39 protein-coding genes and 1 pseudogene (2 of these 40 cut by a window edge) are annotated in these 57,671 nt (G+C 51.2%); 30 read left to right on the plus strand and 10 right to left on the minus strand.

Annotated elements, in window-relative coordinates:
* The 3 genes and pseudogenes from JHU38_RS00380 to JHU38_RS00390 form a co-directional block, all read right to left on the minus strand.
* A protein-coding gene (locus tag JHU38_RS00380) for a DUF3408 domain-containing protein (protein ID WP_004354666.1) crosses the window boundary here: on the minus strand, positions 1 to 319 show its 5' portion. 143 nt of this gene lie to the left of the window's left edge; only the first 319 of its 462 coding nucleotides appear in the window; it begins with the start codon at positions 317 to 319; the stop codon falls past the left edge of the window.
* Positions 320 to 323: 4 nt separating this feature from the next.
* A complete protein-coding gene (locus JHU38_RS00385) occupies positions 324 to 1,292 on the minus strand; it encodes a toprim domain-containing protein (protein WP_023925800.1) in 969 nt (322 codons plus the stop codon).
* Between the two features lie 183 nt (positions 1,293 to 1,475).
* A pseudogene (locus JHU38_RS00390) lies at positions 1,476 to 2,781 on the minus strand (VapE domain-containing protein).
* A 613-nt stretch (positions 2,782 to 3,394) separates the two neighbouring features.
* Between JHU38_RS00390 and JHU38_RS00395 the strand changes: the two are divergent.
* The 8 genes from JHU38_RS00395 (at position 3,395) to JHU38_RS00430 (ending at position 13,325) form a co-directional block, all read left to right on the plus strand.
* The gene (locus JHU38_RS00395; protein ID WP_004354617.1) at positions 3,395 to 3,685 is read left to right on the plus strand and encodes a helix-turn-helix domain-containing protein; all 291 of its coding nucleotides are present in this window, start codon (positions 3,395 to 3,397) and stop codon (positions 3,683 to 3,685) included.
* Positions 3,682 to 3,972 carry a helix-turn-helix domain-containing protein gene (locus tag JHU38_RS00400; RefSeq protein ID WP_004342104.1) on the plus strand — a complete coding sequence of 97 codons (291 nt, stop codon included), beginning with the start codon at positions 3,682 to 3,684 and terminating at the stop codon, positions 3,970 to 3,972. Before JHU38_RS00395 ends, JHU38_RS00400 begins: the two co-directional genes overlap by 4 nt.
* 311 nt (positions 3,973 to 4,283) lie before the next feature.
* Positions 4,284 to 4,898 carry a TetR/AcrR family transcriptional regulator gene (locus tag JHU38_RS00405; RefSeq protein WP_207859250.1) on the plus strand — a complete coding sequence of 205 codons (615 nt, stop codon included), beginning with the start codon at positions 4,284 to 4,286 and terminating at the stop codon, positions 4,896 to 4,898.
* A 99-nt stretch (positions 4,899 to 4,997) separates the two neighbouring features.
* Entirely contained in the window at positions 4,998 to 6,752 is a 1,755-nt protein-coding gene (locus JHU38_RS00410) for an ABC transporter ATP-binding protein (protein WP_207859251.1), read from the plus strand.
* Between the two features lie 25 nt (positions 6,753 to 6,777).
* A complete protein-coding gene (locus JHU38_RS00415) occupies positions 6,778 to 8,505 on the plus strand; it encodes an ABC transporter ATP-binding protein (protein WP_207859253.1) in 1,728 nt (575 codons plus the stop codon).
* Positions 8,506 to 8,807: 302 nt separating this feature from the next.
* Entirely contained in the window at positions 8,808 to 11,225 is a 2,418-nt protein-coding gene (locus JHU38_RS00420; protein WP_207859255.1) for an efflux RND transporter permease subunit, read from the plus strand.
* A gap of 11 nt (positions 11,226 to 11,236) precedes the next feature.
* On the plus strand, positions 11,237 to 12,016 hold the full coding sequence (locus JHU38_RS00425) for an outer membrane lipoprotein-sorting protein (protein ID WP_207859257.1): 780 nt from the start codon (positions 11,237 to 11,239) through the stop codon (positions 12,014 to 12,016).
* Between the two features lies 1 nt (position 12,017).
* Complete coding sequence (locus tag JHU38_RS00430; protein WP_207859259.1) at positions 12,018 to 13,325, plus strand: DUF1302 family protein; 1,308 nt, start codon at positions 12,018 to 12,020, stop codon at positions 13,323 to 13,325.
* 196 nt (positions 13,326 to 13,521) lie between these two features.
* Here JHU38_RS00430 and JHU38_RS00435 read toward each other — a convergent pair whose 3' ends face one another.
* From JHU38_RS00435 to JHU38_RS00445, 3 genes are read right to left on the minus strand one after another with little or no spacing between them, the layout of a single operon-like run.
* Positions 13,522 to 13,926 carry a hypothetical protein gene (locus tag JHU38_RS00435; RefSeq protein WP_207859261.1) on the minus strand — a complete coding sequence of 135 codons (405 nt, stop codon included), beginning with the start codon at positions 13,924 to 13,926 and terminating at the stop codon, positions 13,522 to 13,524.
* The gene (locus JHU38_RS00440; RefSeq protein WP_207859263.1) at positions 13,923 to 15,167 is read right to left on the minus strand and encodes a site-specific integrase; all 1,245 of its coding nucleotides are present in this window, start codon (positions 15,165 to 15,167) and stop codon (positions 13,923 to 13,925) included. The genes JHU38_RS00435 and JHU38_RS00440 overlap by 4 nt, the downstream gene beginning before the upstream one ends.
* A gap of 56 nt (positions 15,168 to 15,223) precedes the next feature.
* The gene (locus tag JHU38_RS00445; protein ID WP_207859265.1) at positions 15,224 to 16,453 is read right to left on the minus strand and encodes a site-specific integrase; all 1,230 of its coding nucleotides are present in this window, start codon (positions 16,451 to 16,453) and stop codon (positions 15,224 to 15,226) included.
* A 482-nt stretch (positions 16,454 to 16,935) separates the two neighbouring features.
* On the opposite strand from JHU38_RS00445, the gene JHU38_RS00450 reads away from it, so the two are divergent.
* From JHU38_RS00450 to JHU38_RS00510, 13 genes are all read left to right on the plus strand, one after another.
* Positions 16,936 to 18,105, plus strand: coding sequence for a FecR family protein (locus JHU38_RS00450; protein WP_107581556.1), 1,170 nt, complete (start codon positions 16,936 to 16,938; stop codon positions 18,103 to 18,105).
* Positions 18,106 to 18,220: 115 nt separating this feature from the next.
* The gene (locus tag JHU38_RS00455) at positions 18,221 to 21,796 is read left to right on the plus strand and encodes a TonB-dependent receptor (protein WP_199222647.1); all 3,576 of its coding nucleotides are present in this window, start codon (positions 18,221 to 18,223) and stop codon (positions 21,794 to 21,796) included.
* A gap of 15 nt (positions 21,797 to 21,811) precedes the next feature.
* The gene (locus tag JHU38_RS00460; RefSeq protein WP_107581555.1) at positions 21,812 to 23,593 is read left to right on the plus strand and encodes a RagB/SusD family nutrient uptake outer membrane protein; all 1,782 of its coding nucleotides are present in this window, start codon (positions 21,812 to 21,814) and stop codon (positions 23,591 to 23,593) included.
* Positions 23,594 to 23,667: 74 nt separating this feature from the next.
* Entirely contained in the window at positions 23,668 to 24,570 is a 903-nt protein-coding gene (locus JHU38_RS00465) for an endonuclease/exonuclease/phosphatase family protein (RefSeq protein ID WP_107581554.1), read from the plus strand.
* A gap of 8 nt (positions 24,571 to 24,578) precedes the next feature.
* Positions 24,579 to 26,741 (plus strand): alpha-N-acetylglucosaminidase, encoded by a 2,163-nt coding sequence (locus tag JHU38_RS00470; RefSeq protein ID WP_199222646.1) that lies wholly within the window; start codon positions 24,579 to 24,581, stop codon positions 26,739 to 26,741.
* Between the two features lie 74 nt (positions 26,742 to 26,815).
* On the plus strand, positions 26,816 to 29,371 hold the full coding sequence (locus JHU38_RS00475) for a glycoside hydrolase family 3 C-terminal domain-containing protein (protein ID WP_107581552.1): 2,556 nt from the start codon (positions 26,816 to 26,818) through the stop codon (positions 29,369 to 29,371).
* A 516-nt stretch (positions 29,372 to 29,887) separates the two neighbouring features.
* The gene (gene rimP / locus JHU38_RS00480) at positions 29,888 to 30,355 is read left to right on the plus strand and encodes a ribosome assembly cofactor RimP (protein ID WP_107581551.1); all 468 of its coding nucleotides are present in this window, start codon (positions 29,888 to 29,890) and stop codon (positions 30,353 to 30,355) included.
* Between the two features lie 3 nt (positions 30,356 to 30,358).
* Positions 30,359 to 31,624, plus strand: coding sequence for a transcription termination factor NusA (gene nusA / locus JHU38_RS00485; RefSeq protein ID WP_107581550.1), 1,266 nt, complete (start codon positions 30,359 to 30,361; stop codon positions 31,622 to 31,624).
* Between the two features lie 35 nt (positions 31,625 to 31,659).
* Entirely contained in the window at positions 31,660 to 34,521 is a 2,862-nt protein-coding gene (gene infB, locus JHU38_RS00490; RefSeq protein ID WP_107581549.1) for a translation initiation factor IF-2, read from the plus strand.
* Positions 34,522 to 34,746: 225 nt separating this feature from the next.
* Entirely contained in the window at positions 34,747 to 36,195 is a 1,449-nt protein-coding gene (gene sufB / locus JHU38_RS00495; RefSeq protein WP_107581548.1) for a Fe-S cluster assembly protein SufB, read from the plus strand.
* A 15-nt stretch (positions 36,196 to 36,210) separates the two neighbouring features.
* Positions 36,211 to 36,975, plus strand: coding sequence for a Fe-S cluster assembly ATPase SufC (sufC, locus tag JHU38_RS00500; RefSeq protein WP_107581547.1), 765 nt, complete (start codon positions 36,211 to 36,213; stop codon positions 36,973 to 36,975).
* A 12-nt stretch (positions 36,976 to 36,987) separates the two neighbouring features.
* Entirely contained in the window at positions 36,988 to 38,331 is a 1,344-nt protein-coding gene (sufD, locus tag JHU38_RS00505; RefSeq protein ID WP_107581546.1) for a Fe-S cluster assembly protein SufD, read from the plus strand.
* Positions 38,332 to 38,336: 5 nt separating this feature from the next.
* Positions 38,337 to 39,569, plus strand: a complete 1,233-nt coding sequence (locus JHU38_RS00510) for an aminotransferase class V-fold PLP-dependent enzyme (protein ID WP_107581545.1) — start codon at positions 38,337 to 38,339, stop codon at positions 39,567 to 39,569.
* On the opposite strand, the gene JHU38_RS00515 is transcribed toward JHU38_RS00510, so the two are convergent.
* Positions 39,566 to 39,856: a hypothetical protein gene (locus JHU38_RS00515; protein WP_232369782.1), complete on the minus strand. Its 291-nt coding sequence runs from the start codon at positions 39,854 to 39,856 to the stop codon at positions 39,566 to 39,568. The genes JHU38_RS00510 and JHU38_RS00515 overlap by 4 nt on opposite strands.
* Positions 39,857 to 39,992: 136 nt before the next feature.
* On the opposite strand from JHU38_RS00515, the gene JHU38_RS00520 reads away from it, so the two are divergent.
* From JHU38_RS00520 to JHU38_RS00530, 3 genes are read left to right on the plus strand one after another with little or no spacing between them, the layout of a single operon-like run.
* The gene (locus JHU38_RS00520) at positions 39,993 to 40,631 is read left to right on the plus strand and encodes a ribonuclease HII (protein WP_107581544.1); all 639 of its coding nucleotides are present in this window, start codon (positions 39,993 to 39,995) and stop codon (positions 40,629 to 40,631) included.
* An 8-nt stretch (positions 40,632 to 40,639) separates the two neighbouring features.
* Positions 40,640 to 41,527 carry a helix-turn-helix transcriptional regulator gene (locus tag JHU38_RS00525; protein WP_107581543.1) on the plus strand — a complete coding sequence of 296 codons (888 nt, stop codon included), beginning with the start codon at positions 40,640 to 40,642 and terminating at the stop codon, positions 41,525 to 41,527.
* Positions 41,528 to 41,533: 6 nt separating this feature from the next.
* Positions 41,534 to 44,800 carry a S41 family peptidase gene (locus JHU38_RS00530; protein WP_107581542.1) on the plus strand — a complete coding sequence of 1,089 codons (3,267 nt, stop codon included), beginning with the start codon at positions 41,534 to 41,536 and terminating at the stop codon, positions 44,798 to 44,800.
* Between the two features lie 7 nt (positions 44,801 to 44,807).
* On the opposite strand, the gene JHU38_RS00535 is transcribed toward JHU38_RS00530, so the two are convergent.
* Together JHU38_RS00535 and JHU38_RS00540 are read right to left on the minus strand one after the other, a co-directional pair.
* Entirely contained in the window at positions 44,808 to 45,431 is a 624-nt protein-coding gene (locus tag JHU38_RS00535) for an RNA polymerase sigma factor (protein ID WP_107581541.1), read from the minus strand.
* A 51-nt stretch (positions 45,432 to 45,482) separates the two neighbouring features.
* Positions 45,483 to 46,304, minus strand: a complete 822-nt coding sequence (locus JHU38_RS00540; RefSeq protein ID WP_107581540.1) for an alpha/beta hydrolase — start codon at positions 46,302 to 46,304, stop codon at positions 45,483 to 45,485.
* A 141-nt stretch (positions 46,305 to 46,445) separates the two neighbouring features.
* Between JHU38_RS00540 and JHU38_RS00545 the strand changes: the two genes are divergently transcribed.
* Positions 46,446 to 47,858: a sialate O-acetylesterase gene (locus JHU38_RS00545; protein ID WP_232369783.1), complete on the plus strand. Its 1,413-nt coding sequence runs from the start codon at positions 46,446 to 46,448 to the stop codon at positions 47,856 to 47,858.
* Positions 47,859 to 48,400: 542 nt separating this feature from the next.
* On the opposite strand, the gene JHU38_RS00550 is transcribed toward JHU38_RS00545, so the two are convergent.
* Complete coding sequence (locus tag JHU38_RS00550) at positions 48,401 to 50,035, minus strand: DUF6377 domain-containing protein (protein ID WP_107581538.1); 1,635 nt, start codon at positions 50,033 to 50,035, stop codon at positions 48,401 to 48,403.
* Positions 50,036 to 50,327: 292 nt separating this feature from the next.
* Here JHU38_RS00550 and JHU38_RS00555 point away from each other — a divergent pair, with 292 nt between their 5' ends.
* The 5 genes in view from JHU38_RS00555 to JHU38_RS00575 are tightly spaced (at most 22 nt apart) and all read left to right on the plus strand, a layout consistent with a single transcriptional unit that may run on beyond the window.
* Positions 50,328 to 51,299: a BACON domain-containing protein gene (locus JHU38_RS00555; protein WP_232369784.1), complete on the plus strand. Its 972-nt coding sequence runs from the start codon at positions 50,328 to 50,330 to the stop codon at positions 51,297 to 51,299.
* Between the two features lie 13 nt (positions 51,300 to 51,312).
* A complete protein-coding gene (locus JHU38_RS00560) occupies positions 51,313 to 52,872 on the plus strand; it encodes a BACON domain-containing protein (protein ID WP_232369785.1) in 1,560 nt (519 codons plus the stop codon).
* A gap of 5 nt (positions 52,873 to 52,877) precedes the next feature.
* On the plus strand, positions 52,878 to 55,847 hold the full coding sequence (locus tag JHU38_RS00565) for a SusC/RagA family TonB-linked outer membrane protein (protein ID WP_107581537.1): 2,970 nt from the start codon (positions 52,878 to 52,880) through the stop codon (positions 55,845 to 55,847).
* Between the two features lie 11 nt (positions 55,848 to 55,858).
* A complete protein-coding gene (locus tag JHU38_RS00570) occupies positions 55,859 to 57,508 on the plus strand; it encodes a RagB/SusD family nutrient uptake outer membrane protein (RefSeq protein ID WP_107581536.1) in 1,650 nt (549 codons plus the stop codon).
* A gap of 22 nt (positions 57,509 to 57,530) precedes the next feature.
* A protein-coding gene (locus tag JHU38_RS00575; RefSeq protein ID WP_107581535.1) for a calcineurin-like phosphoesterase C-terminal domain-containing protein crosses the window boundary here: on the plus strand, positions 57,531 to 57,671 show its beginning. It continues 1,419 nt past the right edge of the window; the window shows 141 of its 1,560 coding nt (coding positions 1-141); it begins with the start codon at positions 57,531 to 57,533; its stop codon lies off the right edge, out of view.

Genomic DNA, 57,671 nt, shown 5'->3' on the forward strand with positions numbered 1-57,671 from the left:
TCAGATAGACCGCCTTTCTCTCGCTTAGCTTTGTTGGAACAAGGAACGCCTGCTTGTATGCTTCGAGTGTCTCTTTTCTCATCTTAGCACTGATGCGTCTTTGAACGGTTGCGTTCTCTGTATGCTGTGCAGACTCGGCTGGCGTGGCATGCTCTATGGCATGCTCTGTTTCTTGTTGTTTTTGCTCTTGAATATTTTTCATTCCCCTTGCCCGAAATTCAGCGGCGGTTTGTTCATTTGAACTTTTAGCCGGGCTTACGCCAAAAGTTTCTCCTATGAAACGATCTATTTCTTCTATGTTTCTTCTTTCCTTTTTCATCACTCTATCTTATTTTAAGTTTGACTTGTTTTATTTTGTTACTTGTATTTGGAGTTTTCTCCAACTTTTTCTGTGGCTCACGGACACGGCTGACGTGATAATCGTTAAGGTCTTTGAAGACCCTATAATACACAGCCATATCTTCGACCTTAAAACCTGCGTTTACAAATTCCTGTACTGCTCTCTGCCCTGCATAGTCATTATCAAGAAAAGCACGAACAGAGGTTATATTCCTCTCGTTCAGGTAGTGAATACTTCTGGCCACATTGCTCACGGAGTTCATCACGAGGCATTGGTTGGAGATCTCCCCTTTCATTGAAAGAAAAGAGAGAAAGTCCATAAAGCCCTCGAACAAACAGACAGGTTGTGCCTTGTCCTCAAATATCGGAGTGATGTCTTTCGGGGCAATCGTTCCTTTGAATATTTTGTTGTCCCGAAGTTCATAGCCTCCCGAAGAATTGGCAAAGCCGATGGCTTCATATCTTCTTCCCCTTACCTCGTAACTGATACATTTAAGAAAGGGTGTTGCCTTTTCCAAATCAATGCAGCGTTCCTTTTTGAGGTACTCCTGCAAATGCGGTGGCAAGGTGTCTGATATGCTTGTCAGTCTCCTTGCTCCGCTTGCTGTTACATCCTTTCTTTGATTTGGACTGATAGATATTTCTCTCTTTGAAGAACTGTAGCTGTGCGCTGTATGCTCTAAAGCGTTCTGTCCCAAACGGCAGATGGCTTCCGAGAGCGTGCAGCCTTCCAAACACATATAAAGGTCGATGATGCTTCCACCCCTACCTTCGGCATAGTCTATCCAAAGGTTCTTTTCCCTGTCCACCTTGAAACTCGGATGAGTTTCCTCCCTGAACGGTGAGCGGTACATGGCATAGGCTGGTGTCCTGAGGACAGGCCTGATACCCTTCCTTTCGAGATAGTCCACGATGGAATATCGCTTGATAGCTGATAAATCTTCTTCTTTCATTGTGATATGTTTTAATTGAATTGATTGAATCTTTTTTATTTGAATGGTATTTGAAAGAATTGTCCTTTTCCAAAGTTTTTCCTTTCTAAACTTTTTCATCTTTCTTCTTACTACATACTATTTTGTGATAAGTGATTGATTATCAGTAATGCTTGATAGTGTAGGACGATACTACACATTCTACTACATTTGGCTACTACAACTATTGAGCAAAGGACATGGGAGTATTTTCCTTACCTTATACACATAGATAGGGCTGCCGCCCTCCCGTCGCTTACTTATTTTTTCAAAGCCTGCCTTTCTTAGAGCCTCACCCATGTGCTTCAAGGATAAGGGATAGTGCGTATAAAGTCCCAAGTAGGTGATTATCTCGGTAGTGGTCATATAAGAGCTACGAGGATTATCCTCCGTTGGTTTCTCAAAGCAACGCAACAAAAGCTCCATTTCTGCAATCTGTACTTGAAAGTCTTCACTCTCCCTATATAGCTCGGCTATCTCATCATCGTCAAACCAATAACGAAAACCTGACTTTAACAGGGCTTTGGCTTCAACATAGACATTATCCATTGAAATACGCTTGGCTTTCTCTGTGTCTATGGAAAGTACTTCAAAAGGGCAGGAACCTTCTGCTGCCTGTCGGGTCTGTAAGAAAGTCATTGCCGTTCACTGATGCCACGAAGCTTGCCAAGTGGGGATGCTCCTCCACGTACTTGTCATACGGCATACGGTACTTGACCATCGGACAGGTGATGAGGTTTTTCAGCTCATTCTCATCTCGCTTATTGAGGGCTTTGAGCTGGTCATCTATATTTACGATAAGGTTCTGACCGATATAAGTGAGTGTGTCTTTCTCCTGCGGATATATCTTGCCCGTGTAGCTGTAACCATGCAGTGCTGGCGGACAGAGCAGGTCAAGGAACGTGGTCTTGAACTTTCCCTGCTCGCCTGTCAACACGAGGCAGGTATGGTTGCGACACTCGCGGTCGTCCATCGTATTAGCGACCACCGCCACAAGCCATTTGGTAAGATACGGCAACCATTTGTTAGAATTACGGACAACCACGCAGCTGGCCAAATCGGAAATTGCTTTCAGTGAAAAAGAAGATACATTACTATTCCTGCAACCAGCATCATCACAGCTACTGCTATCACCTATATCTATCAATGGCAATGCCTTGAAATACTCCTGCACAGGATTGATACGGGGAGAAAAGCTGCTTTCAATGATGGAATAAAGGTTCTCGGAAGAAGTTGCTATGTTTTTATCGCAATCAAGTTCCCTGCGAAGTGTGTTGATTTCATAACGACCAACCTTTACAAAACGATTATTACCCTTACTGCAATATTCGGTTCTGCCCAGTACAGTATTGTATCTGAACTCGTAATGTGTGGAGAGGTAGGTTTCTATCTCTGCGTTCTTGGAGGAACTCCTCATTCGATGAGGATTTCTCCTGCTGCCTGTATTGCCTGCATCTGCGTTCTTTTTCATTATTCCCTTGAATTAGTTTCCAAGAGTGAAGTTAGGGTGAGAATGCGTAACTTCCAAGCATTCAGAGCCCTCTTGCATAATGTTGCGCTCATCCGCTTTAAAATTCTTAGGAGAACAGGCTGTCAAGAAGGGCATTTATAGCCTCATTAAGCAAAAAACGGATGACAGGAATGAAAGGTTAACAGAAATACGGATTGTCGTTGTTTGCTTTCAGATGCGGTCTTTTGCTTTGATTACCTTATTAACCTCATTTGTGCAGTGGCAAGAACATCAATCTGTCTCTTTTGTCCCCATCATAGCGCCACAAGCTGCCACTTGAATGAAAAGTGATGGAATAAGAAATGCCCGATATTAATTTTGCATAAGACAAGCTGCGCTCGGCAAAGGATAAGTGAACTTTCCTCTGCACTCGCTTGCATTGTCTTTGCAATGAAAGAAAAAAGACGGGGCAGGAAAACGCAAATGCGAACCGATGATGCGGATTGCCCTTTTCCTTATTCTTCCCGGCATTTCCCTGCTGTTCACCACGGCTTTGAGAGGTGTACGCACGCCATTATCTTTGCCGATGGAAACTGGAAAGACCTGAAACAACAAACAATAACAATATAAAATTATGAACTATTACATCATTACAGAAACTAATTGGGCAAAGCTTCGAGATGAAATCTTGAGCCTTGCAGAATGTTGTCACAAAGCATTCGGAGAGAAAAGCAAGCATACGGACTGGCTGCACAATGGTGATGTGTGCCGGCTGCTGAACATCAGCAAGCGCACCCTGCAGCATTATCGTGATACGGGCGTGCTGCCGTTTACGCAAATCGGACACAAGTGCTATTACAAGCGTGAGGATGTGGAAACACTGCTTCTTACGAAGTCGAACAAACCTAAAAACAGACAGATATGATGGAAACAGCAAGAGACTTGAACATGGAGACGGACGAGATGCAGTTGGTCGTCTCGGCATTGAGAGGTGTGGGGAAACGGATTGTGGAAGTGGCGGATACACACAAGCCACTCTTTGCAGGAGAACTTTTCCTCACGGGTAAGGAAGTGTGCGAGCGGCTGTATATCAGTCCCCGTACCTTGCAGGACTATCGCGATAGGAAGATTATACCCTACACGCAGTTTGCAGGCAAGATACTCTACAAGGCTTCTGACTTGGAGAGAATGTTGGAGGAGAATTACAAGTGAGGGGATTGATTTTGTATAACTGAAACTCTTCATATTCTATTCCACAATATGTTGTTTGACTTATAAAATAAATTTAGATATTCACACACATAAGTATTTATTGCAAAATACTTATTTTTGGGTATTGCGGTGTTTTTATATCTTTGCTACTTTTGCAAAATAAACATTGCAACTATGCGAATACACAATATTTATATAGTAAGAGCGCAAATGGGCTCGTTCAATCTATCGCACCGTTCGATTACGAAACGGTGCGATTTTTTTATGAACAAAACAGAACTTAGTTCATTATTTAAAGTTTTCATGGGCGTATGCAGAAACTGAAAGACGACATTCGGCAGCGTATCGTTGCCGTGGCGCGCGAGGAATTCATCGCTCACGGCGCACGCAGCACGTCTATCCGCACGGTGGCGCGGCGTGCAGGCATTGCTGCTGGCAACGTGTACAACTACTTCCGCAGCAAGGACGAGCTGTTCTGTGAGGTGTTGCGGCCGCTGCTCAACGAGCTGAACTGCTACATTCTGTCGCACAACGAGGAGCGGCACCTCTGCATCGAGGTGTTCGACGCACTCGATTTTCAGAACGAATACATCGGCACAATGAAGAAAATGGTGAAGCTTTACCGCCCCGAACTGCGCCTGCTGTTGTTCAATGCCGAAGGCACATCGCTTGCTGGGTACAAGGAAAGGATAGTTAAGCACCAAATGAAAGTTGGTTCGGAATACCTGCGACTGATGAAAGCGCGCTATCCGCACATCAACATTGACATCTCGCCCTTCTTCCTGCACATTGCGAGTTCTATGTGGGTGAACATCTTCTGCGAGATCGTGGAGCATGAGGACTACGACGAAAGCGAGGTGAACCGTGCGCTTCGGCAGTATACTGCCTACAGCATGGCAGGGTGGAAGGAACTAATGAAACCCTAAGAACCGCTACTATCGTTGCCCCTCTGCTGCTGTTTTCGACCGCTACAGGGCACACCGAAAACCGTAAGAACAATAACTTTTCAATACATATAAATAGCTATGATAAAAATACTGAAACGCTTAGGACGTTACATGGGAGGGCGCAAGCCGTTGCTGCCCTGCTCGGTTGTGCTGTCGGCAGTGAACGGACTGCTGTCGCTCGTACCCTTTATTTTCCTGTGGTTGGTGGTGCGCACGCTGCTCACTGCCGACGGAAACCTTGCCGATACGCCCGTATGGGACTATGCCATTGCGGCTTTCGTGGTGTCGGTGGCGAATGTTCTGCTCTATTTTGCCGCCCTCATGCTCTCGCATCTTTCCGCTTTCCGCATCGAAACCAATATGCGGCGCACTGCCATGGAACGGCTGATGCGTGTTCCATTGGGCTTTTTCGACACGCAGAACACGGGACGCATGCGCAAGATAATAGACGAGGATTCGAGTCAGACCCACACTTTCGTGGCACACATACTGCCCGATGTGGCAGGCAGCGTGGTGGCTCCGATAGGCATCATAGTACTTCTGCTTGCCGTAGATTGGCAGTTGGGCATTGCCGCAATGGTACCGATAGTGTGCGCCTTCGGTATCATGGGCTACATGATGAACCCTAAGAACAACGATTTTCAGCGTATGTACCTCGACGCACAGGAGAAAATGAGTGCCGAAGCCGTGGAATACGTACGCGGAATACCCGTCGTGAAGGTCTTCCAACAGACGGTATTCTCGTTCAAACGCTTTCACGACAGCATCATCAACTACCGCGACCTCGTCATCAGGTACACCCTTCTGTGGCGCACGCCCATGTCTGCCTACACCATAGCCATCAATGCTTTCGCCTTTCTGCTTGTACCTACGGGCATCATACTGATAGGGCACGGCGGCGAGACTGCCATCATCGTTTCCGATATGGTGCTGTATGTGCTCATCGCCCCCATCATTGCAGCCAACGTAATGAAAGCCATGCACCTCAGTCAGAACCTCTTTCTGGCAAACGAAGCGGTAGACCGATTGGAGAAACTCACCGCCACGCCGCCGCTTCCAGAGAGTTCCGAGCCCGAGAAAGCGGCAGCCTTCGACGTCAGCCTGCGCAATGTGTCGTTCCGATACGAAGCGGCGGAGCACGATGCCGTAAGCCACATCGACCTCGACATACCGCAAGGCAAGACCGTTGCGCTGGTGGGAGCGTCCGGAAGCGGCAAGACAACCATCGCAAGGCTCATTCCACGCTTCTGGGACGTGCGCGAAGGCAGTTTGAAAATAGGTGGTGTGGACGTTCGGCACATGGATAAGGCAACGCTGATGCGCAACGTGTCGTTCGTGTTTCAGAACACCCGACTGTTCAAGACCTCCATTTTGGAGAACATTCGCTACGGCAATCCCGATGCGACCATCGAGCAGGTGAACCGTGCCGTAGACCTCTCGCAGAGTCGGGAAATCATCGAGCGGCTGCCACAGGGGCTGAACACCGTGATAGGAGCGGAGGGAACATACCTCTCCGGCGGCGAACAGCAGCGCATAGTGCTTGCCCGTGCCATTCTGAAAGATGCGCCCATCGTGGTGCTCGACGAAGCTACTGCCTTTGCCGACCCTGAAAACGAGCACCTTATCAGACAGGCCTTTGCCCACCTGACTCGCGGAAAAACCGTGCTTATGATAGCCCACCGACTGACCACCGTGCAAGATGCCGACAACATTGTCGTGGTGGACGACGGCAGAATAGCCGAACAGGGCACCCACCAACAACTCATGGAGCAAGGCGCATTATATTATAAGATGTGGAACGAATACCAGAAGTCGGTGGAATGGAAACTATAAACCTAAACAGAAAGGATTCAAGACTATGATAAAATATCTTCAACAACGGTTCGCCCTCACCGAAAAAGGAGCGAAAGACTTGCGGAAAGGCATCACCTTCTCTACATTGATGAACCTCGCATTGATGCTGCCGCCCACCTATTTGTTCTTCTTCCTCATGGAGTACATCGACTCCGAGACTCCCTCCGAGCCGCACACGCTGTGGTTCTATGTGCTTGTGGCTTTGCTCTTGGCAGTGCTTATGTTCTTCATAGCCCTCCGACAGTACGACAGCACCTACACCACCGTCTACAACGAGAGTGCGCAACGCCGCATCGGAGTGGCAGAAAAACTGCGCCGACTGCCCCTCGCTTTCTTCGGCGAACGCAACCTTTCCGACCTCACCTCTACCGTGATGGAAGACTGCACGATGCTCGAGCAAACCTTCTCGCACGCTGTTCCCCAACTGTTTGCGTCGGCTCTGAGCGTCGTCATCATCGCCATTGGCATGTTCTCCTACAATTGGCAATTGGCTTTAGCCCTCTTTTGGGTCGTTCCGCTCGCCGTAACCACCCTGCTGCTGTCGCGCCGTCAGTTCCACAAAGCCTTCGTTCAGCACTATAAAGTGAAGCGCGGCGTAACCGAACAGATACAGGAAGGTCTGGAATGTATGCAGGAAATAAGGTCGTACAGTGGCGAACAGGCATACTGCCGCAGCTTCGACAAGCGGCTGAAGGGCTACGAGCGCGCACTTGTGCGCAACGAACTCATGGCAGGAGTATTACTCAACATCGCCGGAATGCTGCTCAAACTCGGCATGCCCACCGTTATATTGGTGGGTGCATGGATGTTGCAGAAGGGCGAAGTGTCGGTATTCACCTACTTGGCTTACCTCTTGGCATCGGCAATGGTCTATAATCCCATTATCGAAGTGTGCAACTACCTTGCCCTGCTCTCCTTCCTCGACGTGCGCATCAACCGTATGAAGGAAATAGAAAGCATGCCCACGCAGGAGGGAAGTGCAGCCGTACAACTCGAAAACTACGACATCGAGTTCCGCAACGTAAGTTTTGCCTACGAAACCGAGAAGCAAGTGCTGCACAATGTCTCGTTCACGGCACGCCAAGGCACCGTTACCGCCCTCGTAGGGCCGTCGGGTGGAGGCAAAAGCACTACTGCCAAACTTGCCGCACGCTTTTGGGACATCGATGACGGACAAATTCTTGTGGGTGGAAACGACATCTCGAAGATTGACCCTGAAACGCTACTGAAACACTATTCCATCGTCTTTCAGGACGTATTGCTGTTCAATGCCTCTATTGCCGACAATATCCGCATCGGCAAGCGCGACGCTACCGACGAGGAAGTGCGCCACGTTGCCCGACTGGCGCAGTGCGACGACTTCATCAGCCGAATGCCGCAAGGTTACGATACCGTTATCGGCGAAAACGGCGAAACCCTTTCGGGTGGCGAGCGACAGCGCATTTCCATTGCCCGTGCCCTGCTGAAGAATGCCCCAATCATACTTCTCGACGAAGCCACCGCAAGCCTTGATGCCGAGAACGAGACGAAAATACAAGCGGGTATTTCAGAACTGGTGCGCAACAAGACCGTTATCATCATCGCACACCGTATGCGCACCGTCCGCAATGCCGACCACATCGTGGTGCTTAGTGGTGGTACGGTGAGCGAACAGGGAACGCCCGACGAACTGCTGACCCGCAACGGCGAGTTCGCCCGAATGGTTCGTCTGCAACAGGAAAAACGGCAATAATACCTCTACACCAATCGCTCGCAAAGGATTATGGAAAACAGCAACAGTATATGGCTTACGGAGTGCATGGTGACCGTACGGTCTGGACACGTTTGTCCAATAAGTTGGACAGACGAGTCCAATGAGCTGGACAAATTAGTCTAATTAGTTGGACAAATTGGTTCAATTACATAAGTATTAAAGGTTTTTGGCGATCGTTCAGAGATAGTAATAATGATCGTTCTGAGGTAGTAATAACGACCGATCAGAGATAATACAGACAACCGTCCAGAGATAGTAATAACAACAAAGATAAAACAACAATGAAAATCGTAAAAATCAACAGTAAGTTCAAGCAGTTGGCAGACTGGATACTCTGCCACCGTCTTGTGGTCGGTGCGTTGTTCGCAGTCATCGTCGCCTTCTCGTTTGTGGGAGCGAAGCGCATCGTGATGAAAACTTCGTTCGACGACTATTTCGTGAGCGACGACCCGATGCTGCTCAAGACCAATGAATTCAAGTCTATCTTCGGCAACGACTACTATGTGGCGGTGCTGGTGAAAAACAAGGACATCTTCTCCCAACGCAGCCTGACGCTCATTCGCGAACTGAGCAACGAACTGAAAGACAGCCTGTCGTATGCCGACAAGGTAACGTCGCTTACCGATATTGAGTTTGCCGTAGGTACGGAGGAGGGTATGACCATCGAGCAGATTGTCCCCGACGAAATACCGTCTGATGCCGCTTCACTGAATGCAATCCGGCAGAAAGCATACAGCAAACCGTATTTGGCAAAGAAGATGGTGTCAAACGACGGTACGATGACGTGGATTATGGTGAAACTGCGTCCGTTCCCCGAAGACAGCGTGTGGAAAAAGACGAGCGACATTGCGCCCGATATGATTACGGGCAAAGAAGCGGGACACATCATCGGCAAGGCGAAATACGCCGAACTGTCGCCCAACGCCGCGGGAATGCCCTATCTGGGCTACGAGAAATTCGTTTATCTCAAAAGCGAACTGGGGCGGCTGTTCCTCTTTGCCTTCATCATCTCCATCGTTGTGATGCTCATCGTAACCCGTTCGCTGCGCGGCGTTGTTGCACCACTGCTCACGTCCGTGTTCGGACTGCTCATCAGTTTCGGCATCATCGGCTGGACGGGCATCTACATCGACATGACCACGACAATGATTGCCGTGATACTGACTTTTGCCTGCTCCATCGCCTACAACATTCACCTGTACAATTTCTTCAAAACGCAGTTCGTAGAAACAGGCAAGCGCAGGGAATCAATCAAGGAAGCCGTAGGCGAAACCGGTTGGGGTGTGTTGCTGTCGGGGCTTACCACCGTGGCTGCCATGATGACGTTCCTGTCAATGAAGATAGTACCGATGCGAGCCATCGGCATCAACACCTCGCTCTGTCTGCTTACCGTGCTGCTCACCTGCCTGCTGCTCACCCCCATTCTGTTGTCGTTCGGCAAGGACCGCAAGCCTGCCGCCGATATGTCGAAGAGTTTTGAAGGATATATCGGCAAACGATTCGAACTGTTCGGCAGTTTCGTGATGCGCAACCATCGTTCTATTGTCGTTTCGTCGGTTGTGCTGACCATCTTCTGCGGTATCGGACTCTTCTTCATCGAGCCTGCGTTCGACATCGAAAAGACGATGGGGCGGAAGATTCCCTACGTAAAGAAATTCCTCGACCTCTGCGAAACCGATCTCGGTTCGATTTATTCCTACGATCTTATGATTACCTTGCCGCACGACAACGACGCCAAGAAGCCGGAGAATTTGCAGAAACTAGACCGATTGGCGGAGATTGCGGGTGGCTACAAGCTGACGAAACGCCACAATTCCATCACCGACATCGTGAAGGATATGAACTGTACGCTCAACGGCAACAAGCAGCAGTTCTATCGTATTCCCGATAATGCCGATATGGTGGCGCAGTTGCTGTTGCTCTATGAGAATGCGGGCGGTACGGAGTCGGAATACTGGATGGATTACGACTACAAGCGGCTGCGGTTGCAATTGGAGATGAAAGACTACAACTCCAATGAGGCGGAAAAGGAAATGAACGACTTGCAGGCGGAGGCGCGCAAGCTCTTTCCCGGCGCACACGTCTCGGTGGTAGGTAGTATACCGCAATTCACCGTGATGCAGCAGTATGTGGAGCGTGGGCAGATGTGGTCGATGCTGTTGTCGGTCTTGGTCATAGGCGTTATCCTCGTGCTTGTCTTCGGCAACTGGAAAGTGGGGCTTGTAGGGATGATTCCGAATATTGCCCCTGCCATCATCGTGGGCGGTATGATGGGGTGGTTGGGCTATCCGCTCGATATGATGACAGCCTCGCTCATTCCGATGGTCTTGGGTATTGCCGTCGATGACACCATCCACTTCATCAACCACAGCCATGTGGCATACGACAGGTGTGGCAATTATGCAGAAGCCATCAACCAAACCTTCCGCACCGAAGGACTCGCTATCGTCATGTCCACAGTCGTCATCTCGGCTACGTTTACAGGCTTCGTCTTCTCCGACGGCACACAGATGCGCAATTGGGGCATTCTGGCTGTGGCCGGTATGATGTCGGCGCTGCTGGCAGACCTCTTCCTCACGCCCATTCTTTTCAAGTATCTCCGTGTGTTCGGGAATGATAAGCGGACTTCCTCGGAAGCGGTAAATGAACTTCCCAAGGAACGACAAACGAACTTCCTTAGTAACAACAAAACACCATAAAATATAACGATATGAAAACAAAACATTTCACATTGCTGCTCATCTCCATACTGGCGGTGTGCGGCGCGCAGGCAGCAGGGCTGTCGGGCAGAGACATCATGCAGAAAGTAAGAAACCGCGCAGACGGCGACACACGTTATGCTACCATCGAAATGACGCTCATCCAGAAGAGCGGCCATAAGCGTGTGAGGAAACTCGAATCGTGGGCAATGGACATAGGCAATGATACGAAGAAAATCATGTTCTTCACCTATCCCGGCGACGTGAAGGGTACGGGATTCCTCACTTGGGACTACGACAATACCGCCAAGGTGGACGACAAGTGGCTCTACCTTCCGGCAATGAAAAAGACGAGGCGCATCAGCGGGAAGTCGTCGAAAACCGATTATTTCATGGGCAGCGACTTTACCTACAACGATATGAGCGCCCGCAGCGTGGACGAAGAGAAGCATACGCTTCTGCGCGAAGAAATGTTGGGCGGTCAAAAATGTTGGGTGGTAGAGTCGGTACCCAACGACAAGGATGAGATTTACACACGCCGCGTCACCTGGGTTCGGCAGGACTGCCTGATGGCGGTAAAGGCGGAATACTACGATAAGCTGAACAAGCTGCACCGTAGGCTCACGATTTCCAACATAAATAAAGTGCAGGGCTTCTGGACGATGCACCTTATGCAGATGGAGAATGTACAGACGGGACACAAAACCATTATCCGTATGGACAATCAGAAGTTCGACATAAAGCTATCGCCTAATCTTTTCACTGTTTCCCAACTGGAGAAAGGACTCTGATATGAAACTATTTATGCTCTTGCTTGTGCCGATACTCTCGGTGCAGGCAGCGGCCCAAATCGATAATACATTGCCGGCCGATAGCGACACCATCGGTTCGGAATGCACTCCACAGGAAACGGTCGAAGCATCGGACGATAATGCCTTGCAGGTGCAGGTGAAAGGTTTTCTTGACACCTATCATGCCGTCAGAACGGAGGGACGTGCCGACTGGATGGCTTCGCGGACTCGGGCGCGGGGAGAACTCAAACTCGAGAAAGGGGCGGCTTCGCTCTTCCTATCTCTGAACGCCACCTACAACGGAATATTGAAAGAACGCACAGGACTGGAATTGCGCGAGGCTTATCTCTCTTATGCAAAGGGCAACTTCGACCTGCGCGTGGGGCGGCAGATTGTCGTATGGGGCGTGGCGGATGCACTGCGCGTTACCGATTGCGTGTCGCCGTTTGACTATACAGAGTTTCTCGCACAAGACTACGACGACATTCGCATGCCCGTCAACGGGCTGCGTGCAAAATACACAAGAGGTTCGGTCACCCTTGAAGCCGTGTGCAATCCTGTGGCAGACTTCTTCGTGTTGCCGACAGACGAGCACAATCCGTGGGCGATACGCCTGCCGTCTGCACCACAGCCTTACACCACCGACTTGGAAAGCGGCAAGCCGGAGAAGAAAATCAAGAATATGGAGTTTGGCGGACGGGCAAGCGTCAATCTCAGCGGAATAGACTTCTCCGTGAGTGCCTTGCGGACGTGGAACAAGCAACCCGCCCTTTGCCCTGCCCTGTCGGGCGATGGAAGGACGCTCCACATCAACGGACAGTACCGCCGTATGACGATGTTGGGTGCCGACTGCTCATTGCCCGTCGGTCAGTTTGTCCTCCGCGCCGAAGTCGCTGAGTACATAGGCGAGGCACAAGGAAGTGGCTTGGGGCAGAATGCCGTGCGGCGCAACACCCTCAACGCCCTTGCAGGGGTAGACTGGTATCCGGGTAACGACTGGAACATCAGCGTGCAGTATTATCATAAATACACATCGGGCAATCTCGCAGCGCTCTCCGTCTATCGCAATGCTGGGCTTGCCACAGCAAGACTCTCAAAGGAACTGCTGCACAACACGCTGAAACTCTCCACCTTTGCCTACATCGACGTGGCAAGCGGCGGCATCTTCAACCGCCTTTCCGCCTCCTATTCTCTCAACGACGATATAGAACTCACCGCCGGCTACGACTATTTCCATGCCAACAAAGGCAAGTTTGCCATGTATGGTAAGAACTCCGAAGCGTGGGTGAAGATGAAGTATAGTTTCTGATTCCATTTTAATACATGAAATGATTATACTCAAAATAATAATAACTTGTGAAAGTGAGTAAAGAAGAAAAATAGAATGTAGTCATAGGGTAGTAATGCTTGTCTTTCTCTAACTACATTCTAATTTTCTTTCTATCACAATTTTATATCTTTTGTAGTTATGTCGTAGATTGATATCGATGAAAAAGAAAAGTGTATCAATTGATACTGCCATTGCAGTTTAGGTATATCTGCTCCCTCACAGGTACAGGGCGTTGCAGTTCTCGACAGATGTATTTCCTGAACAAGTGTACTTCCGTGCTGTCCAATTGATAAGATAAAGCGATGATGATTGAAAGCGGATAAAGTGGGGCATAACCTTTTAACAGCCCATTTACGAATACTTCCAACTCCCCTGTATCCCTTTCATCGGGACGTAGGGAAGATACTTTTAGTAGTTGCTGCAGACGATAGTTGAGTTTCTTCCATGTTACACCGAAGAAGTCAACGAGCTCACTCTCGGTCATGGCTATATCACCTTTGCCTTTGCGAATGATTTGCATCTTGTCGCCCCACTCGAAATAGCTGCGCTCTCTTTTTGTTTGATGGTGATTGACATTCATACGGCTTCCTCCCTTATTTCTTCTTTTTGATGTTTCCTTATCAATTTGTCCATATCCTCCGAAATCTTATTGTCTGTCACCTGTGCGTAGATTTGAGTACCGGATATAGAGGCATGCCCCATCATTTTGGCAATACTCTCGATGGGTATTCCTGCACTTAAACTCATCGTGCCGAACGTGTGCCTTGCCATATGATAGGACAACCGTTCTCTGATGCCACACGCCTTGCCCACGATGCTCAGTTTTGCATTCATCACGCTACGGCTACAGGCACAGTGAAAGATAAAGTCGTCACCTTTTTCTTTCACCGTCTGCATTTCTTTCATGCTCGGTTGTTCTTTCTTGTATTGATTGATGATGGTCTCCGCTATCGGGTGCAGGGGCACAATAAACTCCACCTTTGTCTTCTGCCTTTCTTTACGGATATATTTTTGTCCGTCGGCTGCCGTTTGAATGTGTCCAAATTGCAAATGTTCCATATCAGCAATAGCCAAGCCCGTGAAGCATGAGAAGATAAACATCCGTCTTGCTTGTTCTGCTTCCTTATCAATTACTCTCAATGCCATGAGTTTGGCAACATCGCTCTTTTGCAGAAAGCGTATCTTCTGTTCCGCTTTCTCATATTTGGCATTCTCAAAAGGATTACAGCGAATGAGCCTTTGACTGACCGCACGATACATCAATCGACTTAGCCAGCAAAGATAGCGGTTGATGGTTGCAGCTGCCAGTCTCTGCTTTTTAAGATAAAAGCGGTATTCTTCAAACAAATCTTCCGTAATGACAGTAATGGGTATATCCTCGTTTCCTCTGTCCTTGACAAACTCCGTGAGCATCTTGTCAGAGTAATACAGGTTCTGATAAGTTCCCTCCGTCTTTGACTTCCCCACGCACTCTTTGACGGATTGCAGTTCTGCCTTGCTCATGGCAAGAAGTGTTGTCGGCATGGTGGCTATCCCCTGCAAACGGTTCTTGAGCAGTTCCACGCTTACCACTCCGTCCTTTATCAATATCTCCTGATAGGTCTTTTCTACAAGTTCTTTGAACTCGTCGATTCTTTGATTGGTTTTCTTGTCGGTTGTCAGTCCTTTCCTGCTGTTCCACTCGGAGGATTTGCATTCCTCGCCTGTGGTAATGGCGGTACTCTTTCCGTCTATGGTGATACGGCAGAGAATGGTGGTCTTGCCGTCTGCCTTTGTTTTCTGTCTGTTGATATAGAATAGTGTCTTGAATGTACTTCTCATTGTCTTGTTGTTTTAATGTTTGGAATGAATGCATAAGAATATACAAAGTATAAAGATTAGATAGCCAACTGCATATCTTCGGTGAAAGAGAGGAAACGGTTAAACTCTTCAAAGAGTTTCTGTGGTGTTACCTTTGCATAACGTTCGGTCATACTTACGTTCGTATGTCCGAGCATCTTGCTCACCGTTTCAATAGGAACGCCCTGCTCCAATGTGATAAGCGTGGCAAAGGTATGCCTTGCAGTGTGCGAGGTAAAGGGAAAAGAAATACCTGCCCGTAGTCGTAAGGCTTTAAGACAGGACTGATAAGTGGGATATTTGATGAAAGGCAGCAGTGCTTCCCTTTCATCGCTGTGCATTTTCTCTATTAACCGAACAGCTTCCGGCAATAACTTGATACGACAAAGCACGCCCGTCTTCTGTCGGTTGAACTTTAACCAAAGGCTACCATTATCATCACGAACAAGATGCTTCTTGCTTAGCTCCATCAAATCACAATAGGCTGCACCGGTATAACAGGCGAAGAGAAACACATCACGAGCGGTTTCCATTTCTTTTTCCAATTCATCAAAGCGGAGTGCTTTGAGTTTGTCCAATGCTTCCTTGTCGAGTGCCTTGGGTACTTTCTTGTCTCCCCGTTCTATATGTACTTTATCAAACAGAAGCGTATCAGCCAACCCCTCACGATAAGCCAACCTGCAGACGGTCTTCAAATCTGCTGCAACTCTGAAAAATGTGCTTTGCTGATGACCGAGTTCGCCAAGACAAAATGCTTGTAATTCGTAGATAAAGTTTTCTGTCAACAGTGAGAAAGCCAAGTCCGAAACATGGTATTTCTTCTGAATAAACTCCTGCAACCGTTTCCGAGTGGAATGATAGGCGGACATAGACTCTTCCTTGATGTCTACACCGATATGGCTTTCTTTTTCCTTGATGAGCATATCCAATCTCTCGATGAGCATACATCGTGCCTGCACACAGCCTTGAAACTGTTCCTTTACATCAGTTGCATCAAATGGCTGTCCTTTGGCAATTAGCGACTGATAGGTAGATTGAATGGAAAGCAACAAGTTCTCCAACCTTCCGTTAATCTCCACCGCCTCACGGCTCTTGCCGTCCATCCTGCTCTCACGTGAATTCCACAAGTCGGGGTTGCAGGAAAGTTTACAACTGAACTGTGCAATACTCCTTCCAAGTGTTATCCGTCCCATAATCGGGGCTTTCCCCAACTTGTCCAAACCGCTCTTTTTAAGGTAGAGCAACACCTTCATTTTCTCTGTTTTCATATGCTTTAATATTTGTGGGCAAAATTACCCGAATTAAAGCGTTCCTCACATACGCAGAAAACTGCCGACCAAAGCAACAGCCACACGAGCGAAAATAATTCAGTTACCGAATACTGCACCATCGTTACCTACATCAAAACAAGGTAACACTCTGGTAACTGAACTTCTGCCTAAATCTGCATGTTTCTGCCCTTTACAAATAGAGCAGTATTATGCCAATTCGTGTATTTCCTCCTCATTATCAGTTAGTTTACATCAACTTCGATATTTCTTCATTTTCATTGATTAGTTACGTCGTGAAAGCTATGCTTTTACACGCTCAAAGCAGTCCTTTTACACGATAAAAGGGCTGCTTTTGTTTTTCGAGCGATGAAGCGACATATTTTATCTCCGATTTAATAAAAGTTAAAAGAGAACATTTCTTTCCATGATGTGTCTACAAACGGGCAGTTGCGTTGTCCTTTGACAAACGACAGCCCACAATGGAAACGACGCATCATCCACCTATCAAAACCTATCTGGACTTTCTCCGGCTCGAGGACGGCCGGTTCGTAATGTGGCGACTGACCCACGACAAGGAACTGGACGAGTATTGGCGGCAATTCATCGCCACGCGTCCGGAACTGAAAAATGAGTTTGAGAAAGCCATTCGCGTATGCGACAGCGTGCGCCTCAATGACTGCCGCTATGCAGACCGGCAGTCCTTACTCAACAGAATCAAAGACAGCGCGACCCGACGGAAACACCGTCGCCTGCTCCTGCGGCGCGTGGTGGCCGCGGCGGCCATTCTGCTGTTGCTGATCAGTCCGTCGGCCTATCTCGGCATGCGCCAATGGTTCGGACACGGAGAGGCAAGCAAGGAACTGACAGGCGAGATTCTCCATTCAAAAGATATCGTGCTGACGGTCGGCGACCGAAGTGTGACGCTGCCGCAGCCTGTCAACATGCGAATCGAGGACGGTCGCGTATATTACGGAAACGAGAGAGCGGCCGCGCTGAAAGGCAAGGAATGCCGCGTAACGGTGCCGCACGGCAAGCGCGCTTCGCTGACGCTGGCCGACTGTTCGCGGCTCTGGATCAATGCCGGAACGACGGTGTACGTGCCCACTACCTTTAATAAAGGTACGCGCGATATATATGTAGATGGTGAAATTTTCATAGATGCGGCCCATCGTCCTTCGCAACCTTTCATCGTACATACCGATCGAATAAACGTGACGGTACATGGTACGAGCTTTGATGTTTTGGCCTATCGGAACGAGGTTGCGCCGGCTGTAGTGCTCGTCAGGGGCAAAGTTATGGTGACGACACCCCGCAATGGCAGCATGATGATGCAGCCCGACGAGCGCGTGGCCTTGACTAATGGTAAGCTGGAGAAGCAAACGGTGGACGTGGCCGACTACGTAAGTTGGAAAGACAACTACCTTTCTTTCAGCAATACACCGATAGAAAAGGTGCTCAAACAGGTGGGGAAATATTATAATATTCGCTTCACGACAGCCGACACGATACTCACCGGCAAGCGGATATCGGGCAAACTCTATCTCTCGAATCAGATAGACGACGTGCTCAATTCTATCTCTCTCATGACGGCAACCACTTATAAACGAGATAAAAACATTGTAAAATTTATAGAAAAAGAAAGGAGATAACGCTTATGAATCAAACAGATTGACCCTACATTACAGCCGAAGGGTGTTCTGATACAGCCCGGAGACTGTTGAATTTATAAAAAATCATCTTTTCCTACTACTAAACAGAACACAAATGTATCCATTTAAATCTAAATTTCATGAGCATCCACTGCACAGCCGCACAGGAATAGTCAAGGCTACGGCCCTATCTGTGTTGCTCTCGCTGGCAGGAGTACTGTGCGTTTCGGCCGGTACGATGCGTGCACAAAACCTGAAAGTAACCCTGAACGTTACCAATACGACAGTGAAGGAAGCCATCAGTAGGATTGAAAAGGCCGAGGGCTACGTCTTCATCTACAATGATAACCTCCGGCCGGAACTCGATGTGCCGGTTTCATTGCAGGCCTCCAATCGCAACATTGACGAGGTTCTCAAGCAGCTGTTTGCCAAAACGAACATAGCCTATAAGCGTTCAGGTAAACAAATCACTTTATTCAAGAAAACAAACAAAGCCGGACATGACAGCCGAAGCCCCGAACCCGCGCCCACAAAAACGCAGCAAACGGGCAAGCGTATCGTCAAAGGAAAGGTCGTAGACAGCCGTGGCGAACCCATTATCGGTGCCACCATACGTGTGAACGGCAAGGCCGTGGCCGCTGTGACCGATATGGAGGGTAACTTCTTGATAGACATGGAAGACGGCAAAGATCTGGAAATATCTTACATTGGCTATCAATCACAGGTCATCAAGTCGCCCGGCAGACAGGTCGTCGTCAACCTGCGCGAAGACAGCGAAGCACTTGAAGAAGTCGTTGTCGTAGGTTATGGTACCAAGAAAAAGGCCAACCTAATTGGTGCTGTGAGCACAGTGACGGCAGCAGAACTGAAAGATCGCCCTGTCAGCAGTGTGGGGCAAATGTTGCAAGGACAGGTTCCGAACCTTAATATTACCTTTTCGTCGGGCACACCGGGCGAAAGAACCCGAATGAACATTCGTGGCGCAACATCTATTGTGAACTCCGGTGCACCGCTGGTATTGATCGATGGTGTCGAAGGCGACTTGGATCGAATCAATCCGAACGACATAGAATCCATTTCGGTACTGAAAGACGCGGCATCGGCAGCTATCTACGGAGCACGTGCGGGCTTCGGCGTGATTCTCATTACAACAAAGTCCAATAACGACGGACTGGTGCATATCACCTACAATGGACGATATAGCTTCTCGGCTCCGACCCGTAAGACCGACTTCATGACCAATGGTTACGATGTAGCCAAGCTGGTAGATGAGTTCAATATAGCTACCCACAACAGCAGTTATACCAACTTTACGCAGACCGACTACGACGAGTTGAAAGCTCGCCGCAATGACACGACTGAGAATCCGGCCCGTCCGTGGGTCGTAACAGGCGCGGATGGCAGGTATCATTATTATGGTAACTTCAACTGGTACAACTACTTATTTGACTATAGTCAGCCTACTTGGAATAACAATTTGAACATCACCGGTGGTAATAAAAAGTTCAACTACGTGATTAGTGGCAGTGCTAACGACCACAATGGCATATATGCTATCAGCACCGATAAGTATCACACCCGCACGTTGATGGCCAAATTCAACGCGGAAGCAACTCCATGGCTGGATATTTCGGCTAGTGCGTCGCTTTTCAAATCGAAATACAAACAACCGGGATATGATTATGAAGACGGAGGTAATATAGGTAACCTTACCTTTCATGCCATGCCGTGGATCAGTCCGATCAATCCCGATGGCAGCAATGTTTACACTTTGCCCAATTCGGGCAACCGGCCGGCCGACGGTTTTGCGGCTATGCTCCGCACGGGTAATGGTTTTACAGGCGTGAACAAGACACAGCATACTTACGCTTTGGGCGCTACCATCCATATTTTACCGGGCTTAGACCTCGTCGGAAAGTACACGTATCGCACCTTTATCAAAGACAAGCAATTCAGATCGGCCAGTTTTGACTACTCAGAGCGCCCTGGAAAGATTCTAACCGCTAACTCTGGATTCTTTGCTAATCGCCTAAAAGACATCCGGACGACCGACGATGTTTCTGACTATGATTTGTTCGCAACCTATACCAAGACTTTCAACAACGCTCACAACCTGAACGTTGTTGTGGGAACAAACTACGAAACGGAACATTATAAGAATGTAGAAGCCTCGTCCTACAACATCCAATCAGAGGTGTTGAACGATCTGGCGCTGGGTACCGGTAACAAAGGCGTGAAGGGAGGACAGCACGAATACGCGTTGTTGGGCTACTTCGGTCGCGTTAGCTATGACTACTTTGGTAAGTATTTGGCAGAGGTGAACATGCGTTATGATGGTTCTTCACGCTTTCGCGAGGGCGACCGCTGGGGCTTCTTTCCCTCTGTCTCTCTTGGCTGGCGCATGAGTGATGAAAAATTCTTCGAGCCGTTGAAGGCTGTTGTCAGCAATTTCAAGGTCAGAGGCTCTCTCGGTTCGCTGGGAAATCAGGTGACAGACGGCTATGCCAATGCCTATTATCCTTACATTCGTCGAGCTTCCATCGCCAATACTACGACCATCGGTTACATCTTTGACAACGCACAGTCATCTTATATCAAGCTCGATGCCCCTGTTTCGGGCAGTCTTACTTGGGAAACCATCGTCACCAAGAACCTCGGCGTCGATCTTGGCTTCTTCAATAACCGCCTTTCTGCCACCATCGATATCTACCGTCGCGACACGAAGGACATGCTGGCGGCCTCGCTTACCTTACCTAATGTGTATGGCTACAATGCTCCGTTGGAGAATAACGGCCAGTTGCGTACCAATGGTTATGAAATCGTATTGAGTTGGAACGACCGCTTTAATTTGGCAGGACACCCCTTTGCATACGGTATTTCCGCATCGTTGGCCGACAGTAAGTCTAAATTAGTGAAGTTTGCTGGCAATGAGACCAAGACTTTGGGTAGCAACTACGAAGGCATGGAATGGGGAGAAATCTGGGGTTACCATATCGAAGGAATCTATAAGACCGACGAAGAGGCCGCAAACCGTCACATTGACCAAACATTCTTGGGCGGTAACCGCTTCACTTCCAATGCGGGCGACTTGATATTTGCCGATCTCGACAATTCAAAGAAAATTGACAACGGCAAGGGAACTCTGGAAGATCATGGCGATTTAAAGAAAATCGGCAATAGTCAGCCACGTTATCACTATAGCTTCTCTGCCAACCTTTCGTGGAACGGCTTTGACCTCGCGATGTTCTGGCAAGGTATCGGTAAGCAGAATCTGTACCCCGGCGATAACAACATGTTGTTCTGGGGACCTTATTCCCGTTCTTACAGCTCATTCATCCCGTCAGATTTCGTGGATAAAGTGTGGACACCGACCAAGACAGATTCCTATTTCCCAAGAGCAGGAGCCGATCAAGCCCGCTTCTTTGCCATGAAACGACCGAACGATCGCTACCTTCAAGATTTGGCCTACTGCCGCTTGAAGAACCTGACAGTCGGCTATACGCTGCCTTCTTCCTTGACGCAGAAAGTCAGTCTGAGTAAAGTTCGCTTCTATTTCAGCGGCGAAAACCTTTTTGTCACGACCAAGTTGAAGAATGATTATCTGGATCCCGAACAGATGACGACCGATGCCAATGGTCGTGTTTATCCATTCTCGAAGACTTATTCCTTTGGTATTGATATTTCATTTTAGTAAACGAAGAATCCTATGAAAAAGCTATATTATCTACCGATAGCCTTAGCGGCGCTCACTTTGTCGAGCTGTTCATTGGACAAAGAGCCGTTGGACACGCTGGCGGCTGAGAATTATTTCAATAATCGGGCCGAACTACAGACCTTTACGAATGGCTTCTACGCAGATTTCCCTAAGGCAGAAACGCTCTATGGCGAAACAGCTGACGCCATTATCCCTACCGGTTTGACCACAGAAGTGATGGGAACACGTTCTGTTCCCGAAAAAGGCGGCGGCTGGTCGTGGAGCAGTCTGGCCAACATCAATACCTATCTGCAGCGTTCTTCCCGTTGTCCCGACGAGGCCGCACGCAAGGAATACGACGGTGTGGCCCGTTTCTTCCGTGCTTATTTCTATTATAATAAAGTGAAACGATTTGGTGAAGTGCCCTGGTTCGACGCTCCGCTTGGCTCTACCGACAACAAGCTGTATGACCCACGGACTGATCGCAATACGCTCATGGAGAAAATATTGGTCGATGTTAACTATGCCATTGAGAACCTACCGACAACCTCCAGCCTCTATCGCGTAACCAAATGGACGGCGTTGGCTTTGAAATCAAGAATCTTCCTGTACGAGGGAACCTATAGAAAATATCACGGAATAGACGGTTACGAGACCTATCTGAAGGAGGCTGCCGAGGCCGCTGAAGACTTCATTACGAACAGTCCGTATAAAATTTATACAGCTACCGGTGAGCCTTATCGCAAACTCTTCGTGGCTGACAATGCGGTGAAAGACGAAGTTATCTTAGCCCGCAACTATAATTTGGGGCTCAACATTGTCCATAGCGTCAATCAACACTTCCTCACCGGTGGCTCCAAGCCCGGTATGAACAAGAAGATTGTCGACAGCTATCTGATGAAAGACGGTTCCCGTTTCACCGATCAGGCCAACTATCAAACGATGGTTTACTACGACGAAATGCAAAACCGTGACCCTCGTCTGGCCCAAACGATCGTAGCACCGGGCCACAAGCGCATCGGATCAAACAACGTTGTCTCGCCCAGTTTCTCATCAGCAACCACCGGTTATCAGATTGCCAAGTGGGTGACCGACGCAGGACAGGACAGTTATAACAAATCGCACAACGACATGATTCTCTTCCGCGCAGCCGAGGTTTACCTGAATTTAGCCGAAGCTAAGGCTGAATTAGGCACGCTGTCGCAAGGCGATCTCGACAAGACGATTACGAAGATACGGGCGAGGGTGGGCATGCCCCCACTCAATATGGCTGCGGCCAATGCCAATCCCGACCCTTATCTGACCGCCGCTGAAACGGGTTATCCAAACGTCAGCAGCACCAATAAGGGCGTTATTTTAGAGATTCGCCGCGAACGTACGATAGAATTGTTCGATGAAGGCTTCCGATACGATGACCTGATGCGTTGGAAAGAGGGTAAAGTTTTTGAAAAACAATTCAAAGGAATGTATGTTCCCGCCCTCGACTCCACGAAAAAGTTCGTCATCTTAGACTTGAACGGCAACGGCACCAGCGATGCACAAGATGTTTGCATCTACGAAGGAACGGCCGCACCCACCGTTGCCAACTATCCAGAATTGGGTGGAATCACCATCTTCCTCAAACTGGGCGAGAACCTTTCGTTGGAAAACGGCGCTAATGGTGGGCACATCATTGTGCACGATATCAAAACAAAGCCCCGCTCATGGAACGAAAACAGAGATTATCTCTACCCGATTCCACAGGATCAGATTACACTCTATGGCGGTAAAATCACCCAAAATCCAAATTGGTAAGCATCATTAAAATAGGTTAGTATCCATTGCGTCACCCGTCAAAGGGGGCGCGATGGATTTAAAAATCTTGTTACATGAAGAATCAGACTTTACGTTTTTATATGTTAATTGAACTACTTTTGTCACTGACGCTCACAAGTTGCGGTGGTGGCAGTGGCCATTCCAATAACGGGGATAACAATGGCGAAAATCCACCGATTGTCATAGAAGACTACAAATACACGAAAGCTGTGGGCGATATTCGATTGATGACCTATAATTCTTATTATTGCAAGAGCAACGGCGCAACACAGTCGTTCAGTGAAGCCCACACCAAAGATTTTGCCGATGTCATCAAAGCGCTGTCACCCGACGTCATTGCCATTCAGGAATTAGATAGTTTCTGCATCCATCGCGGCCAAAGATACCTCTTGGAAGACATCAAGAAGGCCACTGGCATCGACTATCAGATTTTCTTCGGGTCGGCGGCTAACTATGATGGTGGCCGTATTGGTTGCGGACTGATGGTGAAGAAGACGCTGGAGGTGAAGAAGACCGAAATCATTCCACTACCGGGCAACGAACAACGGGCCCTTATCAAAGTGCAATTGCCCAAATTCACCTTCCTCGCTACTCATCTCGACCTGAATAATTTGGCCCGTAAGAACAGTGCGGATATCATCAACAAGGAGGCTAAAGCAGAGACACAGCCTGTATTTCTGGCCGGCGACCTCAACGATTCACCGGCTTGGGCACCCGACCAATCAGCCTTTCCTATGCTTCTACAGACCTTTACCATTGTCAGCGAGACCGCAGGCAGTCTGCCCGGACAGCCCGGAACCACCATCGATTACATCCTCTTAGATACGGCCCACACTGGAAATATCACAGTAAAGAAGACTAAAGTCGTAAAAAGATTGTCGATAGAGGGCGACCAAAAGGATATTTCCACCGTATCGGATCATTACCCCGTTTTCGTAGACATCCAAGTAAAATAATGCCATCTATGGTTTCTTCCATACTCAGAACAATATTTCTACTAATTGCTCTTACTCTGGCGCAGTTCTGTCCGGCACAGAATTTCAGCGGCGTAAGCGAACTCGTGAGGCGCAGAATACCCTCGCTTCATCGATATATCGTATTCAAATCGCTCCCAAAATCTTCAGAAGAAACATTTATTTTATCTACCCGAAACGGAAAAGTTATTGTTCAGGCCAATACGATATCCGCGGCTTCAACGGCTGTGAACCATTACCTGAATCACATTTGCCACAGTAGTATCTCGCATGCTGCCGATAACCTGCCATCCACCGTTAAGGTGATTCCCATCAAAAGGCCTATCCGTGTGTCGACGCCATTCCGTTATCGCTATGCGCTCAACTACTGCACATATAGCTATAGTTACGCTTTTTATCAATGGGAGGACTTCGAGCGCGAACTCGACTGGATGGCCCTTAACGGCATTAACCTCATGTTGGCTCCCTTGGGAACCGAAATTGTATGGCAACAGACACTACAATCGTTGGGCTTTAGCGAGGCCTCCATTGCCCGTTTTATCCCCGGCCCTGCCTACACGGCATGGTGGTTGATGGGTAATCTCGAAGGCTGGGGCGGTCCGATGAGCCAACCGATGATAGAGAAACGCCACCGGCAGCAAGTCAAAATTCTGAAAAGGATGCGCCAATTGGGTATCGAACCCGTGCTACAGGGCTTCCCCGGCATCGTACCCTCATTCTTCAAGGACAAGTTTCCCAACGCGCCGGTAATTCCGCAAGGTCTTTGGGGGGCTTTCCAACGGCCTTATATTCTGCTGCCGGGCAATGAAACATTCAATCGGGTGGCCGATCTCTACTATCAGAACATCAAGAAATATTATGGATCCGATATCCGATTCCTCGGCGGCGACTTGTTTCATGAGGGTGGAAACGCGCAAGGGGTAGACCTCGCCGCAACGGCTTCGCTGGTACAACAACGTATGCTGACCCACTTCCCGCAGGCCCGATGGGTGTTGCAAGGCTGGAATAACAATCCTCCGCCCTCACTACTTACCGGCTTAGACAAGCACCATGTGTTGCTCATTAATCTGGCCGGAGAGATTGCCGCCTCATGGGAGCAGTCGCAGGAGTTCGGCCAAACGCCATGGCTTTGGGGTAGCGTGAACCACTTCGGCGGCAAAACCGATATGGGTGGGCAACTTCCCGTGCTGGTGAATGAACCGCATCGGGCCTTCCGCAACTCCTCCAACCACGTAATGCAAGGCATCGGCATTCTGCCCGAAGGTATTCTCACCAATCCCATTGTCTACGATTTTGCGCTGAAAACGGCGTGGAACGACCACGCGCCCGACCTCAATCAAATGCTTTGCCAATACATTCTCTATCGCTATGGACGGTGGAGCGAACAGCTCTACAAAGCATGGCAGCTGCTCAGTCGGTCGATTTTTGGCGAGTTTGAGTTCAAGGGCGAAGGCACGTTTGAGTCTATTTTCTGCGCCCGTCCATCCACAAATGTCACCAGCGTCTCTACTTGGGGGCCGAAACGGATGCAATACAACCCGGCTCTACTCGAACAGGCATTGACGCTCTTTAGGCAAGCAGCCGATAAGTTTGCGGCTTCAGCTACCTATCAGTACGATCTTGTCGATCTGGCCCGTCAGGTTATGGCCAACCATGGGCGCGTGGTCTACCGCCAGGCCATGGAGGCTTATCAGGCCAAAGACACGCTGCGGCTGACTGAAGCGTCACGGCGGTTCATCAATCTCGTACTCTTACAAGATAGTCTCCTTGCCACCAATCGCCATTTCCTTTTGGGCAACTGGCTGAAAGCGGCTCAATCCTACGGCGACAGTGAAGCCGATAGGGGACAGTCGCTCGAAAACGCTCGCACGCAGATTACTTACTGGGGTCCCGACGACCCGGCAACACGCGTTCACGACTATGCCAACAAAGAATGGTCGGGACTGTTACGCGATTTCTACGTGCCCCGTTGGATTGCTTTTTTCAATGAACTAAGCCTTCAACTACGTGGTCAAGATCCGCCTAAAACCAACTTTTTCGCCATGGAACAAGCATGGGCTAAGGACAATAACACTTATCCCACCGAGCCTACGGGTGACTATCTCAAGATGGTCGACCGTGTGATGGCAACCATCGGTTTGAAAAGCGATTGATAAAAAGATCGCTGCCGAAAACCGAGAGGCAGGCCACCTTACTTTCGTAAACACAAAATACTGATATATATACAATGCGAATCTTATACAAGATTGCGGCAATCGCTTGCCTGCTCATCAATATCGGTGTATCCTCCAACGCGCAGGAGTACCCCTTCAGAAATAAAAACCTGTCGTCCGAAGCCCGCGTCAACGACCTGATTGCCCACATGACGCTGGACGAGAAGATTGATATGCTCGAAAGCGACTTCTTCTATCGGGGTTGCGAACGGCTGGGACTGCCCCCTTTCGAGACGGCCGATGGCCCGTTAGGGATAGCGTCCTGGGGACTGAAGGGGCGGGCCACGGCTTTCCCCAGTCAGCTGTCATTGGCAGCTTCATGGAACAGAAGCCTGGCCCAACACCTCGGTGGCGTCTACGCGCAGGAATGTCGGGCACGCGGCATTCATGTCTTCTATGGTCCCGGCGTTAATATCTACCGCTCGTCGAAGGATTCTCGCAACTTTGAATACATGGGCGAAGACCCTTACTTAGCAGCTGAGATGGCCGTACCGTTCATCCAAAGCATACAGGCGGGCGGCGTCATGGCCACCATCAAGCACTTTGTGGCCAACGATCAGGAGTTCGATCGTTACAAAGTAAGCAGCGAAGTGTCGGAAAGAGCCTTGCATGAGATTTATTATCCCCCCTTTAAGGCGGCCATACAGCGGGGTGGTGTGCATGCGGTAATGATGGGTTATAATTTAGTAAACGGCGTTTACTGCGCCCAAAACAAGTACCTGATGACCGACATTCTGCGCAACGCGTGGGGCTTCCGGGGCAATATCATGTCTGACTGGGGAGCTACCCACAGCACATTGGCTTCAATTGAAGCCGGCCTTGACATGGAGTTAGGCACCTTCGACTATCTAAATCGGGAGAAACTGCTACCACTGATTGAATCGGGAAAGCTGAAAGAAAGTCAGATTGATGATAGGGTACGGCACATTCTCGAACCTTGCTTCGCGTTAGGATTCTTCGATCGTCCCACGGCAAAGGAACTTTCGATTCCCACCTACAACGAAGCAGCCAATCGCATGGCTTACGATGAAGCCTGCGAAGGAATCATCCTGCTGAAGAACGAGCGTCATATCCTACCGTTGCGGTCGCCCAAGACGATTGCGGTTATAGGCCCCAATGCCAATCCCAACATCGTTGACGATAATACGTTCGACGTAAAAGGCTGTTCGTTTGGGGGCGGAGGAAGTTCTAAGGTCAACCCTTGGTACGTAGTAAATGATATGGAGGGTATTCGCAGAGCATTCCCCGAAGCGCGTATTCTCTACAGTGAAGGGGTGTCGAATGCCTACAAGCGTAAGCTGTTCAAGCAAAGCGCGTTCAGGACAAAGGATGGAAAGCGAGGACTATATGCTCGCTACTATGCGCTCGATACGCAGGAAAACCGGATGAGCAACGAGCCGAAGATAAGTCGTATCGACCCAAATGTCAATTTTAGATGGGAAGAAGGGGCATCGGCTATACAGTCTTTGGGACTCGATTATCAAATAGAATGGGAAGGCACGATGGCGTCGGAGAAGAATGATTCCATTTTATTCTTCGTCGACGCGCAAGGCGGTTATCGGCTGATTGTGGACGATAAGGTCGTCATCGACGAACGAATGTCGCAATCGTTTGCCAACCGCTATGTGAAGATAGCGTCGCAGAAAGGCCGCAAGCACGCCGTTCGACTGGAATATTGGAATCGTCGTTGCAATCCGGGCGAGATACGAATGGGCTGGGACTACGCGTCGGCCGTAGATTATTCCGAAGCCGTTCGACTGGCAAAGCAGGCCGACTGCGTGGTGTTCTGCGGTGGACTGGACGCCAGTCTGGAGTTTGAAGGTACCGACAGGCTCTTTGAGTTACCTTATGGGCAGGACGAACTGATCATGGCTTTGGCACAGGCCAATCCCAATATCATCGTGGCACTGCATGGGGGTGGGGCCATGCGTATGTCGACGTGGATAGACCGCGTGCCCGCGGTGCTTCATTTGCTCTATCCCGGACAAGAAGGGGGCACGGCATTGGGCCACATTCTATCGGGGAAAGTGAATCCTTCGGCCAAACTCCCCTTTACCATTGAGCGCGAATGGAAAGATTCGCCGGCCTATGGCAACTACGATGAGACGCGCAAAGAACGCAAAGTGCATTATCGTGAGGGTATCTACGTGGGCTACCGAGGCTACGAGCACAAGGGCATAAAGCCGCTTTTCCCCTTCGGTCACGGCCTTTCCTACACATCGTTTACTTACGAAAACCTCACGGTGTCGGTTGTTGACCGGAAGAAAGCCGTGGTAAAGGTGGCTCTCGACGTGACGAATACGGGACAAAAAGAAGGTGCTGAGGTGGTAGAACTATACGTTCACGATCCCGTTTCAAAGGTGGATCGGCCTTATAAGGAACTGAAGAACTTTGAAAAGGTATGGCTCAAGGCCGGCGAAACGAAACGTGTGGAGATGACGCTTCAGGCCGACGCCTTCAGCTACTATGACGAGCATCGCCATCGGTGGGTACTGGAGCGTGGCGATTTCGACATTCTGGTGGGCGCTTCATCGGCCGATATTCGACAGAAAGCCCGCGTTCGGCTGTAAAAAATAGGTTTACACCATCCTCGACGCAGCGTGCGCTCAAGTGATTTGTCAAGAAAAGAGAGCGTTTTTTAACACTTCCGGCAGTCGTCATCTAAGAGAAAAAAAGCCGATTGCCGGCTGTCGTGAGTTGAAAAATGGAGCTCGGAAAGCTCAAAACAGCCCTTTGACCGGCTCATTGCTATGCTTTTACAAGCCAAAAGCACCGCAATGGATGGGCAAAAAGGCTGCTATGACACGCTAAAAGCATAGCGATTACGGCCTAAAAACGACGCAATATTTATCAAGAAAACCGTAAGTTGTTGTTATTCAGCGATTTAACAACATGCTGTAGATTCGTGTATTTGCCTGCAAAAAACTTTTGACGCGGAATATCGCAGCCATTTGAAGGGATGATGTAAAGAAAAATCGGTATTTACTTTGCGGATACGGAAATTATTCGTACTTTTGCAGCGTTCAGAGGAATGAGGGGCTCTAAGAGAGTTCCTCATTTTCGTTATATTAGCATATAATAGATGTATGATTGACAAAAACGTCGTTAAACAGATTGTAAACGAATGGTTGGCTGATAAAGAATACTTCTTAGTGGATGTAGAGATCAGCCCGAATGACAAGATCGTAGTGGAAATAGACCATGCCGATGGGGTGTGGATCAATGATTGCGAGGAGTTGAGCCGTTTTATAGAGGACCATTTGAGCCGCGATGAAGAGGATTATGAGCTCGAGGTTGGCTCGGCCGGTCTGGGCCAGCCGTTCAAAGTAGCGCAACAGTACATCAACTGCATCGGAAAAGAAGTGGAGGTGCTGGACGCGGACGGCAAGAAGCTGAAAGGCATTTTGAAGAGCGTAGACGGCAACGATTTTGTGGTTGCCGTGAACGAGAAGGTGATGGTGGAAGGCAAGAAGCGTCCTCAGAAGATGGATGTGGACCATCATTTCCGGATGGATCAAGTGAAATATACCAAATACATAATAAGTTTCAAATAAGCTATGGCAGCAAAGAAGAATGAAGAAGAGCAGGTGAGTATGATCGATACCTTCAAGGAATTTAAGGAAACGAAGAATATCGACCGTACGACATTGGTGAGCGTGTTGGAGGAAAGTTTCCGTAACGTACTTGCCAAGATCTTCGGTAGCGACGAGAATTTCGACGTTATCGTGAATCCCGACAAAGGAGACTTTGAAATCTACCGTAACCGCGTGGTTGTGGCTGATGGCGAAGTGGAAGACGAGAATAAGCAGATCGCGCTGAAAGACGCGCAGAAGATTGAGCCTGACTATGAGGTGGGCGAAGATGTCAGCGAACGTGTTGATTTCGCGAAGTTCGGTCGGCGTGCCATCTTGAACCTTCGTCAGACCCTGGCCAGCAAGATACTTGAACTGGAGCACGATTCGCTTTATAACAAGTATAAAGATCGCGTGGGACAGGTGGTTTCGGGCGAGGTGTATCAGATATGGAAGCGCGAGGTGCTGGTTGTGGATGACGAGAACAACGAGCTTATCCTTCCCAAATCGGAGCAAATTCCGTCTGACGTATATCGCAAGGGCGAGACGTTGAGAGCCGTCATCCTGCGGGTGGACAACGAGAACAACAACCCCAAGATCATTCTTTCGCGCACCAGTCCGGTATTCTTAGAGCGTCTGTTAGAGGCGGAAGTGCCCGAAATCAACGACGGTCTGATCACCATCAAGAAGATTGCCCGCATGCCGGGTGAGCGTGCCAAGATTGCCGTGGAGACCTTTGACGAGCGCATCGACCCCGTAGGAGCCTGCGTCGGCGTGAAAGGCAGCCGTGTGCATGGTATCGTTCGCGAACTGTGTAACGAGAATATCGACGTCATCAATTTTACGTCGAATATCAAACTGTTTATCCAGCGTGCCTTGAGCCCTGCCCGTATCAGCAGCATCAATATCGATGAGGAAAACCATAAGGCAGAGGTGTTCCTTCAGCCGGAGGAAGTAAGTTTGGCTATCGGCCGTGGAGGACTGAATATCAAGTTGGCTTCTATGTTGACAGAATACACGATCGACGTGTTCCGTGAGATTGCCGAGGGCGAAGCCGATGAGGATATCTACTTGGAAGAGTTTGCTGACGAAATCGATCAGTGGGTTATTGACGCCATCAAGAGTATCGGTCTCGATACGGCAAAAGCAGTGCTGAACGCGCCGCGTGAAATGCTTGTAGAGAAAGCCGACCTTGAGGAAGAGACTGTTGATAACGTTCTGAGAGTGTTGCGTGCGGAGTTTGAACAGTAGAATAAAGAAAAGAAGTAATAAGGAATAAGTAAAAGATGAGCATCAGATTAAATAAAGCATTACGCGAATTAAACATAGGACTTCAAACGGCAGTTGAATTCTTAGAAAAGAGAACTGAATTGGGCGAAGTGAAGCCGGAACCCAGCTTTAAACTTAATGACGACCAGTACAAGGCATTGGTCAACGCGTTTAAGCAGGACGCGGAAGTTCGTAGCCAGGCAGAGAAGCTCTTTCAGAAGAAAATAAAGGAAAAGAAGAGCGTACAGGCCTCTGACAATCGTGCGGAGAGCCTGCTGGCGTCGTCTACCCAGCAGCAGTTCAAGCCGTTGGGCAAGATAGATCTCGATCAGGTAGGAAAGAAGAAGTCGGAGGCTGACAAGTCTGTTGCTGCTGAAGAAAAACATGTTTCCGAGAAGACGACTACTGCCGTTAGTCCGAAGCCGGAACCCAAGCCTGTTGAAAAGGCTGCGGAGGTTGAAAAAACGGTCGAAGCCAAAGAGGTGGAGACAGAAGAAAAGAAAGATGTCGAGGCTCATGTTAAGGCCGTAGAGCCCACGGAAAAGCCTGCCGCTGAAAAGCAACCGGCGGCAGAAACCGCAACGGAGCAGCCTTCGGAAGATGAAGCTCAGGTCGCATCAAAGTCGGAAACAGAAACAGAGGTGTTCCAACTGAATAGTGACAAGAAGATTCTGAACACGCCGAAAGTGAACGTTTTGGGTAAGATTGATTTGGATTCGATCAACCAAAGCACACGCCCCAAGAAGAAGTCGAAGGAAGAAAGACGGAAGGAGCGCGAAGAGAAAGTGGCCGCACAGCATGGCAGCGGTGAGCGCAAGAAGCGTGTCCGTATCAATAAGGAACGCGTAGACATCAACGCGGCAGCCAACCAGCAGTCGGGTAACAACGGCAACAATCGAAATAACAATAACAACAACAAGAATAACCAAGGCAAGAAGAAAAACCGCAACCGCAATCAGAAGCCTTTAGAGGTGGATGATGAGGCCGTAGCACGCCAGGTTAGGGAAACGCTTGCCCGGCTAACCAGCAAGAGCAACCAGAACAAGAAGGGCGCCAAATACCGCAAGGAGAAGCGCGAAGCCGTTCAGGAGAAGCTCCAGCAGGAGGCAAACGCGGAGCGCAAGGAGAGCAAAGTATTGAAGTTGACCGAGTTTGTGACGGTCAGCGAACTTGCCACGATGATGAATATCAGCGTGACACAGGTTATCTCTACGCTGATGAGTGTCGGTATCATGGTGTCGATCAATCAGCGTCTCGACGCGGAAACCATCAATATGGTGGCCGATGAGTTTGGCTTCAAGACCGAATACGTCAGTGCCGAGGTTCAGGAGGCCGTCAGCGAAGAGGAAGACGACGAGAATGATCTCGTAGGTCGTGCGCCTATCGTCACGGTGATGGGTCACGTAGACCATGGTAAGACATCGTTGCTCGACCATATCCGCAATACCAACATGATTGCCGGTGAGGCCGGCGGTATCACCCAGCACATCGGCGCTTATGGTGTGACGCTGAAGAACGGTCGCAAGGTGACATTCCTTGACACGCCGGGACACGAGGCCTTTACCGCCATGCGTGCCCGTGGTGCCCAGGTGACCGATATCGCGATCATCATTATCGCGGCCGACGACTCCGTAATGCCGACCACAAAGGAAGCTATCGCCCACGCGCAGGCTGCCGGCGTGCCGATGGTTTTTGCCATCAACAAGATAGACAAGCCGGGCGCCAACCCCGACAAGATTCGTGAAGACCTGGCCAATATGAACCTGCTTGTAGAAGAATGGGGAGGTAAATACCAGTGTCAGGAAATCAGCGCGAAGAAAGGTATTGGCGTGGATGAGCTGATGGAGAAGGTTTTGCTGGAGGCAGACATGCTTGACCTGAAAGCCAATCCTAACCGCAAGGCCAGCGGAAATATCATCGAATCGAGCTTGGATAAGGGCCGTGGCTTCGTAAGTACAGTGCTCGTGAGCAACGGAACGCTCAAGGTGGGCGACGTTGTGATAGCCGGAACAAGTTGGGGACGTGTCAAGGCCATGTTCAATGAGCGTAATCAGCGCATTGAGAGTGCCGCTCCCGCAGAGCCGGCCATCATCCTTGGATTGAACGGAGCGCCGACGGCAGGTGACGCTTTCCACGTGCTCGATACGGATCAGGAGGCCCGCGAGATCGCCAACAAGCGCGAGCAGTTGCAGCGTGAGCAGGGCTTGCGCACGCAGAAGCGCCTGACGCTGGGCGACATCTCGCATCGGATAGCTCGCGGTGAGTTCCACGAGTTTAATATTATCGTGAAGGGTGATACCGATGGTTCAATCGAAGCACTGTCGGATTCGTTCATCAAGCTGTCTACCGAAAAGGTTCAGATCAATGTCATTAACAAGGCTGTAGGCCAGATCAGTGAGAACGACGTCATGCTGGCCAGCGCTTCCGACGCCGTTATTGTCGGCTTCCAGGTTCGTCCTTCGTCTGACGCACGGAAGCTGGCCGACCGTGAAGGCGTTGAAATCAATACCTATTCCATTATTTACGACGCCATCGACGACGTGAAGAGCGCCATGGTGGGTATGTTGGACAAGGTGAAGAAAGAAATTATCACGGGTCAGATCGAGGTGAAGCAAGTCTTCAAGATCAGTAAGGTCGGCACCGTTGCCGGCGGACTGGTTACCGAAGGCAAGGTTCACAGCAAGGATAAGGCCCGCGTGGTTCGTGACGGTATCGTGATTCGCACGGCCGATATTGACGCGCTGAAGCGCTATAAGGATGATGTCAAGGAAGTCGCTACCGGACTCGAATGTGGTATCAGCCTCGTAAACTTCAATGACATTCAGGCCAACGACATCATCGAGACCTTCACGGAGATAGAGGTGGAACAGAAACTTTAAAAGTTATCCTTAATGAAAGGAGAACATTGAGGCTCATGCTTTGCCAACATGTCGTCTTCATTACGGATATATCTGCACATTCCACCAACGGTAGAGGTCCCTCTTAGGCACTTCTACCGTTGGTGATTACAAGCGTTCTTTGGGTAGTTGGTTACAATTATTGCTGACATTGTAACCTTCAGAGAGTGGCACAATGTTTGCCATGTCCCAGTAAAGGATAAATTCATGGAAGAAAAAAATGAAAAGAACGCGTATGTAAAGCAGGTGGCCGAACAGAAATATGAGTTCGGATTCACCACCGACGTGCATACCGAGATTATAGAAAAAGGACTCAACGAGGACGTTGTGCGCCTTATTTCACAAAAGAAGGGTGAGCCCGGTTGGATGCTCGACTTCCGTCTTCAGGCTTTCAATCACTGGAAGACATTGAAGCAACCGTCATGGGGACATGTCCATCTCCCCGAAATTGATTACCAAGCAATATCTTATTACGCGGATCCGCTGGCCAAGAAGCCGGTCAACAAGGAGATTGATCCCGAGCTGGAGAAGACTTTCGACAAGCTGGGCATTCCCTTGGAGGAGCGTCTGGCTCTGAGCGGAACGGCCGTCGACGCGATCATGGACTCCGTTTCGGTGAAGACAACCTTTAAGGAGAAGCTCCGCGAGAAGGGTGTAATCTTCTGTAGCATCGGCGAAGCCATCAAGGAACAGCCCGACTTGGTGCGCCAGTACTTGGGAAGTGTGGTGCCCTATCGGGATAACTTCTTCGCGGCGCTCAACAGCGCGGTGTTCAGTGACGGCTCTTTCGTCTATATACCGAAGGGCGTTCGCTGCCCGATGGAGCTGAGCTCGTATTTCCGCATCAACGCCCGTAACACCGGACAGTTTGAGCGTACCCTGATTATTGCCGACGACGATGCCTACGTCAGCTATCTCGAAGGTTGCACGGCACCGATGCGAGACGAGAACCAACTGCATGCCGCCATTGTAGAAATCATTGTCAACGACCGTGCGGAAGTGAAGTATTCGACGGTTCAGAACTGGTATCCGGGTGACGAAAACGGAAAGGGCGGCGTGTTTAATTTAGTGACGAAGCGGGGCGACTTGCGGGGCGTAGGCTCCAAGTTGAGCTGGACACAGGTAGAAACGGGGTCGGCCATCACGTGGAAATACCCTTCCTGCATCCTGCGGGGAGACAATTCCGTGGCCGAGTTCTACAGCGTGGCCGTCACCAACCATTACCAGGAAGCCGACACGGGCACGAAGATGATTCACATGGGCCGGAACACCAAGTCGACGATTATCTCCAAAGGTATATCCGCCGGCCACAGCCAAAATTCGTATCGAGGCCTTGTCCGGGCCACAGCCAATGCCGATAACGCCCGCAACTACAGCTCCTGCGACTCCCTTTTGCTGAGCTCGGAATGCGGCGCGCATACCTTCCCATATATGGACATTCATAACGAAAGCGCCGTGATAGAGCATGAGGCGACGACTTCCAAGATCAGCGAAGACCAGTTGTTCTATTGCAACCAGCGCGGTATTCCCACCGAGCAGGCCGTCGGTCTGATTGTCAACGGCTATGCCAAGGAGGTGCTCAACAAACTCCCGATGGAGTTTGCCGTAGAAGCGCAGAAGTTGTTAAACGTTAGTTTGGAAGGAACTGTAGGATAATATAATCGAGAAAATATGTTAGAAGTTCGCAATTTGCATGCCACGATTGCTGGCAAAGAGATATTAAAAGGTATCAACCTGACCGTTCGTGACGGCGAAATCCACGCGATAATGGGTCCGAACGGCTCAGGAAAATCCACGTTGAGTGCCGTGCTTACCGGCAATCCCCTGTACGAAGTGACCGATGGCGTGGTCATTTTCGAGGGGCAGGACTTGCTTCAGATGAAGCCCGAAGATCGTGCGCGTGCGGGTTTGTTCCTTTCTTTTCAGTATCCCGTTGAGATTCCCGGTGTTTCTATGACCAATTTCATGCGTGCGGCGATCAATGCCAAGCGCGAATATGAGGGTAAAGAACCGCTCAATGCGGCCGATTTCATGAAGTTGATGCGTGAAAAACGCAAGCTGGTAGACCTTGATAGCAAACTCTCTCGTCGTTCTGTGAACGAGGGATTCTCGGGCGGTGAGAAGAAGCGGAACGAGATATTCCAAATGGCGATGCTCGAACCGAAGCTCAGTATTCTCGATGAAACCGACTCTGGACTTGATGTTGACGCGATGCGTGTCGTAGCCGACGGCGTCAATAAGATGCACAACGACACGACGTCGGCCATCGTGATTACCCACTATGAGCGCCTGCTCGACATGATCAAGCCCAACGTCGTGCATGTGCTTTACAACGGACGGATTGTCAAGACTGCCGGACCGCAGCTGGCCCGGGAGATAGAACAGCGTGGCTATGATTGGATAAAGGAAGCCGCCGACGCGGCGTTTGGAGAATAAAAGTAGGATGTTATGAGCAGCGAACAGCAATACATAGACTTATACACCGAAGCAGCCGACCTGATCAAGCGACATTCTGCCGGTGTACTCAATGCCGTACGCGACAAGGCTTTTGCCGATTTCAAGGCGCAGGGCTTCCCTTCACGCAAGGTTGAGCGGTATAAATACACCGACATGGCCCGGTTGTTTGCGCCTGATTACGGCCTGAATCTCAATCGTCTCGAAATTCCCGTCAACCCTTATCAGGCTTTCAAGTGCGACGTACCTAATCTCAGCACCTCTCTTTACTTCATCGTCAACGACAGTTTTTACACGAAGTCGCTGCCGCAAGCCTATCTTCCCGAGGGCGTCATCGTAGATTCGTTGAGTCATGTGGCTGCGGAAAAGCCCGATTTCATCGAAAAATACTATGCTAAAATCGCCCAAACGGGCGAAGACTCCATCACGGCGTTGAACACAATGTTAGCCCAAGACGGCCTTTTGGTTTATGTTCCGCGCAACGTGAAGATAGACCGAACGGTGCAGGTCATCAATATCCTTCGTTCCGATGTCGACCTGATGGTCAACCGCCGTGTGCTGATCGTTCTCGAAGAAGGAGCTGAAGCCAAGTTCCTTTTTTGCGATCACGCTTCCGACGACCGCCGTTTCCTGGCCACACAGGTTATCGAGGCCTATGTAGGCAATAATGCCGGTCTGGAACTAAACTGCTTGGAAGAGACGCATTATAGGAATACACGCGTTAGCAATGTCTATATCGAGCAGCAATCCGGCAGCCACGTCAATCATAACGTTATCACTTTGCACAATGGCGTCACCCGTAATCGTCTCGATTTGGTGTTCAGGGGCGAGGGTGCGGAATGTCAGTGCAACGGCTGTGTCATAGCCGATAAGCATCAGCATGTGGATAATAATACGCTGATTGATCACCAAGTGCCTCATTGCACCAGTAACGAGCTTTATAAATATGTACTTGATGATGAGGCTGTCGGAGCCTTTGCCGGCCTCGTTCTCGTGCGCAAGGACGCCCAAAAGACCGCCAGTCAAGAGACCAATCAGAATCTCGTGGTTACCCGAAAGGCCCGTATGTACACGCAACCCATGCTCGAAATCTACGCCGACGACGTGAAGTGCGCTCATGGTTCCACCGTCGGTCAGCTCAACGACGCGGCCATGTTCTACATGCGCCAACGTGGAATCAGCGAACGAGAGGCCAAGTTGCTGCTCGAGTTTGCCTTTGTCAATGAAGTCATCGACAAGATGGAACTCGAACCTTTGCGTGACCGTCTGCACTATTTAGTGGAGAAACGTTTTCGTGGAGAGCTTAATAAGTGTGAAGGTTGTAAACTTTGTAAGTAACATCGATGAATACGGAATTAATCAGGGCTGACTTTCCCATCTTGTCCCGAACGGTTTATGGCAAGCCGCTGATTTATCTTGACAATGCCGCCACCACGCAAAAGCCGCTGTGTGTGCTTGATGCCATGCGCAACGAGTATCTCAATGTCAATGCCAATGTCCATCGAGGCGTGCATTGGCTCAGCCAACAAGCCACCGAATTGCACGAGGGCGCCCGCGAAACCGTTCGCCGATTCATCAACGCCCGTAGCACGACGGAGATTGTCTTTACCCGCGGTACCACCGAAGGACTGAACCTGATAGCCTCCTGTTTCAGCGAGGCTTGCATGCAGAAAGGCGATGAAGTCGTCATTTCTACGGTCGAACACCATTCCAATATCGTGCCTTGGCAGCTACAGGCAGCCCGCAAGGGTATCGTGCTTCGGGTCATTCCGATGGACGATGACGGCACGCTTGACTTAGAGGCGTTCCGTCGAATGTTGTCGCAGAAGACCAAGATTGTCAGCATTTCGCATGTCAGCAATGTACTCGGAACAGTTAATCCCGTCGAAGATATCATTCGTATAGCCCACCAGTATGATATTCCCGTCGTTGTCGATGGCGCGCAGAGTGCCCCTCATTTCAAAGTAGATATGCAAGCACTGGACTGCGATTTCTTCGTATTCAGCGGTCATAAGATTTACGGTCCTACCGGTATCGGCGTGCTTTATGGCAAGGAAGCGTGGCTCGACCGCCTGCCGCCATATCAGGGTGGTGGCGAAATGATTGAGCATGTCAGTTTCGAAAAGAGCACATTCGAGCGTCCGCCGCTGAAGTTCGAAGCCGGAACGCCCGATTACATCGCTACGACCGGACTGGCCAAGGCTCTCGACTACGTGTCGTCTGTTGGTCTGGACGCCATTCAAAAGCATGAGGAAGACCTTACCCGCTACACGATCAGCCAACTGCTTCAGATCGACGGAATGCGCGTATTCGGCATTCCTGCCGACGCCGACCTCACGACGTTGCGCCACGACGCCGTCATCAGTTTCCAGTTGCGCGACATCCATCCCATGGATATGGGCACTTTGCTTGATCGGTTGGGCATTGCCATTCGCACCGGACATCACTGCGCCCAACCATTGATGGACCGATTGGGCGTTCTCGGCACGTCGCGTGCCAGCTTTGCCCTTTACAATACCCATGAAGAGGTAGACGCGTTGGTAGCCGGCGTCAAGCGAGTTGCCACCATGTTCTAAGCGAGGCTCCGCCGACAGACACGCAAGGCCTGCACGAACCATGCGATACAGGCCAGTCGTATCAAAACGGGCGATTCCATCGGGAATCCTGCCAGAACGAAAGCGGCCTGTACATTCAGCAGTTGCCAGGTCTGACGAGTGCTGATTTCTTTATCCAGAACAGTGCCATAGTATCGGCGTAACAGTGTAAAGGGTATGCACATGACCTGCACTACCTGCCTCAACAAGCGCCGAATATCCTGCAGACAGGAATTTAAAAAGCTTGGTAATGAAACGTTCTTCTCCATGATGTTGTTCTTTTGGTTCTGTTTTGATTGATGAATGCAAAATTAGCGGCGTCTGTAGAAGTATTATTTCAGGCTATATTTTCCTCTTGTTAAAACTGTTAATACGTAACATTTGTTAACTATATGAATCTGTTTTATGCTGTTATCTCATTATTATAAAGAGGTGGTAGAGGCCGGTTGCGATGAGGCTGGACGTGGTTGTCTGGCCGGAAGCGTGTATGCCGCTGCCGTCATTCTGCCTCCCGATTATGAGAACCCCGCGCTCAACGACAGCAAGAAACTTACCGATCGCCGTCGCCACGCGCTGCGAACGGAGATTGAACGTGACGCTTTGGCTTGGGCTGTCGGGGTCGTCACACCCGAAGAAATCGACCGAATAAACATCCTTCACGCCAGTTTTCTGGCCATGCACCGGGCGATTGACCAATTACGTCTCCGTCCCAAAGCGCTCATCATCGACGGTAATCGTTTCGATCCCTATCGAGTTGGCCCGGGATTACCCGATGAAGGAAAAGTTTTACCTTATACCTGCATCGTGAAAGGCGACGCCAAATACCAGTCGATAGCCGCTGCCAGCATTCTGGCTAAGACCTATCGTGACGATTACATGGACGCGCTGGCCCTTCAATATCCTTATTATGATTGGCAACATAACAAAGGATATCCCACTCCGAAACACCGTGAAGGGATTCGTTTGCATGGAATCTCCCCATTTCATCGGCGCAGTTACAACCTCCTTGGCGCCAACGAACTCGAAATAAACTTTGAAGAATAGAATATACGATGATGTCAAAAGAACTCCAACTCATCCTTCTGATGGTCGACGGTTTTGATTATACGGCAGAAGATCTCTGCCTCAAGATCGGTACGACACGTCGCCAACTCTACAATTATCTGCGGAAGTTTCGTGAGATGGGATTCATTGTTATCAACGAGAACCAATGCTACCGTCTCGATCCCGGTTCTCCTTTCTTCCAGACCTTGGCCCGCTCTGTCAACTTTACGGATGTCGAAGCCACGTTTCTGCATCGCCTACTCGATGGAACCGACGAAAAGAATCCGATGGTACCCGCTATCAAGCGCAAGCTCGAACGGTTCTATCATCTGCGACAGTTTACCGATACCCGTTTCAAGGCCCACAATATTGAAACGCTCCATACGCTGATGGAGGCTATCAAGAAGCAATGTGTGGTCTGCCTGAAAGACTATTCGTCGCCCCATAGCAACACCGTCACCGACCGTGTGGTAGAACCTTACCAGCTTCTGAACGAAAACCTCGATGTTCGTTGCTACGAACTGAAGACGCAGATGTGCAAGACTTTCAAGCTGTCGCGTATCGGAAGCGTGGAGATCTACGATACGCCATGGATTTACACGGAGCGTCATCGTCGGCTCTTTACCGATATGTTTATGTTCAGTGGCACGGAACACCTGACCGTCCGGCTCCTGATGAGGCAGCTTTCGCATAACCTCATGCTCGAAGAATATCCCATTTCATCGGACTGTTTTACGCCTGCTGCCGACGGCCACTGGCTTTTTCAGGCCGAGTTGGCCAGCTATGTCGGCATCGGGCGTTTCATCCTGGGCCTTTACGACGATATCGAAATCTTAGATGATGAAGGCCTCAAGGCTTATATCCGTCAGAAAATACAATCCTTTAATCATATCTAAAAACTTATGTCTAAACTACATCTTTCTCACAAGGAATCCTTGTTTGGCAAGCGATTCCTGACGGCAGTCTCCCTGTCGGCTGTCGTCTTGTGCGCAGTGGGCCAATCGAGGCCGCTCTGGATGCGCAATGGTGCCATCTCGCCCGACGGGCGGACAATCGCCTTTTCCTATAAGGGTGACCTCTACACGGTGCCTTCCGCCGGTGGCGAAGCCCGTCAGTTGACTTCTAACGCGGCCTACGACTCCTATCCCGTATGGAGCCCGAATGGGCAGAAAATCGCCTTTTCATCGGCTCGCGAAGGCAGTCTGGATGTTTTTCTGATAGCCCGCGAGGGCGGCACGCCCGTTCGGTTGACGACCGACAGTGGCAATGAAACGCCGTTGGCTTTCACCGACGACACGCATGTGCTGTTTGAAAGCTCCGGCATGCCATCGCCCCAGAATATCATTTTCCCCGGCGGCTCCTTCTCGCAGGTATATCAGGTGGAGACGACCGCCGGCTGCCGCCCCCGTATTTTCTCCGAAATCTCCATGCCGGGACTTAGCGTCAATAAGGACGGGGCCGTGCTCTATCACGACGTGAAAGGCTATGAGGACGTCTGGCGTAAGCATCACACGTCGCCCATCTGCCGTGACGTATGGCTCAAACGGGATGGAAAATTCACCAAACTGACCCATTTCATCGGCGAGGACCGCAACCCTGTGTGGGGAGAGGGCGACACCTATTATTATTTAAGCGAGGAAGACGGCACCTTCAACGTCTTCAAGAATAACCTGAGCGGTACGGCCAAGCGCCAGCTCACACATTTCAAGGGCAATCCCGTTCGCTTCCTGACCCGTTCGAACGATGGGATCCTGAGCTTCGGCTATGATGGTGAGCTCTATACCCTGCGCGAAGGACAGCAGCCCCGACGTGTGGAAGTCACCGTGACAGCCGACCGCAACGACCGTGACTTGCAGCGTCAGGTGCTTCGCGGCGGCGCCACCGAGATGGCCCTGTCGCCCAACGGCAAGGAGATCGCCTTCATCCTGCACGGAGACGTCTACGTCACGTCGGTAGAATACGCCACCACCCGCCAGATCACCGACACGCCCGAACAGGAGCGCAGCGTCGATTTCGCGCCCGACGGCCGCAGTCTGGTCTACGCCAGTGAGCGCAATGGCCTGTGGCAGATTTACCAGAGCACCATCAAGAACAAGAAGGACGATCTCTTCACCTATGCTTCCGAGATAGTAGAGGAGCAACTCGTCAAGAGCGACAAGACAAGTTTTCAGCCCGTTTACAGTCCCGATGGCAAGAGCGTGGCCTATCTCGAAGACCGTACTACGCTGCGGGCCGTCGACGTGAAGACGCACGCGCTGCGCACCCTTATGGACGGCAAGTACATGTATAGCTACAGCGATGGCGACCAGTGGTTCTCTTGGAGCCCCGACAGCCGATGGCTGCTGGCCAGCTACATCGGCAACGGCGGCTGGAACCACGGCGACGTGGCCTTGGTGCCGGCCGATGGAAAGGGTGAAATCCGCAATCTCACCAACAGCGGTTACAACGACGGCAATGCCAAGTGGGTGCTCGGAGGCAAGGCCATGGTCTTCGAGAGCGACCGGGCAGGCTATCGCAGCCACGGATCGTGGGGCTCCGAGCGCGACGCTTACATCATGTTCTTCGACCTCGACGCCTATGAGCGGTTCAAGATGACCAAGGAAGAATACGCGCGTTGGAAGGAAACGAGCGAAGCCGAGAAGAAAGAGGCCGAGAAACGAGAAAAGGAGGAGGCCAAACAGGCCAAGGACAAGAAGAAAAATCCCAACGCCGTGAAACCTGAAAAGGTGGAGCCGTTGCAGCTCGACCTTGAGAATTGCCGCGACCGCGTGGTTCGGCTGACGGTGAACTCGTCGCATTTAGGCGACTTCCTGCTCAACAAAGAGGGCGACGCCATCTATTACCAGGCCCGTTTTGAGGGCAGCGCCGACCTCTGGAAGCACAGCCTGCGCGAGGGCAGCACCGTAATCGTGGCCAAGGGTATCGGCGGAGGAGGCATGATAGCCGACAAGGATTTCAAGAACATTTATCTCTGCGGTGGCGGTATCAAGAAGTTCGACGTGGCCACAAACACCATCAAGACCGTCGATTTCGAAGCCCGTTTCAACTATCGTCCCTATGCCGAGCGTGCCTACATGTTCAACCATGTCTGGCAGCAGGTGAAGGATAAGTTCTACGACCCGAAGCTGCACGGCGTCGACTGGGACGGTTATAAGAAGACCTACGAGCGCTTCCTGCCCTATATCAACAATCGTTACGACTTCCGCGACATGCTCTCCGAAATGCTGGGTGAGCTGAACGCCTCGCACACCGGCGCCCGTTTCTATTCCTATGGCACCAACCTTCGTACAGCCGCGTTGGGTCTTTTCTTCGACGACAGCTATACGGGCGACGGCCTGAAGATAGCCGAAGTCATCAAGCGCGGCCCCTTTGCGGTGCGCGATACGAAAGTGAAAGCCGGTGATATCATCGAGGCCATCGACGGCGAAAAGATTCTGGCCGGAAAAGATTACAACTATATGCTCGACGGCAAGGAGGGCAAAACCGTTCGCGTCACGGTGAGAAGTGGCGGCAAGCAACGCGACATCGTCATCAGGGCCATCGGCAAGGGCGCTCAGAATAACCTGCTCTATCAACGTTGGGTAGATCGCAACCGGGCGCTGGTCGACAAATGGTCGAACGGGCAGCTGGCCTATGTCCACGTGCGGGCGATGGATAGCGAGAGTTTCCGTACCGTCTTCCGTGAGCTTCTCTCCGACAGCTGCCGGCAGAAGAAAGCCGTCATCGTAGACGAGCGCCACAATGGTGGCGGATGGCTCCATGACGACCTCTGCACGTTTCTGGGTGGCAAGCAGTATCAGAGCTTCGTGCCCCGCGGACAGTTCGTCGGCTGGGATCCTTGGAACAAGTGGGTGAAGCCCAGCTGCGTACTCATCTGCGAAGACGACTATTCCAACGGCCACGGCTTCCCCTTTGTCTATAAGACACTGGGCATAGGCAAGCTCATCGGCGCGCCCGTAGCCGGCACGATGACGGCCGTGTGGTGGGAGTCGTTGCTCGACAACCAAATGGTCTTCGGTATTCCGCAGGTAGGCTGTGTGGATATGAAGGGGGTGTATGGCGAAAACAACACCTTACAGCCCGACATTGAGGTCTACAACACCCCGGAAGACTACCTCAGCGGTAACGACGCCCAGCTCCGCCGCGCCGTCGAGGAAATGCTCAAGTAGCCATACGTCAACACGTGGCGCCCCACCAGGCGGCCAACATCGAAAACAATGGATTTCGAAGTTGGCCGCCTTTTTTACGCAAAACCATGATGGCACGATAGACGAGCTTGCGCACCGACCCTACCTGCAGGCCCATCAGCGCGGCTATCTCCTCGTAATCCATGCCGTGCATATAACGAAGATAAACGGCTTCGCGTTGCCGGTCGGTAAGCATGGCCATGAGACCGGCAATCGTAGCGGCCACTTCCCGACGTTGTTCGTCGCCGATCATCGTGTCGAGAACCGTCACTTCGGTGGTGAAAGGCAGTTGACCCACTTCACGGTCCGACAGCTTGGCGGCTTTCTTATGCACGTTGAGCATGGCGTTGCGGAACGACCGGAAGAGATAGGCGTTGAAATCGGTCACTCCGGCCAACCGCCGGCGCTTCATGTAAATCAGACAGAACACGTCATGAACGGCGTCCTCGCAAGTCTGCGGGCCGAAGCCCATGCCGCGGCCGTAGCCCATCAACCCGTCTACGGACAGGAAATAGAGAGACGAAAAGGCCTCGTCTCTAACTTCTTCGTCCGCGCTGTTCAGGAACATCTTCCAATAAAGTTCCAACTGTCGATGTCGTTTTTCATTGCCCATGGTCGACGGTATAGATTACGAAATGCCATTGGCGGCCGTTGATGTCTTGGCTCAGAAGGCGCGCAACCAGCTTTCCAGCTCAAGCATCAGCAGGTTATGGTAGCGGAAACCGGGCAGAATGCCCCAGCCGTGGCCGCCCGACGGATAGACGTGAAGAGAGGCCGGGACGTCGTGGCGATAAAGTTCCGTGTAGTAATTGACGCCATTGGCGGGCATCACGACATGGTCGTCATCGCTCAGGGCTATCCAGGCCCGCGGCGTCACGCGCGTCACCTGCAGGTCGTTGCTGTAAAGGCGCTCGTCTTTCTTCGTAGCGCTCTTACCCAACAGATTGTCATGACTGCCCTTGTGGGTGAATGCCGGATCCATCGTTATGACGGGATAGAAAAGTATCTGGAAATTGGGCTTGGCGTCACCACGGCTGTGTGTGGCCAGCGTCGACGCCAGATGGCTTCCTGCCGAGAAGCCCATAATGCCTACGTCGTCACGGTTTATATTCCAGCGGGTGGCGTTGCGGCGTATCAGTTTCATGGCTTCCTCGGCATCGCCGATGGCCACTTCCTTCACGCCGTGGGGCATGCGATACTTCAAGACGACGGCCGCAATGCCCATGTTGTTGAGAAAGCCGGCCCAGTCGGTACCTTCCTTCGCCAGCGCCAGACTGGCATAGCCGCCGCCGGGACAGATGAGTACGGCCCGGCCCGTAGATTTCCGGGGCAAAAAGACGTACACCTTTGCCGTGTCAGCAGCGTCGCCGCTCATGACGGGGGCGCCCTGGGGCCACAAATTCAGTTCGAAAGAACGTTGAGCCAGGGCCGGAGAGACCGCCAGAAGCAAAACGCAAATCATCATCAGTTGTTTCAATTTCTTCATATTCTGTTAGCTTTTAGTCTCATTTTCAATCATTTAGTTGCAAAGATAAATAAAAAATCGTAATATTGCATAGCTAAATAAACGAAACCGACCATGTTAAGACGTTATTTAATGCTTTCTTTCTGCGCTTTGGCAGCCCTTATGTCGACAGCTAAAGTGCGACTTTCCCATCTGATCAGTGACCACATGATTCTGCAACAGCAGACCGACGTCTGCCTTTGGGGTTGGGCACAGCCGGGACAAACCGTTAAAGTGACGACGCGTTTCTTCGGCAAACCGGTCACGCAACTGGCCAAAGCCGACACCAAAGGGCAGTGGCTCGTCAGCGTGAAGACGCCCAAAGCGGGCTACAAGCCTTATACCATCACTTTCGACGACGGGCAGAGCATTACAACCGTCAGCAACGTATTGGTGGGCGAGGTGTGGGTGTGCGCTGGACAGAGCAATATGGAAATGCCGATGAAAGGCTTTGTCAACTGCCCGATAGAAGGTTACAACCAAGAGGTGGTGGAAGCACGCCGGCACAAGGCCATCCACTACGTCAAGATACCCGGCAGAATGAGCATGACACCACAGGCCGACGCCGACTGCCAATGGTCCGAAATCAATCCGCAGACCATCGGTGATTGCTCGGCCACGGGCTATTTCTTTGCCCAAACGGTAAACCGGACCCTCGATATCCCCGTGGGACTGGTATTGGCTAACAAGGGCGGCACGCGTATCGAGAGCTGGCTCGACCGCGACTATCTGAAAAAACATACGCAGGAGCCACTCGATTCCATGGCTATGGTCAAGCGTTTTGCGAGCGATTACCACCGTCCGCTGCTCTGGGGCAACGGCACTTTCGCCCCCATCCTCAACTATACCGTCAAAGGAATACTCTACTACCAGGGCTGTTCCAACGTGGGCGACCCTGCCGGGCAGTACACCCAACGGCTCCAAGCCCTCGTAGAGCAGTGGCGCCGCGACTTCCGACAGGGGCAGCTGCCCTTCTATTTCGTGCAGATTGCTCCCCACTGGTACGACAACCGCGACGGCGACTGGGGAGCGAAACTGCGCGAACAGCAATACAACGCGTCGCTCGTCATTCCCAATAGCGGCATTATCTGCACCGACGATCTGGTTTATCCCTACGAAAGCAAGCAGATTCATCCCGCCCGGAAACGGCAGGTGGGCGAGCGATTGGCCTTTCAGGCCCTCAATAAAACCTACGGAATGAAAGAGATATGGTGCGAAAGTCCGTCGTTCAAGTCGATGACCATCTACAACGACACGTGTTATGTGCGCCTGCAAAACCTCTACGGAGCCATCAGTCGCTTCAACGACATCGATGGATTTGAGGTGGCCGGCGCCGATAAAGTGTTCCACAAGGCCAAAGCCTGGCACTATTGGATCTCGCAACCCGACCCTCGCAACGATGCCATCGCCGTATTTTCGCCCGACGTGCGGCAACCGCTCTACGTGCGTTATGCTTTCCGCAACTGGGGCTACGGCAACATGAAGAACGGCGCTTTGCTGCCGCTCTTCCCCTTCCGCACCGACAAAGACGAATAATTTAGTTACGAGCTTTCGGTAAACGAACAGCCAACCTCTTCATTCCACCAGAGCGTTATTCATCACGTTCCGCGTCTTTATCTACTTGTATCTGATTAGACTGCTAAAAATAGAACAAAGAATGAATGTTTCTTGACCGTTATATTCTGTTTTTGGCAGCTTTGCTTACGTTTCAATGAAGAATGTTAAAACGTTCGGAATTATCTTGACAAATGCTTGCGAATGGCTGCGTTATTCTCAAACAAAAAGATATCGGGACGAAAAATCGGGAAAATGACCGATTTTATAAAGCATTGATTATCAACTATCTATATTTTCCAAAGCAATCAATACGACTCTTTAAAGGCCTAAAAGCAACCCTTTGACCGTGCAATCGCACTGCTTTTAGCGGCTAAAAGCAGTGCTTTGGCCCGCTAATAGTTATGCTTTTACAAGATAAAAGCACAGAAAATGGCCACAGCCAAGCCGATTTAACCTTCAAACAGCTCATAAACAGCCTTTTTATTTCCTGAATGGCATGGTCCGGAAGTGTTAAAATATTGTCATTTTTTTTGATAGGTTTTACACAGCCCCCTCACATCTTCCTTGATGGTATCCTTCGAAATCACCTTGGTGCGGAACTCCGAACGACGGTTGTAGACGGTCTGTGTGGAAGCGAAGAGCAGATAGGCGATCTCCGTGCTGTCGTTCACGCCCAGACGGTTGAGCGCCACGATACGCTGCACGGTGGTCAGCGTGGCCTTTTTAGCGACGGGTATGCGGTGCTCGGGCAGCAACAGCGCGTTCAGTTCCTCACGGAACGTGGGATAAAGTGCCAGGAAAGCCTGGTCGAAATGCTTCAGAAAGGTGGCGCTCTCCTCGCTGCTGACCCGTGCCGAGGAGAAATGACTCAACAGGTCGGTGGCCTGCCCGGCCTTAATTTTACGCGTGACAAGCGTCTGCTGCCGGTTGAGTTTCTCAATATATTGAGCACAAAGGTCGATATAGAGGGTGGCCAGGTCTTCCCGTTTATCGTTTGTATCAAGAAGCCGGCCATTGGCATGCTCAAGCTTTTCATTGAGCAAAGTGAGCTGCCGGTTATAATCGGCCAACTCACGGCGATGGCGTTTCAGCTGCTGATTCTTGCGATAGATGAGCCATGCCGCCAGCAACAATGCCAACAGCAATACGATTGTACCGACGAGTGCCATCACCAAATTCTCCTTTCGGGCGTTGAGCTGACGCTTGTAAGCCTCAAGGATGGGTGGCAGCGACTGCGAAACCTCGATGAGCCGCAAGCGGTTGTTGTAGCTCTTGGCGTCGTTGAGCGCCGCGTTGATATATTTCTCTGCCACGATACTGTTGCTCGAATCCATCGCCATGAGGTATTCGGCCAACTGTTTGATGGCCGAATTCTCCCGTGTACAGGCCAACAGGTCGCTGCGGGCCGCCTCTGTCATATAGCGGATAGCCCGTTGGCGTTGGCCTGCCTTCCAGCAATTCTTGGCATAAGTGAAGCAGCTGCGAGCATAGTAGCGATCAGTGGGTGGGAAACCGGCTATACACTTCAAGTAATAACGATTGGCCACCGCTACGTTATGGAGCACCTCGATATTATATTTAGCCTGATAAAAATCATACTCGGGCGTACCCGGTTTCAAATAAGCAATGTAGCGAACAAGCCATTCATGCGATTTTTCCCGATGAAATGGGGTAAATTCAGGGTCGCGAGCATAGCTCTCCCAAAAGCGAAACAGATCGGCCATCGCCAGCGCGTAGTCCTTCCGGTTGTCCAAACTCATGCTATCGGGACGCATCCGGAGCAACAGATGGTATGAAATGTCATACAAGCCCCCTATCGACAGAATGCGTGCCTTGGCTATCGTGAAATGGTGAAGATAATCGGTGTCGCCCGATTCGCCGGCCAACTGAATGCCTCGGTCGGCATAGGCCTTGGCCGAATCATACTGAAAAAAGAGATATTCCCGCACCAAGCGCCGGCAATCGTCCAGCCTCGAACGAACATTCCGGGAGAGAAAGAAATGGGCACGCTGCCGACTGACGCGCTCTTCTTTCTGCGCCACGATTACGTTTTTACGAGCCAACGTCTGATCAAGATGAAGCAATACACTTTCGTTTATCGCCCAACCAACCCGCGAAAACGAAAATAAGAAAAGAAACAAAACCGCTTTTTTCATTACGTAACAAACTTATTGACGCAAAGATAATGATTAATTTATAATTCAATACTACCTACCTACATTTTTCTATAAAATTTATAACTGATTGATTTCCAATATTTCACAAATCAGTATCACATCTTCTATTTACCAAGTCGTTACCAGCATATTCGCGCTACACGCTATTTTTGTATATTTGTAGAACGCAAAACAACCCTTTCGTTTGAAACCGGAAAAACATCCGACATACTCAAAGGCTGTTACTGACGACCAACGCGTACATTCTAAAAACCTATTCATATTATTGACAATGAGCAAAACAAAATTGACCATGGCCTTTGCCTGCTTGTTCGCTCTGCTGACAGGAGTTTCCTGCACTGCCGACGACAAGGCCGACGAGGCCTTGCCCCGACTCCAGGTGAGCCAGGCGCGCTATGAAGTGGCACTCCCCGGCACGATGCGGGACGGGAGCGTGCCCGAAATCCGCGTGATAGCCAACAAAGGCTATCGGATAATGAGCAGCCAACCGTGGCTGAAAGTGGACAAGGCAGAGGGCACCGGACTGACCGACGTGAAGATTCTGTGCGACAGCAACCTGACGGGAAGCGTGCGCGAGGGCGATCTCACCGTGACGAGCCACGACCTTCAAGAGACCATTCATGTGATCCAGACGCTTTACGACCCGTCTAACATTGTGGAACCACGCACGTTCTACAGCGAGGACTTCGACTGGTCGCTGCCCATCGCCGAAGCCAACGGCCTGAAAGATCCCGTCGGCGGCGACGACGGCTACACCCGCATGAGCGTGACCGACGCCAAAGTGCTCGACGCTTGGAAAGCCAGTGGACTGACCGACTGGTATCTGACGGTGGTGAATCACAGTGGCGCCAACAAGATCAGCATTCAGAAGGGCTACCTGCACTTCAATTCCAACAGCTATTTCAACACGGGTGTCATCCTGCCTGCTCTGCAAGGAACGACCGGTGGCAGCGAGGACGTCGACGCCACGCTCACCTTCCGGATGTGTCCCGATGGCTCGGGACCCGACAACGTGCCCGCCGTGGTGGAGATTATCGCCGGTCCCGGCTCGTTCTCGGCCGACAAAGACCAGCCCGTCGCCGAAGCGTTCTCCCTGATATACGGACGACAGTGGAAGGAATTCTCGTTCAACCTGTACGGAATCACGACCGACACACGGATCGCCATTCACACGACAGCCCCGAATACGCAGAAGTACTGCCGCTGGTTCCTCGACAACCTGTTGCTGAAAGAAATCAAGTAAAGACACGCGCATCATGAAACATCGAATCAATATCAACACCTGCCTCATGGGAATCCTCCTTCTGGCAGCCTCCACATGGCTCTGCGCATGCCGCAACGAGACCGACATGGAAACCTTTCTCACGGCCAGCGAAGCCGACATCCTGCTCCAGGCCGACGGTCTGACGGACAAAGGACAGCCCGGCGAGTTTGAGTTGGGCAGCAACCGAAGTTGGAAACTGACGAGCAAACCCGAGTGGGTGACGCTCAATCACGAGAGCGGCGTGCGCGGACGACAGAAAATCTACGTGTCGGCCGCCAAGAACACGACCGGCGAAGACCGTCAGGGATTCTTGGAATTTGAGCTTGACAACGGCCAGCCAGAGCAGGTAGCCGTGTATCAATATCGCCTGGCGGAGAAGATAAAGGTGGACAAAACCGAGTTTGCCGTCAATCTTCTGGGACTCGGCGAGGACGGCAAAGCGTCCGTTGTGGCCATCAGCAGCAACTACGTATGGTCGCTGACCGCCGACGAAGGCTCCGAATGGATAGAGCCGTCGGCCAAAGCCGGCGACGCGGGAGAGGCCACCGTAACGCTGCAAGTGAAAGCCAACGACACGAAGGCTGACCGCCAAGGACGGCTGACCTTCAAGGCGGGGAAGACCGTTATCGGCATTATCGTGAGTCAGGCTGCCGTCGCCTTCGACATTCCCATAGCCACGCTGACGCTCAGTAAGAGCGGTAAGGAGACCATCAGCGGCGACAATGGCGTGATAGACATCGACGCGCTCGAAGAATGGAGCGTGACCGACAAGGCCGACTGGCTGACCTGCAGTCCCATGACGGGCAAGGCCGGCAAAACGAAGATGACCGTCACGGCCACCCTCAACACGGGAGAGCCACGCGAGGGCACGATAACGCTCCGGTCGGAACACGGCGTAGAGGCCACGCTGGTCATCAAACAGGACAATAAGGTGACGCTCAAGCCCGACGACAAGCCCGAGGGGCACGTCTATTTCAGCGAGCCTTTCGACTGGGCACACCAGATAGCGCTACTCTATCCCGATCATTGTCAGGACCAGGTGGGCAGCATCGGCGGCAGCGCCGGCAACACAATCCCCATCTATTCCAACGCCGACGCCAAGCATCTCTTCGACCAGACGCTTGAAGACCTCGTCCCGGGCGGCAAATGTATTTACATCGCCGACGGCTATATCAAGCTGGGTCGCGGCAACAACCAGACCGGCGTGGTCATCAAAAAGGCGCTCGACATACCCGAAGGGCGCATGGCCGACGTAGAAGTGAGCTTCGACATCGCCGACAACAAGCAGGACCCGACGGTCGTCGTGGTGGAAATCAGCGGCGACGGACAGATCGTCGACGGCGTGTCGGCCACCAAGAGCCACGACATCATGCCCATCAAGAATACCGATCCCGGCAAGCCGTGGCAGTGGTCGCGCGACCAGAAGGTGCGCATCAAGGGCGTGACGGCCGACACCCGCATCTCCATCCACTCCAGACAGATGGGCCTCAAGGGCTACTATCGCTGGTTCTTGGATAACATCAAGGTAACTCGTATCACGACAAACAAGTAAAAACGATGAAAAAACTTTGGAATAAAATGGGCGGAAGCCTACATCGAAGCATAGGGACAGCCGTATTGTGCCTCGTCTCCGCAGGCGTTTACGCGGGTAATCCCGTCAAGATAAAGGGCACCGTGACCGACAGTAAGGGCGAGCCGCTCGTGGGGGCGACCATCTTAGTGCCCGGAACGACGATAGGAACGACGGCCGACGTCGACGGGCGCTTCACGCTCGACGTGGAAGACGACAAGACCCTGCAAATATCATCTATCGGCTTTCAGACCGTAAAGGTGAAGGTAGGCAGAAACCATGAGCTGCGTATCGTGCTGAAAGACGACTCGCAAACGCTGAACGACGTGGTGGTCGTGGGCTACGGCACGATGGAAAAGAAACGGGTTACCTCATCCATCACCTCCATTAAGGGCGACAATCTCACCACAGGTCTGGGCGGTTCGACCATCGCCACGGCCTTACAGGGCAAGGTTTCGGGCCTTACCATCTCGGGTAGTGCCAGTCCCAACGCCTCCAACGGCTATCAGCTGCGTGGCGTGGCTTCGGTCAGGGCCGGCAAGGGACCGCTCGTCGTCATCGACGGCGTGCCCGGCGGTGACCTCCGCATGATCAACCAGGAAGACGTGGAGTCTATCGACGTGCTGAAAGACGCGTCGGCCGGCGCCATCTATGGTACACGCGCTGCCGCCGGCGTCATCCTCGTCACCACCAAACAGGCCAAGGAAGGCAAGGTGAAGGCCACCTATACGGCCGAGTTCTCTACGGAGTCGGTGCGCAAAAGTTTAGATATGCTCTCCTCGCGCGACTATATAGAATATGGTATAGGGCAGGACTATGGTTACGACACCGACTGGTATAAGGCCCTGACGCGCGACCATCCCTTCTCGCAACGCCACGTGCTGAGTCTTTCGGGAGGCAGCAAGGCGTTACAGATCTATACATCGCTGATGTATTCCGACCAGAAAGGTATCGTCATCGGTGACGGCCGTACCGACTATTCGGGCCGACTGAACGGCAAATACAAGATGTTCGACGGCAAGGTAGAGGTGATAATGAAGGCGCAGGTCAGGCAGACCGACCGCGACCGCCGCAACGGCTCGTCGTCGTTTCAGCAGGCCCTGACGCTCAACCCCACCATTCCGGTGATGAATCCGGAGAATCCGGCCAAATATAACGTCAACACCTTGGGTGTGGGAGGTACGTCGTGGAACCCTGTGGCCGACATCGCGCTGCAGGATTTCAAGGGCACCGACAAGTGGTTGCAGGCCGATGCCACGCTCAAAATCAACCTTATGGAAGGTCTGGCCCTGCAAGGTACGATGGGAATAGACCAGCGTCAGTACCAGAGATACACCTACCTGCACCAGGAACACCTGAGCTGCATCACGGCAAACCGCCGCGGCTACGCCACGCATTATTTCTCCAAGACCGACAACAAGAGCTTCGAGGCCTACCTGTCCTACCTCCGCGACCTCAACAGCTTACACCGGATGGACGCCGTAGCGGGCTGGAGCTTCTACGAAACCAACGGCGAGTCCTTCGACATGGGTAACGGCAACTTCACCGTCGACGGCATCGGACCATGGGACATGGGCGCCGGCACCGACCTCTCTGACGGTAAGGCCTCGATGGGTTCGAACAAAGACCCGCGCGAAAGGCTGCTGTCTCTCTTCGCCAGGGGCAGCTATTCCTACGACGACAAGTACATGGCCACCCTAAGTCTGCGCCATGAGGGCAGCTCCAAGTTCGGAAGAAACAACCGATGGGGCAACTTCTGGTCGGTATCGGCGGGCTGGCGCTTGAGCAAGGAAGCCTTCATGAAGAACCTGAAATGGGTGAACGACCTGAAACTGCGTGTCGGCTACGGCGTGACGGGCAACAACGACTTCAGCAGCGGCAACACCGTCCGCACCTACAAGGCCAACGACATGTGGCCCACCAACGGCATTTGGCAGCCCGGCTACGGCAGTACGAAGAACGTTAATCCTGACTTGAAATGGGAAGAGAAGAAGGAATTGGACCTGGGCGTCGACTTCTCGCTGCTCGGCAACCGCCTTTCGGGCAAGTTCGACTACTATGTCCGCAACGTGGACGATATGCTCTTCAACGTGCCCGCGCCCATGCCGCCGATGGTTTACGACAATATCATCAAGAACGTGGGAACACTCACCAACAAAGGATGGGAGTTCGAGCTGACCGGACAGGTCGTCAGCAGCCGCGATTTCAACTACAGCTCGACGATAAGACTGTCGCACAACACGTCGAAAATCAAGAACCTGGGCGACACCAACTCCTATCTTTACGGCGGCGCGTTTCCCAATTCCATGGGTTACGCTACAAAAATTGTCAACGGTTCGAAGATAGGACAATACTGGTTGTTCAAGTACGCGGGCCTCGACGCTGACGGGAAATGGCTCATTTACGACAAGGACAACAACGTGGTGCATGCCAAGGACGGCGCGACCAACAACCTCGTCGACGCCAACAAGCACTACGTGGGCAACGCCATACCCACCCTCATCGCCTCGTGGGAGCACCAGTTCAGCTACCGTAACGTCGACTTGGGCGTCTCGCTCCGCTCTTGGATCGACTTCGACGTGTTCAGTCAGCTCAATCTCTACCACGGATTGAAGAGCAACTCTGAAGAAAACGTCATGCGGATAGCCTATACCGACAACAAGAATATCAACGATACCCGCATCCTGACCGACTACTTCCTGAGCGACGGCTCCTTCCTCAAGATCGACGCCGTGACCCTCGGTTATACGCTCGACACCTCGAAGTGGCAGCGTTATCTGTCGAAAGCCCGCTTCTATCTCACCGTCCGCGACCTGGCGTGCTTCACTAAGTATCAAGGTTACAACCCCGAGGTAGACATTAACGGCTTGGAACCCGGATTCGAATACATCAGAAGCGCCTACACCATGTATCCGCAGACCGCTCACTGGACACTGGGCGTGCAGCTAACATTCTAATCTTCAGCTATATGAAAACCAAATATATCCTCCTTGCGCTGGCAGGCGCAACCGTATTCGGCGCGTGCAACTTAGACGAGAAGTTCTATTCCAGCGTCACACCCGACACCTTTATCACGACTTCCGAGAACACTTACGCCATTCTCTGCCGCCCCTTCACCCATTGGAAGTGGTACTTAGGCAACGACCGATGGTATCTTCAGGAACTCACGACCGACGAGATGACCTGTCCCACCCGCGGCAACGACTGGTACAACAACGGCGAATACATCCGCCTGCACGAGCATACCTGGTCGCCCACCGACCGCTTTGTCGTCAACACCTACGACGGAACGACCGGCGGCATAGCCCGTGCGTGGGAGGCCTATGACGATTTGTCGAAGGTGAACTACAAGGCGCTGGGCATGACCGACGCCGACAAGGCCGACCACCTGATGCAACTCAAGTCGATCGTAGCCTACTTCTATATGCGGGGGCTCGACTATTTCGGCGGCATGCCCATCTACAAGTCGAACAACGACCCCGTAGTAGGCCGCTCGACAGCCCGCGAAACCTACGATTACATCGAGTCGTTGCTCAAGGAAGCCATCCCGCAGTTGAAGAAAAAGGCCCGGTTAGGCGCGAGCGAAGACGGCTATATCAAGCAGGCGGCGGCCGCCACCATGCTGGCCGAACTCTACTTCAACGCCCAAAGTTATATCGGCGAGGAGCGTTTCACGGAATGTGCCAAGATCTGCGAGGACATCATCAACGGCGTCTACGGCCCCTACGCGCTCGACAAGACGTGGTACGGCCCTCACTGTTTCAACAACGACGAGAGTCCGGAGGCCATCTGGAACGTGCCTTCGCAGAACACCAAGCTGGAGTTCAACTGGTTCTACCGCTACTTCTATCATGGCAACTCGCCCAAATACTTCAACACCTCCTTCCCCGCCTCGTGCTGGAACGGCTTCTGCCTGACCCCTTCGCGCGAGAGCGAGACGTCGGGAATCTACACACAATGGAAGCTGGGCAACACCTATGAGAAGTTCGCCGCCACCGATTTGCGCAAGAAACCTTATCTCTACAACGGCAAAGGACAGTATGAAGGCATGTTCCTCGTAGGCGAACAGGTCAATCCCAATACCCATGAAAAGGTGCTGGGCATCAAGGACCGGGCCGGAAAAACGATTGTATTCCGCGACTATATCAATGTCGACGGCAAGGGGTCGAGCATGCTCAACGGCTCGGAAGAGTCAGGAATACGCCTTGTGAAAATGCCGATTCCCACCAATGACGACATCAACCTGCTGTGGAACCCGGACTTCCCGGCCATGCGACTGACCGAAATCTACTATATGCTGGCCGAATGCAGATGGCGTGCGGGCCGGAAGGCCGAAGCCGCCAAGCTCATCAACGCCGTCCGCAAGCGCAATTTCAAGGACAACGTCGACCCGAAGCCCGTGCCCGACGACTTCGATATATACCGTGTGGCCGACGAGTGGATGACGGAATTCCTGGGCGAAGGGCGACGACGCACCGACCTGATACGCCTCGGACTCTTCACCACGGAAGACTGGTGGACCCACAAGGCGTCGAACGACGACAACAAAAAGCGCTTCCCCATTCCGTCGGTCGACATCGCGGCCAATCCTTTGCTCAAACAAAATCCCGGTTATTAACCTCCTAACGCTTTTGACTCTTATGAAAAAGACTCTTTATTATATCTCTTTGCTGCTCACACTGATGACGCTTGCCGCCTGCGGCGAAGAGAAATTCGCCGAACGGATGGGCGACGACGACGCGCTTACCATCAAACATCATGTCGGCATGAATGTTGTCGGA

The organism is Prevotella illustrans, from assembly GCF_017426725.1.
Lineage (GTDB): Bacteria > Bacteroidota > Bacteroidia > Bacteroidales > Bacteroidaceae > Prevotella > Prevotella illustrans.

Coding starts and splice junctions, on each gene's coding strand:
- sufC (WP_107581547.1), top strand. CDS start 36,211: ATGTTAGAAGTTCGCAATTTGCATGCCACGATTGCTGGCAAAGAGATA.
- sufB (WP_107581548.1), top strand. CDS start 34,747: ATGGAAGAAAAAAATGAAAAGAACGCGTATGTAAAGCAGGTGGCCGAA.
- JHU38_RS00535 (WP_107581541.1), bottom strand. CDS start 45,431: ATGGGCAATGAAAAACGACATCGACAGTTGGAACTTTATTGGAAGATG.
- JHU38_RS00470 (WP_199222646.1), top strand. CDS start 24,579: ATGGTTTCTTCCATACTCAGAACAATATTTCTACTAATTGCTCTTACT.
- JHU38_RS00530 (WP_107581542.1), top strand. CDS start 41,534: ATGTCTAAACTACATCTTTCTCACAAGGAATCCTTGTTTGGCAAGCGA.
- JHU38_RS00550 (WP_107581538.1), bottom strand. CDS start 50,035: ATGAAAAAAGCGGTTTTGTTTCTTTTCTTATTTTCGTTTTCGCGGGTT.
- JHU38_RS00510 (WP_107581545.1), top strand. CDS start 38,337: ATGAATACGGAATTAATCAGGGCTGACTTTCCCATCTTGTCCCGAACG.
- JHU38_RS00520 (WP_107581544.1), top strand. CDS start 39,993: ATGCTGTTATCTCATTATTATAAAGAGGTGGTAGAGGCCGGTTGCGAT.
- JHU38_RS00420 (WP_207859255.1), top strand. CDS start 8,808: ATGAAAATCGTAAAAATCAACAGTAAGTTCAAGCAGTTGGCAGACTGG.
- JHU38_RS00405 (WP_207859250.1), top strand. CDS start 4,284: ATGCAGAAACTGAAAGACGACATTCGGCAGCGTATCGTTGCCGTGGCG.
- JHU38_RS00545 (WP_232369783.1), top strand. CDS start 46,446: ATGTCGACAGCTAAAGTGCGACTTTCCCATCTGATCAGTGACCACATG.
- JHU38_RS00565 (WP_107581537.1), top strand. CDS start 52,878: ATGAAAAAACTTTGGAATAAAATGGGCGGAAGCCTACATCGAAGCATA.
- JHU38_RS00395 (WP_004354617.1), top strand. CDS start 3,395: ATGAACTATTACATCATTACAGAAACTAATTGGGCAAAGCTTCGAGAT.
- JHU38_RS00525 (WP_107581543.1), top strand. CDS start 40,640: ATGATGTCAAAAGAACTCCAACTCATCCTTCTGATGGTCGACGGTTTT.
- JHU38_RS00570 (WP_107581536.1), top strand. CDS start 55,859: ATGAAAACCAAATATATCCTCCTTGCGCTGGCAGGCGCAACCGTATTC.
- JHU38_RS00475 (WP_107581552.1), top strand. CDS start 26,816: ATGCGAATCTTATACAAGATTGCGGCAATCGCTTGCCTGCTCATCAAT.
- JHU38_RS00515 (WP_232369782.1), bottom strand. CDS start 39,856: ATGGAGAAGAACGTTTCATTACCAAGCTTTTTAAATTCCTGTCTGCAG.
- JHU38_RS00450 (WP_107581556.1), top strand. CDS start 16,936: ATGGAAACGACGCATCATCCACCTATCAAAACCTATCTGGACTTTCTC.
- JHU38_RS00445 (WP_207859265.1), bottom strand. CDS start 16,453: ATGAAAACAGAGAAAATGAAGGTGTTGCTCTACCTTAAAAAGAGCGGT.
- JHU38_RS00435 (WP_207859261.1), bottom strand. CDS start 13,926: ATGAATGTCAATCACCATCAAACAAAAAGAGAGCGCAGCTATTTCGAG.
- JHU38_RS00455 (WP_199222647.1), top strand. CDS start 18,221: ATGTATCCATTTAAATCTAAATTTCATGAGCATCCACTGCACAGCCGC.
- JHU38_RS00460 (WP_107581555.1), top strand. CDS start 21,812: ATGAAAAAGCTATATTATCTACCGATAGCCTTAGCGGCGCTCACTTTG.
- JHU38_RS00430 (WP_207859259.1), top strand. CDS start 12,018: ATGAAACTATTTATGCTCTTGCTTGTGCCGATACTCTCGGTGCAGGCA.
- JHU38_RS00555 (WP_232369784.1), top strand. CDS start 50,328: ATGAGCAAAACAAAATTGACCATGGCCTTTGCCTGCTTGTTCGCTCTG.
- JHU38_RS00465 (WP_107581554.1), top strand. CDS start 23,668: ATGAAGAATCAGACTTTACGTTTTTATATGTTAATTGAACTACTTTTG.
- infB (WP_107581549.1), top strand. CDS start 31,660: ATGAGCATCAGATTAAATAAAGCATTACGCGAATTAAACATAGGACTT.
- nusA (WP_107581550.1), top strand. CDS start 30,359: ATGGCAGCAAAGAAGAATGAAGAAGAGCAGGTGAGTATGATCGATACC.
- sufD (WP_107581546.1), top strand. CDS start 36,988: ATGAGCAGCGAACAGCAATACATAGACTTATACACCGAAGCAGCCGAC.
- JHU38_RS00415 (WP_207859253.1), top strand. CDS start 6,778: ATGATAAAATATCTTCAACAACGGTTCGCCCTCACCGAAAAAGGAGCG.
- rimP (WP_107581551.1), top strand. CDS start 29,888: ATGATTGACAAAAACGTCGTTAAACAGATTGTAAACGAATGGTTGGCT.
- JHU38_RS00385 (WP_023925800.1), bottom strand. CDS start 1,292: ATGAAAGAAGAAGATTTATCAGCTATCAAGCGATATTCCATCGTGGAC.
- JHU38_RS00540 (WP_107581540.1), bottom strand. CDS start 46,304: ATGAAGAAATTGAAACAACTGATGATGATTTGCGTTTTGCTTCTGGCG.
- JHU38_RS00400 (WP_004342104.1), top strand. CDS start 3,682: ATGATGGAAACAGCAAGAGACTTGAACATGGAGACGGACGAGATGCAG.
- JHU38_RS00410 (WP_207859251.1), top strand. CDS start 4,998: ATGATAAAAATACTGAAACGCTTAGGACGTTACATGGGAGGGCGCAAG.
- JHU38_RS00425 (WP_207859257.1), top strand. CDS start 11,237: ATGAAAACAAAACATTTCACATTGCTGCTCATCTCCATACTGGCGGTG.
- JHU38_RS00440 (WP_207859263.1), bottom strand. CDS start 15,167: ATGAGAAGTACATTCAAGACACTATTCTATATCAACAGACAGAAAACA.
- JHU38_RS00560 (WP_232369785.1), top strand. CDS start 51,313: ATGAAACATCGAATCAATATCAACACCTGCCTCATGGGAATCCTCCTT.